This window comes from Zobellia russellii (genome assembly GCF_018728565.1).
In the GTDB taxonomy this organism is placed as follows: domain Bacteria; phylum Bacteroidota; class Bacteroidia; order Flavobacteriales; family Flavobacteriaceae; genus Zobellia; species Zobellia russellii.
Window position 1 is genome coordinate 576,716 of record NZ_JACSOI010000002.1, and the last position, 57,671, is coordinate 634,386.

Sequence of the window (57,671 nt, forward strand, 5' to 3'; positions counted from 1 at the left end):
ACCAAGCTGAAGAAGCCCTTATTTGGTGGAAAGAAACTTTTGGGGATGATCTCTACATTGAAATCATGCGCCATGGCCAAGAAGATGAAGACCGGGTAAACCAAGTTCTGATACAGTTTGCCAAAAAGCATAATGTTAAACTCGTAGCCACCAACAACACCTACTATGCCGCTAAGGAAAATGCACATGCGCATGATATTCTTTTATGCGTTAAAGACGGCGAAAAACAAGCCACGCCTATAGGCCGTGGTCGTGGGTACAGATACGGATTGCCAAACCAGGAGTACTACTTCAAGTCTTCGGACGAGATGAAAGAACTTTTTAAGGACATACCTGAAGCCATAATCAACATTCAGGAAATTGTGGACAAAGTAGAGACATTCACCTTGGCCCGGGATGTACTATTACCTGCTTTTGATATTCCCGAGGAATTTCAGTTTGAAGAAGATAAACTGGATGGTGGCAAAAGAGGGGAAAACAAATACCTACGCCACATCACCTATGAAGGTGCCAAGAAAAGATATGGCGAAATCACACCTGAAATTGACGAAAGGCTGGATTTTGAGCTTCAAGTAATTGAAAAGACAGGCTACCCAGGTTACTTTTTGATCGTAGAGGATTTCATTAGGGCCGCACGTAGTATGGACGTATCGGTTGGTCCTGGTCGTGGCTCGGCTGCAGGTTCCGCCGTTGCGTATTGTTTATGGATTACAAATTTAGACCCCATTAAGTACGACCTGCTTTTTGAGCGTTTCCTGAATCCGGATCGTGTAAGTATGCCCGATATTGATATTGATTTTGATGATGAGGGCCGTAGCCGGGTAATGGACTATGTAATTGACAAGTACGGATCCAATCAGGTGGCACAAATTATCACCTACGGTACCATGGCCGCCAAGTCTTCCATTAGAGATACGGCAAGGGCGTTGGATTTACCTCTGGGCGATGCGGATCGTATGGCAAAGTTGATCCCCAACATGTCCAAACTGAAAAAAATTATTGGGATTGACGAAAAAGTGCTTCGCAGCAAATTCAATAGCGAAGAGCTCGAAAAAATAAACGAACTTCTTAATATTTCCGAAGGGGACGGGCTAGAATCCGAAACCTTGAACCAAGCATATATCTTAGAGGGTTCAGTTCGTAATACCGGAATTCATGCCTGTGGGGTGATTATTACCCCAGATGATATTACCAAGTTCGTACCTGTGGCTTTGGCCAAAGATTCGGACATGTACTGTACCCAGTTTGACAACTCCGTTGTGGAAGATGCGGGATTGCTGAAAATGGATTTCTTGGGATTAAAAACGCTGACCTTGATCAAGGACACCGTTAAAATCGTAAAGGCAAAACATGGTATTGAGCTAGACCCAGAGAATTTTCCGCTTGACGATGTAAAAACATACGAGCTCTTTCAACGAGGGGAAACAGTTGGTGTGTTCCAATACGAATCCCCCGGTATGCAAAAACACATGCGCTCATTAAAGCCAACGGTTTTTGCTGATCTAATTGCTATGAACGCCCTGTACCGCCCAGGCCCAATGGAATATATACCTAGCTTCATTGCTCGTAAACACGGTACAGAAGAAATTGTATATGATTTGGATGCTTGTGAAGAGTATCTGGCGGAAACCTACGGAATTACCGTGTACCAAGAGCAGGTGATGCTCCTTTCTCAAAAATTGGCCGACTTTACCAAAGGTGAGGCCGATGTTTTGCGTAAAGCCATGGGTAAAAAGCAAAAGCACGTTCTGGATAAAATGAAGCCCAAGTTCATTGAACAAGCTTCAGCAAAAGGGCATGCCGTAGACAAATTGGAAAAAATCTGGAAAGACTGGGAAGCCTTTGCTGCCTACGCCTTTAACAAATCGCACTCTACCTGTTACGCTTGGATTGCGTACCAAACTGCCTATTGCAAGGCCCACTACCCTGCCGAATATATGGCCGCGGTATTGAGTAACAACATGAACGATATTAAACAGGTTACATTTTTCATGGAAGAATGTAAGCGCATGGGCTTAGATGTACTTGGACCAGATGTAAACGAATCTTACTACAAATTTGCCGTAAACGATGCCGGTGCTGTGCGTTTTGGTATGGGTGCGGTAAAAGGAGTTGGCCGTGGCGCTGTGGAAACCATTGTAGAGAACAGAAAAGAAGAAGGCCCGTTCAAGTCGGTTTTTGATTTCGCAAAGCGAATAGATTTACGTGCTGCCAATAAAAAGGCGTTTGAAAGTTTAGCCGTTGCCGGCGGATTTGATTCTTTTGGAGACACCCACAGGGCTCAGTACTTTCATGATGAGGGTGATGGGGTTACCTTTCTGGAAAAAACCATAAAATATGGTGCCAAGTTTCAAGAAAGCGAAAACTCAAGTCAGGTTAGTCTTTTTGGTGATGCCAGCGAAGTACAGATACCGGAACCCGTAGTTCCTCCATGTGAGGAATGGGGCACCATGGAAAAACTCCGCAGGGAAAAAGAAGTGGTGGGTATTTACATTTCAGGTCACCCGTTAGATGATTTTAAAACTGAAATAGATGCCTTTTGCAACGCATCCCTTTCGGATTTGAGCGATCTGCAAAACGTTGTCAATCGGGAGTTGGCTTTTGCCGGTGTTATTACTGACGTACAGCACCGCGTATCCAAAAACGGAAAAGGCTGGGCCGCATTTACTGTTGAGGATTATTCGGAATCGCACGAGTTCAGGATATTTGGCGAAGAATACCTTAAGTTCAGACATTTCTTGATGATCAATTCCTTCGCCTATATCAAGGTATTCGTAAAAGATGGATGGACCAACCGAGAAACCGGCAAAAAAGGAGACCCGCGTATTCAGTTCAATAGTTTTATGCTTTTACAGGAGGTGATGGAAGCTTACGCCAAGAAACTCACCATTAAACTGAATATAGATGACCTTAAAGAGAAAGATGTAATTCAACTTAGGGACACCCTTACCGCTTATCCGGGTAACCACCCGCTTAACTTTATTGTTTATGAAATGCAAGAAGAAATTAAAGTAAGCTTAACTTGCCGAAAACAAAAAGTACAGATCAATAGTGAGCTATTGGCGGATTTAATGAAGAATGACGTACATTATAAACTCAATTAGCCCAGTGTACTACCTCCCTGAATATGAATTCTGGACCCTATAAATTAGATTGATAACACAATAGCTAAAACCAATGTATCGTTAGTAAGGAAACCGTTAGATATTTGACTAACTTTGCATAATATATAAAAACATAAAATCATGGCATTAGAAATAACAGACGCTACTTTTGATGAAGTAGTATTAAAAAGCGATAAACCTGTAGTAGTTGATTTTTGGGCAGCATGGTGTGGACCATGTAGAATGGTAGGGCCTATCATTGAAGAAGTTAGCTCTGAATACGAAGGTAAAGCCGTTGTTGGTAAAGTTGATGTTGATGCAAATCAAGAATTTGCCGCCAAATACGGTGTACGTAACATTCCAACTGTATTGGTATTCAAAAATGGTGAAATCATTAACCGTCAAGTTGGTGTATCTCCTAAGAAAGTATATACAGACGCGATTGACGCTGCTTTATAATATATTCCTCTCTATTGAGGAGAACAATAAAAAAATCCTGCTTTTAGCGGGATTTTTTTATACCCTAAACCCAAGTTCCCGTCCTGATAAAGTTCCGGTTTAATGCCTATCTTAGTAACATGAACCTGCAATCCGAATTAAACAAAACATCACTTTTCCAAAATCTAGAGCTCTTGGCCAATCAGGTTGTGGAAGGCTTCATAAGTGGCATTCACAGAAGTCCGTTTCATGGTTTTTCGGCAGAGTTTGCAGAGCATAAAATCTATAACGCCGGCGAAAGCACAAAACATATAGATTGGAAACTTTTCGCCAAGACAGATAAACTGTACACCAAACGATACGAAGAAGAGACCAATTTGAGATGCCATATGATTTTGGATAGCTCGGCCTCTATGTACTATCCGCGGACAAAGGACCTGTCGGTTACAAATTTGAACAAAATAGGTTTTGGGGTATTGGCCATAGCGGCGCTCATGAACATCCTTAAAAGGCAAAGAGACGCTGTTGGGCTAAGTGTTTATTCGGACAACTATAATTTTTATGCCCCGGAAAAGGGTAGTGAACGGCACCACCAAATGTTATTGGCCAAACTAAGTGAACTGAGCCAAGACACCAAACCCGCACAGCAGACAGAAACCTACACCTATTTACACCAAATAGCGGAGAACATTAAGAGAAGAAGCCTAATTTTTCTTTTTACGGATATGTTCCAAACTTCTGAAGACGACGAAAAAATTTTTGAAGCCCTTAGACATTTAAAATACAACAAGCACGAAGTGGTGTTATTTCACCTCATGGACAAGTCTAAAGAATACCATTTTGATTTTGACAATACTCCAAAACGCTTTTTAGATGTGGAGACCGGAGAACATATAGATTTGTATTCCAGTAACATAAAAGAATCCTACGAACGTAGTGTTCGCTCCTATTTTGAAGATTTAAAATTAAAATGCGCTCAATACAAAATTAAATATGTGGAAATTGATGTAAAGGGCAACTTCTCCCAAATACTCAACACCTATTTAACGGAACGAAAGAAATTCATATAAAGCTGAAAAATTTATTGAAAATTGTTTGTGCAATTGAAAATGCGGTGTATATTTGCACTCGCTAAACGCCACGGTCTGGTAGTTCAGTTGGTTAGAATACCTGCCTGTCACGCAGGGGGTCGCGGGTTCGAGTCCCGTCCAGACCGCGAAAAGCCTTCAACGCAAGTTGGAGGTTTTTTTAGTTTTAAGTATCACCCCTCCTTTCTCCCCCTAAAATAGTCTTTCCTCAAAAATTAAAGCGACAACTTTATTGGGTATCAAACAAAAAAAGACCACAACAAAAATGCCATGGTCTATTCTTATACGTCTTAAAAGAAACGTGCTTTATTAGTTACACCTATTCCTTTATTATTTTAAAACTCCATTCGAGCTCGTTTTGAATCACTTTAACTATATAGATAGCATCAGGATATGCCGAAAGGTCTAACTCGGGCTCTGCGTCATCCGTTTGTAAGGAGAGTAATACATGTCCAGAAAAATCGGCCACAACAATATCTTTTTCGCCTTCTACAATTCCGGTTATCCTAAAGTTACCTACAGTTGGATTAGGATGAACGTATGCAGGCTGAGTAACTCTAGCCCTCACATTATTATCCATTGATACATAAGACTTGGAAGCCAAATCTCCAGAGCCCGTTGCCGCACTTTCTTCTTCAAACAAGGACAGTACTTGCTGCTTGGTAAGTGCCGTACTGAACAACTGCACTGCATCAATACCGCCTTTAAAATATTCCTTGCCCCATCCGGACCATCCTATCCAAGCTACATTCCTATCTTTTAAAGTACCTGAGAGCGCCTCACTGTGCACGTTTTCCCCGTTTATATACCAACGCATATCACTACCATCATAAGTACAGGTAACCATTTGCCACACATCATTTTTAATAACTCCCTTACTTATTAATTTTCTTCGGTTCTCCTGTGTAGTTACCTTAAAACCAAGTTTACCCCGGTTAACGAACATCATAAATCCTCCAGAAGTAGTACTACCTACGATTCCTTGGTAACTACCTTCTGCATTGCTAGGATTTACCCAAGCCGAAACCGAAAAGCCCTCCTGTAAATTATCATCTAGATTTGGCAGACGAATGTGGTCATCAATTCCATCAAACCACAAAGCCCCTTCTATTTGACCACTTACTTTATCCTTATCAAAAGTTAATCCGTCCTGAAGCACACCCGTGCGTCCAAGTCCGCTCGTATCACCCGCACTCACCCCATTCAATTCATCCAACGGCCAATGCCCCACTAAGTCAGGTATACTTTCATCTTTACTATCGGCAACAGGTGGTACCTCTACCTCTTCTTGCGTCCCTAAAATTTCAATAGCATTAATAATAGGATGCCTAACACCCCCATCTAAAGGCAGTGAAGAGAAATCTATCTCTAATTGTCCATCGGAAACATTTACCGTGTACGCCTTAGTAAGCACAGTCTCCGCTCCAACTTGAGCAAAAACATCTAGGTTGTCCTCTACCAATACACCCTCTAGGTTTACGTCAAAAACTCTTTTACCTACACCTCCGGAACCTCCTCCGGTAGCACCAAACCACAACTCGGCAAAATGAAGCTTTACCGTATACTCTCCGTTTTTCAATGGAATATTATAACTCATTACCTGGGAACGGCTAAATCTGAATTTTTTGAACGGATCATCAAGACCGGTTTGAGGTCTATTCAACGTAAAGCCTTCATCATAGTAAGCATCTGCCAAGAACGTATCTCCTTTGTAAGTTGTTGCCTGTCCACCAGAGTTAATGCGAAGGGCAAAATTGACATCCGAATCAGTATCCGTATCCGTCTCATCAGTATCTACATCATCCTCATCAACAAGATTTTCTGTTCTAATTCTATACGCCCAACCTTTGGTCCGGTCATTATTGGGTACAGTTGGTGTTTTCATAGCCCCAGAGCTATTTGTTGTGATATTCTCCGAGGAAATCCAACCTCCATTGTTCACATCCCACCATTGAAACTGATAGGTCTTTGACGGTTGTAAGTTCTTTAATGTGGGCAGCGCTTTAGCGTTCTTTCTAGAGTCTGCCGTAAAAAAACCAAGTGCGAACGATTTGTCCTTGGACACAGATAAGGTGTGCAAGTAGTCCTGACTATCACTTAAATGAGTATCCGCAGCAGGCACCAATTGACTGTAATCATGCCCCTTGTCCAATACAAAATCTTTTAAATGCCCCATAGACTGGGATTCAAACGCGTTAAGCGCGCTAACCTGAGGCTCATTAACAGGCACAACGGTAGCTCCTCCAGACCTTGAGGTAGAACTTGCCGCACCAGCGTACCACGCATCTCCCCAAGCATGGCCCGCCAGACCACCACTTAGCACGGAACCGTACATTTGCATTTGCGCCATGCTGGTGTCATCCATTCCCGGATTGATTTCGTTCATGGAATGCAGACCCCAACCTGGATAAAACGGTTCTAAATTTAAGGCAGGTTTAGTTGTTCTTCCGTGATAAATATCCCGCAACCAAGAGTGCATGGTCTCATCCCTCTCGGCATTACTCACATTTTGAATATCAAGTGCAGTAGGTATATCCCGTTCCCAATTCTTTAATGTTGTATTGTATGACATTGCGGTCCTAGGCTGACCATAGGGCATTTTATACCCTCCAATTTTTTTGTTAAGTTCACTATTTGCGTGTTTGACCAATTTTAACCACTCTGGATATACATTTCCCGAGTTGGTATCATGGTGCACCCAACTAAAAATCATATTGTAACATCCATATCGCGCCCACAGATAGCGGATATAATTGTAAAACGCATTTTTCTCTACCTGAGAACGAAATGGCCATCGTTCATGTCTTCTTATGGATTCGAACAAGGTTACAAATCCTTGCTCTGACAGGAATTGCATCCGCTGGTCTACGGACTGCCAATATTTTGGGTCAATTTTTTGATAATCCGCTTCCGGAAGTTTATCGGTTATGGATTGCCCTCTAGTCTTCAATTCAAAAGGAGTCTCACCATTAGGTGCAATTTTCTCACCCCAAGTCTCACTGGCCCACAATCCGCTTTCTTTACCCGGGCGATCCAAATTTCTTCCTAACTGTTCCAAATAGGTATCATCCGGAAAACTTGCAATAACGTTAAGCCCGTTGAAGCCTTGTTTTTTTCTTGCTGAAATATAATCCTTAAACGATATACCGGAAATGTCATTAGCACGATCAAAACCAAATACTGCAGTCAATGCGGACCAAGACGTATCGGCTGTGAAAAAGAAGGGAGTACCATCTGCATACTCTAAAGTTCGTTTGTTAGGGGCCACCCTGATAAATCCGCGATTATTGGGATTGCTACTCACGTCTGCAATAGATGCACTAAACGTTCCGCTTTTACCAATAAAACCACGGTCAGATTTTGTAACGGTCTCGTCTAGCACTTTCCAAGACCAGTTACCGGGCGAAGTAGCCACCAAACGACCACGAAATACATTTCCGCCATCCCAAAATACGGGAATACGATATGCCTCACCGGCCGAACCTTCTTTTTTTAGCTCAACCCACACATCCACTTCCATGTAAGGGTTGCTATATTGCTGTTGGCTGTTGAATTCTATTTCAACAACCTCCATGACCGAGAAATTAGTTTTTTGGGCAAATACACTTGCACCTGTACAGCTCAAGAGCATTACCAATAAAACAATTCTACCTAGGAAAAAATTTTGCTTGTAAAAGGGTTTACTTTTAAAGTAATCAATAAATGAAGTCATGGGGAATGGGGGATTTTGAATAATATGTCCGTAACAATACACATACGTATGAATCACAGATTTTAGATGTCACTCATCGATATATTTTGCATTTTAACGATTCTAACGCACAGTAGAACTTTTTATTGTGTGAATCATCAGTATTAAAGACCAAACCCACAAATTTGACAATCCCCCAATCATCTCCTCTGCAGGCCGGTCTTACTCTTTATAACTTTTAGGATGGACTACAACAGCCCTTTGCACAACGTTGGCAAGGGTTTGCCTGCTTATAAATTTGTTTAGCCGCATCTACCGCCAAATAACAAGAACCATGAACCCCTAGATCGGTTTTACTCAAAATAAAGGCCAGTAAATTACAATCTTCTTTATGCACATCATAGTCTCCATTGGCCTGAGCCGTATTGTTAACATAGTATCTGGTCATTGGTTATAAAACTTTTGCCAAACCTAACACCTTTACAAAACAATCCCTTACAGATATCCGTAAGGGATTGACATTTATTGGTCGGGTGATATAATGGAAAATATAGTGTTAGATTCTACCTTGTTTTATAAGTTTGGCTATGAGGTGATGGGTGTTCTTTGCTCCAAAAGCATCAAACAATCTGCTCACTTTTTTATCTATGGTACTCTCACTGTTAGGAGAAATATTCTGGCTCTTTAATTTTTCGGAGATTTCTTTTTTGGTAAAACCTTCTGCAAGATCTTGTAGAATCATAAGATCATACTTATCCAATTCAAAAAGGGCGCTCCCACCATTTAGGTTAATTTGCGGAGAAACATAGGTACGGTGTTGGAACACCTCCTGTATAGCCATAATTAATTCATTCAACCCATTACGGCCCTTGCAGACATAACCGTTTATTTGCTGATCGGTAAAAAGAGGGTTGATTTCAGCTGGGTCATCTACCATAGAATTTACAATAACCTTTATATTCGGGTCTACCGCCCGTATAGCCTCAATTAGCGATTGTCCGGAAGTTAGTTTGCGTTCTACCGGCCCTTCCTTGAACGAGAGGTCCGTAATTAACAATTCATACGGCTCCCCGTTTTGAAAAGCAACCTTAAATCTATTGTACGCCTTATCGCAATACAGTTCTTCCTGTATATCCTCTACCTCTAACCGGTTCTCCAAGGCATTGACTATACCTTTATTGGTGTCCTGAAAATCTTCGGCAATAAGTATTTTTTTGAACATAATCTGCACTTTTTAATTCGGAATTTCAATCTGGGCCCTAAAACCATCGCCCTTATCTGAATCAAAAGTAAGACTTCCCTTTATTGCCTGAATACGCTTTTCTGTATTCCAGAGTCCATTTTTATTATTTAAGCTACTTTTTGTTGCTCCGTTACCGTTATCGGTATAACTAATTACCAATTTTTTCTTTAACTGTTCAAAATGAATGGACACCACTGTAGCACCACTGTGCTTTTGCATATTTATCATTAGCTCCTGCAGCACTTTGTACAAGGTTTTTTTCGTTAACGCAGAAAGACTATCCCATTCTACCTCCAAACTTCCGGTAACTAGTAACTGCGCATTTCTGCCATAGCCACTTAACATACCAAAAAGCACTTCCTTGAATTTGGGTCCCGTATCCACATCGTTTATTTCCCTGGAAAAATCCCGACTTTGGTTATAAAGGCCATCAACCACGTTTAGGACCTCGGTACGCTGGGCTCCGTTTTGGAGCAAAACCATAGCATGATTTAGTTTTCCGGCAAAATCGTCATGTAGTTTTCTAGATAGTTCAGCTTCGGTCTCATATGTAGCTTCTATCTTTACTGTCCTATTTTCCTGTTTTAAGTGCCTTGCCCGTTGCACTAAATAGAACCCCGCAAAAACAGAAACGAATAAGAGTAACGCAAAGCCCGAATAGGATATAATTTTTTGATTTCGCTGTTCAACCACTTCCAAATTGCGTTCCGCATTTTCTTTTTCTAAGCGTAGAATGGACTCCTGTTTAAACCTGTCATCATACCTATATTTTGCAAATTGGGTCTTTACCTTTAATTCTTGCTCGTACAAACTATCTTGCAAAAACACATACCTATTTTTCATTCCCACATCTGCCGGCAATAACTTCATCAGCTGTTTTAAAGCATCTTTTTCCGCACGCGGTATTTTTAAAGTTTTAGATAGGCGTATGACCGAATCAAAATAGACTTTGGATTTTTCCGGACTGGCAGCACCATAAAATTCGCCCATATGCGTATAACTAGCTATTTGCCCTCTTTTATCCCCCTTATTAATTCTAATGGCCAACGGCTTTTGAAATTCATCTTCCCAAACAGAATAGCCTGCCAACCACTTTGCATAGGCCAAATTATCCAAAACCCGTGCATATTCCTTCTGATGTTTCTTTAAAGTGGAGTCATTTGCTATCCTACCCAACAAATCAATAGCATCATCATACGCCTTACTATCTATGTAACTTGCAGCCAAATTGTTCTCATAGATCAGCTTATCAATATTTGATTGTGTGGTACCAATTGCTTTTTGATAATATTTTACAGCATCGGAAAAATTCAACAATTTCCTATGGTTGGTTGCCAAGGTATTATAGCAATTAGCCCTATCCGTAGGTGATTTTAAAAACTTTAAAGCATCGGTAAGCGTCTCTTTACTACCAAAAAAATCATTGTTGTTCTTTTGAATAATACCAATATTCATTAAGTTGTCCCCTACCCCAACACTATCGTTCAGACTTTGATAATATTCTTTTGAACGTGAATAATTTTCAACGGCCTTAAAATAATCGTGCTCAATTTCAGCAAAATAATATCCCCTTAAATAATAGTGTTCCCCTAAAAGCGATGCCTTACCTATTTTATCCCTTTGACTTACCAAAAGATCACTATACTTCAAAAGACTATCATATTGACCCGAGCTAAAATGAAGCATACTTTTTTCATCAAGCACATACCCATAAAGGGAATCAACAACGGGGTCTTTTAGTTTTTTATAAGATGCATTTATGGCCCGTAGTTTTTCCTTGAGTGAAAGCGACTTCTCTTTTGAAAGGTTATAATACACCAAAGTGCTGTCCGAAACTCCAGCACTGCCCACACCGGAAGGTTCATTCTTTGAAGAACAACAAACTATGAAACAAAAAGAAATTAAAAAAAGTAACTTCTTCACAAGCAATGGGGAATTCTGAGGTTGAACTAAATAATCATGCTTCAAATCAGGGCTCAAAATAGTAAATTAAATTGGTACTTGTCCTATTCAAACAGCCCTTTGAGATTACCAAGAAAACCTCTTTGAATTCCGACCAAATCACTCCAAAAACATCTGACCGAGACAACTTTTTCATAAAATTCCTTTTTGCTTTTTTTCTAAAGTGACTATGTGTTTTTCTGTAATAGAACATCCTACAAAATTTGGTTATGAATGTTCATTAACCACTGATATTTTCATTTCTCTCATAAAATCATTTAGACTAATAAACCATAGACACACCCTACTAAACAAACATCAAACGTACAATTTACATTTTATATGAAAATTTCACTTTTTCTAAAAAAAGCAAAGGCATCAAAGGTAATTTCGCATATAATTAAGGTAAAATATGACATTATTTATGTTAATTAATTTGGTAAGTAAAAAAATAAAGTTTTCATTTGCTTAATAAACGTCAAAAAGACGTTTATTATAATCAACTTGTAACCTTCACATTATGAAACTAACACTACCCATTTCACAAAGTAGAATCGGTTTTACTTTGAAGAATCTACATCCTAAAGAAATTGAACTATTCTATAAAGCCTCTTTTATGACGGTTTTTTTGTTCACTCTCTTCATTGGCATTAATTCAGCTGTAGCACAGGAAGAAACAAAAAACAAAGACCGCTACAAACCTTTTAACACTGGCGGCCATCTAAAGAACATGCATATATGGCACGGTTCTGTAGTACATCCCGGAGCCATGTTCGCCACCCATTTGGAATATAATTCAAAGAATGAAAAATTTACACTTGGTGTATGGGGCGGTGCCGGATTTACCACTACCGATGTTATCCATAAGGATTCAGGGCAGAACGTAAGGGCCAACTATAAGGAGGTTTCCATTTATGCCGTCTATCGTCTTTCTGATACATTTTTTGCCGAAGCCGTATCGCACAACAATTACACAGGCGTAGAAGAAAGGGGCGACACACTTCACTATTGGAGCTATGATAAAACACAGGGATATAATTTTGTTGATATCAATTTTGGTTACAATATTACTCCAAACACATTGCTATATCTGGCTACCATTATAGGCGGTGGTTCCGGAGATTATGAAATCCAACCTGATGGCTCTTTAAAAAACTCATGGACGCATTATTTCGAAATAAAGAGCAAAGTATGGAAAATTGACAATTACGAACTATCCTTGTTTGCCGGTGGCGCATGGTCTTTCCTAACCGATAAAACATTCTACACCCAGAACAAAGCAAATGTTATTAATGTAGGATTGGCCCTAAACAAGAATATTACCGTAGCCAACTATGAACTACCGGTAGAAGTCACTGCAATGTGGAACCCAGAGAAGCAAGCAACGGTCTTGTCGCTTGATTTTTCCTTATTTTAACAAAACCTGAACCTAAATAACAGCTAACAGTATTGATTATGAAAAATAAAAATTCAGCTTTAATGAAAATCATTGGCCCATTCATGGTGGTTACTTTGCTATTTGTGAGTAGTTGTGCCAGGCAGTTAGAGACAAGCAAATCCTCAAGCAACACATCTGATGATACGGAGGAAAATTTCATAAGTAAAATAGACCTCTCAGAAAAAAGAATAGGCTATTGCACCCCCTCGCTAAACGCACCCTACTACCAAGCGCTGTTCCAAAGCATTAAATCCACTACCGAAAAAAATGGCATGACCTTCTTGTCCGCCGATGGCCAAAATGACATTAACAAACAAATTGCCGCAGTTGAGGACTTAATCACAAAAGGCATTGATGCGCTTCTTCTTAATCCACTAGACCCAGATGCCTTGGTAGGCGTCACCAAAGTTGCCAAAGCTGCCGGTGTTCCTGTATTCATCATAGACAGTTCTATTGACCCATCCGCAGATTTCGTAACCACCATTCAATCCAACAACTTGGCAAACGGAGAACTTGCAGGAGAATGGCTAGCCAAAAAATTCGGTAAAGAAAAAATGAACATAGCCTTATTGAGCGGTAATGCCGGTAACCCAGTGGGCAAAACCCGAAAACAAGGGTTGCTACAGGGCATTACGGAAGAACAACTTAGAACGTTGGGTTATATTGACCTGAACATTAAAACCCAAATGTACACCAACTGGTCCTATGCCGGCGGTTTGCAGGCCATGGAAGACGTTTTGGTTGCCCACCCCGATGTAAACGTAGTCATTACCGAATCTGATGTTTGCGTACTAGGAGCTATAAAAGCAATTGCCCAGGCCGGCAAAACTGATGATATTTTAATAGTTGCCGGCGCAGACGGGCAAAAAGAGGCTATTAAATACATTATGGAAACCGATTTTTACGGGTGCACCGCCATGAACAGTCCTGTACAGATAGGAAAAAACGCAGTTCAGTATGCCATAGAATACATGAACGGAAAAACCGATTTCCCCAAGAACTCATACACTGCACCATTACTGATCACAAAAGAGAATGCTGCACAATACTACAGGCCAGATGCTATATTTTAAGGAAGGTCCGCAACACTCAATTAACAAACCTTGTCAGACATGAAGACTAAAAATAGCGAATACCGAGTTGAAATGACCGGAATATCAAAAAGCTTTGGAGTGGTTTCTGTACTTGAAGGTGTAAATCTTAAGGTAAAGCCCGGAGAAATTCATGCGCTACTTGGCGAGAATGGTGCCGGCAAATCTACATTAGTAAAAATCCTTAGCGGTGTACACCAAAAAGATGGTGGGAAAATTTTGCTGAATGGCGAAGAGCTAAATCTAAAGAACACACATGACGGCCAGGTAAAAGGCATTAGTGTGGTCTACCAAGAACTATCGCTTGTAAATGACCTATCCGTTGCCGAGAATATTTATTTGCACAAACTTGGAGCAAATAAGTTTTGGATGAACTGGGAAAAAATAACCCAAGACGCACAAGAACTTATAGACTCTTTAGGCTTTAAGATTGATGCTTCTGCGCGAGTAAGAGACTTGAGTATTGTTCAAAAACAAGTAGTAGAAATTGCCAAGGCCCTGTCCGAAGACACGAAAGTACTGGTACTGGACGAGCCCACTACCGTTTTTGACCCAACTGATACACAAAAATTGTTTGACAATTTGTTCAGGTTAAAGAAAGAAGGCATTTCCATCATTTACATCTCTCACCATTTAGAGGAAATCTTTAAAATAGCAGATTCCATAACAGTCCTTAGGGACGGTGTGGACACAGGTTGCGTGCCCGTTTCCGAGACCGACACAGATAGTGTTATTCGGTTAATGATCGGACGCGAACTAAAAGACTTGTACCCGGAACGTCATGCAAAAATAGGATTGGAACCTGTTTTTGAAGTCAAGAACTTAACAGCCAAGAACAACCTGGTTCATGACGTATCGTTTTCCGTTAAACCTGGTGAAGTTCTGGGAATAGCAGGATTAGGAGGTAGCGGAAGGACCGAAACTGCCAAATTGATTTTTGGTGCCGATAAGAAAAAATCGGGAACCTTAATTCTAAACGGAAAAGAGATAAAAACAAAGTCGCCCGTTGATGCTGCAAGACATCAAATAGGCTTTGTACCCGAAGACCGTAAGGAAGAAGGCGTCTTCTTACCACTTTCCATAAGAAAGAACATTAGCATTACCAATTTTGGCCCCATTTCCAACAGACTAGGCTTTTTAAAGACGGAAAAAGAACAAGAAAACGTATCCGCCTTAATTGATAAGCTAAATATTAAGACCCCTAGTTCAGAAGTAAGCGTGGGTAATTTAAGTGGCGGCAACCAACAAAAAGTGGCTTTGGCCAAATGGCTTAGTATAGACAGTAAAGTAATTATAATTGATGAACCCACACGAGGTGTAGATGTTGGTGCAAAAGTTGAAATCTATAACCTTATAAATGAAGTTGCCCAGAAAGGTGTAGGTGTAGTGGTCATTTCTTCCGATATGCCAGAAATAATGGGTATATCGGACCGAATTCTGGTCATGCACAAGGGCACTTTCTACGGCGAGTTGATCAAAGAGCAATTTTCCGAAGAGAACATTCTTCGCTACTCCATTGGAAAAGCATTAAAAACAACATAATCCAACCATTTAAAAAATAAATCATGGCCTTAACAATAAAACAACAGCTTAGTAGTCCGGGAGGGTTTCTCAAGTTTCTGATCAAACACAACACCATTTTTATCTTTATAGTATTGGTAGTGTTTTCAGCATTAATTTCGGATGTATTCTTTACATCGGTAAACTTATCCAATTTACTGAAACAAGTTTCCGGTATTGGCATTATTAGCATTGGAATGTTAATCGTTATCCTAACCGGTGGTATAGACCTTTCCGTAGGATCCATGGTGGCTTTGTTAGCTGTTACTTTCGCAATTTTGGTGAATACATTTATTTTACCCCTAGCCATTCTATTGACCATTCTAATCGGATTTTCTTTGGGAAGTATAGCCGGTTATCTTGTAGCATATCAAAAAATGGCACCCTTTATTGCAACCCTTGCCTTAATGACCATTGCAAGGGGCCTAGGTTTCATCTATTCAAAAGGTTCTCCTATTACCTTCACAACTTACGGAGGGCTTTACATGTCCGACTTTGCCAACAATTCAACTTTGGGCATACCTAACATTTCCATTGTATTCTTTATCATCGTCATATGTGCAATGGCAATGCTACGCTACAATGTATTTGGAAGGCTTATTATAGCTATAGGGAGCAACGAAGAGGCTTCTAGATTATCAGGTATCAAAGTAAATAAATATAAGTTTTTGGTGTATGCAATTTCTGGGTCTTTGGCAGCAACTGCCGCCATTATTGTTGCCTCCAGAACAAATTTGGGATCGCCCAATATGGGTATGGCCTGGGAACTTGATGCCATTGCCGCAGTTGTAATTGGCGGTGCAAGTTTAAATGGAGGAAAAGGAACTGCTATAAACACCTTAATGGGGGTCCTTATTTTAGGCTTGATAAGCAACATCCTAAACCTCCTGAATGTACCCTCCTACCCACAACAGGTGGTAAAAGGAGCCATAATCATCTTTGCCGTTCTCTTACAAAAGTTCGAAAGCAAATAACTAAAAAACATAACGTTACGTAATATGACTAGCTATAAATTAAACAACAAAAACCTCAGCAAATTTTCAAATGAGGCTTTAATTCCAAAATATGATAGGTCTACTTTAAAAACAGGTATTGTTCACGTAGGCATAGGGGGGTTCCATCGATCTCATGAAGCCTACTATACCGATCAGTTATTACATGACCCAGCTAACTCGGATTGGGGTATTTGCGGCATTGCCCTACTGGATTTTGATACTAAAATTTACAACACCCTTAAAGAGCAAGATGGATTGTACACGCTTATTGTGAAGGAATTGGACGGCACCTTGACCAAAAAAATCATAGGCTCTATTGTAGAGTACCTTTTTGCCCCAGAAAACCCAACACAAGTAATAGAGAAAATGGCAAGTGCCGATGTTAAGATTATAACCTTAACGATTACCGAAGGTGGTTACAATTACAACGAAGCAACAGGTGCTTTTGATTTTACAAATCCCTTAATTCAGCATGACTTAGAAAACCCAAGAGCTCCCAAAACAATTTTTGGTTATTTGACCCAAGCATTAAAACTCCGAAAAGAAATGGGGTTGCCCGGCTGCACCATTCAATCTTGCGATAACATTCAGGGAAATGGGCATATGACTCAAAAAATGTTACTGAGTTTTGTGGATATGGCGGAACCGGAACTTGCGTCCTGGATAAATTCCAACGTATCATTTCCTAATGCCATGGTAGATAGAATCACCCCCGCTACATCTGAAAAAGACATTGCCTTATTAAAAGAATCCAGCGGAATTGAGGATGCATGGCCCGTAGTTTGCGAACCGTTTAAGCAATGGGTCATAGAAGATGATTTTATCTCCGGAAGACCTGCCTGGGAAACCGTAGGCGCCCAATTTGTTGAAGACGTAGTTCCCTATGAAAAAATGAAGCTCAGTCTGTTGAATGCGGGACATTCGGTCTTGGGAATCCTAGGCGCTCTAATTGGCTATGAAACTATTGACGAATCTGTTCATAACAAAGCCATACAAGCCTTCTTACACACATATATGGATGAAGAGGTGACCCCTACTTTAGGCAGTTTGGAGAGAATCGATTTAAAAACGTACAAACAGTCACTGCTTCAAAGATTTGGAAATATTTACATTAAAGATCAAATAGACCGAATTTGTTCCGAAAGCTCCGCTAAAATTCCCATTTTTATTTTACCCACAGTACATACCCAATTAAAAAATGGCGGCCCTATTGAACATGCAGCTTTTGTAATAGCAGCTTGGGCCATTTACAGTGCCGGTATTGATGAAAAAGGAAACGCTTTGAACATTAAAGATGCCCTTGAAACAATCCTAAAAGAAAAAGCACTGGTTGCCAAAGAAAATCCCGCGGCTTTTTTAGAAATAGAATCCGTTTTTGGAAAACTAAATCAATCAAAAAGATTTGTTGATTCTTATTCAGAAGCCTATCATAACATTCTAAAACATGGCGTAGAAGAATGTGTAAATAAAATGAACAATAAAGCTCTAAATAATATTTAAATGAAAAATATAGTTTGTTTTGGAGAAGTTCTTTGGGATGTGTTCCCAACTCACAAAAAGATTGGAGGAGCTCCTTTAAATGTTGCCTCACGTTTAAAATCATTGGAGAACAGGGTATGCTTGATAAGCAAGGTAGGAAATGATGCGCCAGGTAGCGGAATAATTGATTTCCTAAATAAACAAGGTATTGACACTCAAAGTGTAAAAGTTGACCATACCCTAAAAACCGGAGACGTAAAAGTTTCTTTGGACAACCAAGGTTCCGCCACTTACAGCATAGAGTTCCCCAGAGCTTGGGACTACATTGAACTCACCCCGGACACCATAAATATTACCCGAACTGCAGATGCGTTTATTTATGGAAGTTTGGCTGCAAGAAACCACCTCTCTAAAAACACACTATCTGCACTTTTAAAATTGGCCAAGTATAAGATTTTTGATGTGAATCTTAGAGCCCCTCATTATACGGCAGATACCTTGTCCGAACTCATGGACGCTGCCAATTTCATTAAGTTTAATGACGACGAAATTCTTGAAATAGCAAGAGCGTTAGATTTTGAATCTGAGTCTCTAGAAGAGAACATCAAATTTATAGCGAAGTATACCAATACAGAATCTATTTGTGTTACAAGAGGCGGTAAAGGCGCCATACTCTATAGAAACGATTTATTTTATTACAACAATGGCTACCCAATTGTTGTGGTAGACACCGTTGGCGCCGGAGATTCTTTTTTGGCATCTCTGATCAACAAGTTACTTAAAGGTACTCCCCCTCAAAATGCGCTTGACTATGCCTGTGCTATTGGTGCAATTGTGGCCAGCCATGAAGGAGCCAACCCCAAAATAGAGAAAGCTACTATTGACCAAATGATTTATGTGCAATCTTAAATGTTATAACAAATTAGCATTAAAATCCTTTATACACTCTTTAATCGTGCGCGTTCTAATATGATTTAGATAGCGCACGTACTTTTCTACGAAAATGGAACTGTTCTTTAAATCACCAAAAACAGAATCTATTTCTAAAAACCTAAGCGGTTCCTGCTGAGATTGGGTAGCTCTTCTAATTAGAACATTACTAATTGAGTCGGATATTTTATAGGCTTTACCTTGATCATCCAAACCATCATAATACTTACACCATGCGGCAACAAAAAAAGCAACGCTATCTATAACCTCATCTTTAGACAACTGCGCCTGTACCGTTGGCAAAATAAAGATTGGGACTTTTGCAGAACTTTCGTTGCAAATTCTTGACAGGCTATCATAAATATACGGGTTCTTAAATCTGGCAATTAAAGTAGATTTATAATTTTCCACCAAATGAACCTCGGCCTTGTCCAGCACAGGAATGACCTCTTCATCCATAAAAGTTTTTAGGAAATGCATAAAATCTTCATCGTTTGCAGCCTCACCTACAGTTTTATAACCGTGAAGTGTGCCCAGCACCCCCAACAGGCTATGGCCTGCATTAAGCAACTGAAGCTTCATTTTATCATAAAATTCAATATGCTCCACAAACTGCACTCCTACCTTTTCCCACTCTGGTCTTCCATGGAAAAAATTATCCTCTATTACCCAATTTGAAAAAGGCTCACAGACTACCGGCCATTGATCTTCAATTAAAAAATCGTTTTTCAAGATTTCAATATCCTCTGGGCGTGTGAGCGGTGTAATCCTATCTACCATTGAATTGGGAAACGTAGTGTTTTCCTTTAACCAAGGCAATAATTCGGGCTCCATCTTATTTGCATAATTGAAAAAAGAAGCTTTCATCGTATCTCCGTTCCCTTTGATATTATCACACGATAAGATAGTACATCCCGTTAGGCCCCTGAACTTCCGTAACTTAAAGGCTTGCACCAAGTATCCAAAAACGGTTTTAGGGTAAAACGGATTTCTCATATCCTCTTCTACAACGGGATTCTCTTGGTCAAACTCTCCCGTTATCTCATTTAAGTTATACCCGTCTTCGGCAATAGTCAACGAAATGATTTCAATATCAGGATGAGCAAGTTTTTCAATAACCGCCATGGGGTTTTCAGGACCAAAAAAATACTCTACAATAGAGCCAATAACTTTTATTTGATGAGATCCATTGGCATCTTTCATTACCAAGCTATAAAGACCGTCTTGATCCTTTAACACATTATATATCTTTCGGTCTGCATCCAAAAGGTCTATTCCGCATATACCAAAATTCAGTTCATTATGCTTTTCTATCAATTCATGCATATAATATGCTTGATGCGCTCTATGAAAATTACTTACCCCTATATGAGCAATACTTGTTTTAATTTTGTCCCGATCAAACACAGGGGTCAATACCCTATTCTGCATTGCTCCTACGTTCTCAATATTTAAGTATAATGGGTTTTGCATGTTTTTTACAATAAAGAATCAGTGTCCAAAATCTTTGAATTTACATAAAAAATAAAATTATATCTATATTTTTTAAGGGTTCATTGTATATTGACGAAATAGAACTTCAGGCCCATGCAAAATGAAGTTTAAAACAAAGATAAGAGAGCCGTATTAAATGGATTTTAGAAAACTGGATAACGTATCTGTTAATTGTGTCATTTTTGGCTTAGGCCCAGAAGGTCTGGATGTTTTATTGCAAAAACGAACGCTAAATATGTTCCGAAAAGAGTACCCAATAATTGATGACTGGGTCATTACGGGAGAACGTGCTTTTATCAACAAAACCTTAGAGGAGTCTGCCAATAGTATCTTTAAAAGCATAACCAACCTTAACGAGTTCAACAGGATCCAATTTCACACCTACGGCATTACTTCTAGAATTAAAACCGAAAAAGATTTACTGTGGACCAAAAGTCAAGGACTCAAGGCACAATCCATGACTATTGCGTACTATTTTGTTCAACCCAAAAAGAACATTAAACTAAGTAATGATGAATTTAAGTGGTTTCCGCTAAAGGCCTTACCAGAACTGGGGTTTGACCACAAAAAAATAATTGAGGACGCTCAAGAAGATTTGAAGCAAAAAATCATGGTTGAGCCCATTATATTTGATTTTATATCACATAAGTTTACCTTAAACGAACTTCAAATTGCTTTTGAATCTGTCCTGAATATTGAAATTGACAACCGAAATTTCCGAAAAAAGGTTCTAAAGAAAATTTATATTGTCCCTTTAAACGAAACCCGAAAGGGCAACGCAAAAAAGCCCTCCAAACTCTATGTTTTTAGCCGGGATGTATACGATAAAGTAACCGAAAAAGACCTAATCATAAATATTTAAGAGCTTACGCTACCCTAAGTTCAATTTTCAAGTTAAAATAGCTCTACCAAAAAAATGGATTAAGTTATTCGTATAGGGCAAACCATTAAATGTTGGTCAATTAATGCTCTCAGAGTTCCGATTATACATATTTTCTTACATTTCATAAATTCGGGCAACGATCAAAATAAAGATTTCGTATATTCGTGGTATATTATTTGCTCACATAATTATATGAAGCACTTTTACCTAATTATTACATTCTTGTGTATCTCGTTTTCCTATGGGCAAGAAACCCAGAGTAATGGAGATATTAAGGGTTTTAAACTTTACCCAAATCCTGTTACGAATGGCAAGGTGTACATTAGTACAAATGACAATGCACCCAAGCAAGTTCTAATTTATGATGTTTTGGGTACGCAGGTTCTAGAAACCAAAATTAACGGCAACGAACTCTATCTTTCTGATCTTGATGCCGGTGTTTATGTGTTACGGGTCTACCAAAACAATAAAGTAGCTACAAGAAAATTAATCGTTAAGTAGCACTCCTCTTTTTTCAACAACACCTTTTCCGAACCCTCTTATTTTCAATTTATTACAACCAAGAAACCTGTCGGCAAACTTCAAACCCCTGTCGATGAATGGTAACAAAATAGCGATGAACGGAAACTGATGTGGCGTTCACCAACACCCAGGCCATTTTCACAACATTTCAGAACAATCACCCGCCCCATTTTCTACCTTTAAACTGTTGACCCCAAATCAATAGTTATGCGCATTACCTACTTTATGCTTTTCATGGTATTTACCATTGGAATGTCCGCCCAAGATTCATTTGATTTTCAAAATCAAAAAAAAGAAGAAATTCCCGGTTTTAAGCTATACCCCAATCCTGCTTTTAATGATGTGGTAAATGTTATTACCAGAGACAACCAATCAAAATATATTAAAGTTTACGATGTCTTCGGAAAAATTGTGCTTACGGACCAAATTTCCAAGAGCAATCTAAATATCTCTAGGCTTGTACCAGGTGTATATGTGCTTCAGGTTACGGAAAACCAAAAAACCAGCAACCGAAAACTGGTTGTAAAGTAGCCCAAAAAAAAAAGCTCCCTTTCAGGAGCTATTTCAATTTAATTAAAAAACAAATATGTAATGTTTTACCATATCATCCCTTTATACAAGGGGTTCATATGATACAACTTTATAATATCTCTACTACCTCTAGATCAAAAACAAGGTCTTTACCTGCTAAAGGGTGGTTACCGTCAACAACAATACTTTCTTCTTTTACCTCAGTAACCAATAAATTAATTTCCTGCCCGCTTTGGGTCTGAGAAACAAGTCCCATTCCTACTTTAGGCTCAATATCCTGTGGCAATTGACTCTTTGGAACTTCCTGTATCAATTCTGCTTTAGGCTCTCCGTAAGCTTCCTCTTTAGGTATATTAACGGTTTTTTTCTCATTGACTTTCATATCAATCAGACCTTTTTCAAACCCAGGTATCAATTGTCCCTGACCCATAGTAAATTCAATAGGCTCACCTCTTTCAACAGAGCTATCAAAAACCTCACCTGTAGTCAACTTACCTGTGTAATGTACTTTTACCTTATCGTTCTCTTTAATTTGACTCATAATATCATTTTAAAAAACAGCAAAATGCTATTTTATAGCTATTTTGGTAAAGGTACAGGTATAAAAAAGGCTACAAAATCTTTAACCCGAGCCTTCCTTGTATTTAGAAAACATTAACATTTTATGCCTGATTAGTTAAAAGAATTAACAATTAAAAAACTGGTTACCTACGAATAACCAGATACATTAAAATTATACACTTTTACCCATCTTGTTTATTTTTTACAGAAAAGGATATCACTATTTTTGCACAAGGAATAGCATTATGAACGGTAGTGAAATATTTAAGATAAATACACAGAGCGAATTTGACGCCCAAGCTTTAAAAGTTTTTAGGCACCAGTATCGCACCAATGCCGTGTACCAAGAATTTTGCTCCTATTTAGGTAAGTCCGATGCAAATGTTGATGAGGTTTACGCAATCCCCTTTTTACCCATTTCCTTTTTTAAATCGAAAGAAATTATTTCTGGAGATAAGCACCCAGAAACAATTTTCACAAGTAGCGGCACTACCGGAAGCAACACCAGCAAACATTTTGTAAACCGGCTTTCTCTGTATGAGGAAAGTTTCAGACATGCATTTGAACTATTTTACGGTAAAGTTGAAGATTTTTGCGTTCTGGCCCTGTTACCTTCTTATCTGGAAAGAGAAGGCTCATCTCTTATTTATATGGTTGATGATATGATCAAGCAGAGCCAGCATCCGGATAGCGGCTTTTATCTTAACGACCTAAATGGTTTACGCAATAAACTGATCCAACTAGACGCAAACGGTCAAAAAATATTGCTTATTGGAGTTTCTTTTGCCCTTTTGGACATGGTTGAAACCAACACGCTAAAACTAAAGAACACCGTAATCATGGAAACGGGCGGCATGAAAGGCCGAAGAAAGGAACTTATTCGCGAAGAACTTCATTCTATCTTAAAAGAAGGCTTTGGCGTACCGGTCATACATTCTGAATATGGCATGACAGAACTATTATCCCAAGGCTATTCAAAAGGAAACGGTATTTTTGAAACTCCTCCTTGGATGAAAATCCTAATCCGCGATACGGAAGACCCACTAGCCTACCAAGACCATAAAAAAACTGGAGGTATTAATGTTATAGATCTGGCAAATATTGATTCTTGTGCATTTATAGCTACGCAAGATTTAGGCAAGACCTATGAAAACGGCACTTTTGAAGTATTGGGCCGTTTTGACCATTCCGATGTTAGAGGCTGTAATTTAATGGTATTTTAAAGTCCCAATATTTTGGCATCAACAAAGAATGTAGAGTTTACGTCAATCTCATGATCCATACTGATCAACTCATCAGTAACCGTATTCAACCTTAGGTTAAATTTGTCTTTTTTGATGTACTCTTTTAAGTCTACGTCTATAACATCTACATCTAAAACATCACCAATATTTTCGTCTACTTCTTCTTTAGAAGCAATCATTATCTCATCAAGTCCCTCTGCGGAAATATAGATTTCTATAGATTCAAGAAAACTAAAATCACTATCGTCCGGAGAGGTAATCTCCAATTCCAACTTAGTTAGTTTAATTTCCTCAATAAGATCTTTGCGCGTATCGTTTACCTCAAACTGTGAATCAGAATTGGTCTCCATGTCCGGCGTGAACATATCAAAAGGAAGGTCTATACCTGCCGAAGATGGTATAGTTACTTGACTATTATAATCCAGATCAAATTTGGTAAGCTCGTCTAACTTATCACAAGAAGTCAGTGTAGCAAAAACGGTAAGAATCAACAAAAATTTACGCATCTAATTCGGGTTTGAAAAATGTTACTGGCTACATAACGCTTTCCAAACCCGTTTTAGTCTACCTTTTATCTTAAAAAACGGCCGAACTATTGTACCACTAAAACAAAATAGTTCTTTTTACCCCGCTGTAACAAAACAAATTTGCCGTTGATCAAGTCACTATCCGTAATAAGATAATCTGCTTTTACTTTTTCTTTATTTACAGAGATAGAATTCTGTTTCAGCTCCCTTCTTGCTTCACTGTTTGATGCTAAAAACCCCGTTTTATCCGCAAGTGCACCGATCATATCCAATCCCGGAGTAAGCTCCATTTTAGAAATTTCGGCTTGTGGTACTCCGTCAAAAACATCTAAAAAAGTCTTTTCGTTCAAACCTTTTAAATCTTCCGAAGTAGACCGTCCAAAAAGAATGTTACTAGCCTTTTGAGCATTTTCCAAATCTTCCTGTGAGTGCACCATTACGGTAATTTCTTCGGCCAAACGCTTCTGCAAAGCACGCATATGCGGTGCTTCTTGGTGCTCTTTTATCAACTCTTCTATTTCTTCTTTGGAAAGAAACGTGAATATTTTAATGTACTTCTCAGCATCTACATCTGAGGTATTCAACCAATATTGGTAAAATTTATAGGGTGAAGTCCTTTCGGAATCCAACCAAATATTACCTCCTTCGGTCTTTCCGAATTTAGTACCATCCGCTTTTGTAATCAACGGGCAGGTAAGCGCATAGCCTTTGCCCCCTCCTATTCTTCTTATTAGTTCCGTACCTGTGGTAATATTTCCCCACTGGTCACTACCGCCCATTTGCAACGTACAATTATGGTTTTGGTACAAGTACAGAAAATCATACCCCTGTACCATTTGGTAGGTAAACTCAGTAAAGGACATTCCTTCCTTGGATTCCGCTGAAAGTCTCTTTTTAACCGAATCCTTGGCCATCATATAGTTTACGGTAATATGCTTGCCCACGTCCCTTATAAAATCCAGAAATGAAAAATCTTTCATCCAGTCATAATTATTGACCAAGATGGCAGCATTGTCCCCATCACCATCAAAATCCAAAAACCGCGACAATTGTTCCTTTATAGCTTCTTGGTTATGACGGAGCGTAGGCTCGTCCAATAGATTACGCTCTGCTGATTTTCCGGAGGGATCACCTATCATACCCGTAGCACCACCAATAAGCGCATAAGGTTTATGGCCTGCCAATTGAAAATGACGCAACATCATTACCCCTACCAAATGGCCAATGTGCAAAGAATCTGCAGTAGGATCAATACCCACATAGGCAGATTGCATTTCGTTCATTAAATGTTCCTCGGTTCCCGGCATTGCGTCATGCAACATGCCTCTCCATTTTAATTCTTCTACAAAGTTTGAAGTCATGTCCGTCTATTCTGTAAATTTAGCTGCAAATATAAAAGTAAATCGCCGCCCAACCCTTGAATAATACAGGAAATTATTCAGCGCTATTCGCTAACTTTGGAACATGATATTGGTTACAGGAGGAACGGGGTTGGTAGGTTCGCATCTTTTATTGAAGTTGGTGCAGAGCGGCAGTTCCGTTAGGGCCATTCACAGAAAGCAAAGCAATCTGGAACGTGTGCGCAAAATTTTTGGGTATTACACAGATGACGCCCAAACCCTGTTTGATAAAATTGAATGGGTAGAGGCCGATATTATAGATATTCCCGCCTTGGAAATTGCTTTTGACCAGATTACCCACGTATACCACACAGCTGCCCTTATTTCATTTGACCCTCAAAACTTTGATACGCTAGAAAAAATAAATACAGAAGGAACCGCCAATATTGTAAACCTATGTATTGCCCATGGTGTACAAAAGCTATGTTATACCAGTACCATTGGCGCCATAGGAAGAACATTGGGAAGTGGCATGGCAGATGAAGAAAATGCGTGGACCCCTCGTGAAGCCAATGTATATGGACTTACCAAACAAGCAGCGGAAATGGAAGTCTGGCGCGGCTCCCAAGAAGGCTTGCCCGTAGTTATGGTCAACCCCGGGGTAATCATAGGTCCGGGATTCTGGCATAGCGGTAGTGGAGATTTGTTTACCATAGCAAAAAAAGGGTATCGGTTTTACCCTCCTGGTGGCACAGGCTTTATCACAGTGCATGACGTGATTAAAATGATGGCAACCTTAATGGATTCAGAAATCACCAACGAACGCTATATTGCCGTAGCTGAAAATCTGACGTTCAAAGAGATTCTGACCAAAATAACTGCAGAGCTTGGCATAAAACCGCCATCCGTGCAACTAAAGTATTGGCAACTTGAAATAGGAAGATGGTTAGATTGGCTAAAAAACCTATTCTTTAAAAACGGAAGGAGAATCACCAAAAACTCTATTCATTCCTTAAGGCACCGAGAAATATACAACAATCAAAAAATAAAAAACGCCTTAAACTTTGAATTTGAGGCGTTGGATGAAACCATTTCTTTATGTTGTCAAAAATTTAAGGAAGAGTATCATTAGCTTTGGCCTTTGCTTTTTTCCTTTCTAATTTTTCCTTGGCCACTCTAAGACTATCGTTCACCTTTTTCTGCTCTTCCAAAACCTTGGCCTCAGACTCAAGGTTAGCCTCTACTTCCTTATAAATTTTTTCGTATTCCACAGGTAGCGAAGCGTAATAGCGATCACTTTCTACCAGTTGCAAACTATCTATATTGTACTTTTCAAAAATATAGTCCATAGGCTCTACATCATTGTCCCTGAGCACCTGCATATTAGTTGTTTTGGCAGCGTTTACTACGGCCAAGTCCTGAAGAATGGCCACCATTTGCTCCCTTGGAATAAGGTTTTCAGGCTTTTCCAAAAGCTGCTCATTACAGGATATAATCGTAAAAAATACCAGAACCGCTGCTAACTTCTTCATATTATCTGTTGAATGTTAATCGCCTTGCATTGCGCTCTGGAGAAAAATTTCCGTTTTCATAGGCCAAGTGACCGTTAACAAATGTGTGCGTCACGGAAGACTTAAAGGTAGTGCCTTCAAACGGAGACCATTTGCATTTGTACGCTATATTCTCTTTTGTTACTTGGTAAGGAGCGTTCATATCTACCACTACCAAATCTGCAAAATAGCCCTCTCTAATATAGCCTCTTTTTTCAATCTGAAATAGTATAGCGGGATTATGACACATTTTCTGCACCACTTTTTCTACGGAAATCACATTCTCATGCACTTTATCCAATAAAGCGGTGAGTGCATGTTGTACCAATGGACCGCCCGATGGCGCTTTGGTATACACGTTATCTTTTTCACTTAATAAATGGGGGGCGTGATCCGTTGCTATAACATCCAAACGGTCATTCAACAATGCTTTCCACAACTGGTCCCTATCCGCTGCCGTTTTCACTGCAGGATTCCATTTGATCAAAGTGCCCTTGGTATCATAATCCGCTTCTGAGAACCATAAATGATGCACACAGACCTCTGCTGTAATTTTCTTCTGCTCCAACGGAATATCGTTCCTGAACAAATCTGTTTCCTTTCCGGTAGACAAATGAAAAACATGTAGACGGGCACCTGTTTTTTTAGCTAATGCCACAGCCTTTGAAGAAGAAAGATAACAAGCCTCTTCACTTCTTATAATAGGATGGTATTTTACGGGAATATCATCTCCAAACTTTTCTTTATACTCGGCAAGGTTTCTTTTAATGGTTCCCTCATCTTCACAATGTGCAGAGATAACCATTTCTGTATTTCTAAAAATCTTCTCGATTACTTCCTCATTATCTACCAGCATATTACCTGTGGAAGACCCCAAAAAGAGTTTTACACCTGAACAGGCGTTTTTATCCAATCGTTTTAATTCTTCCAAATTATCATTAGTACCTCCAAAAGGAAATGAATAATTGGCAAAACTGGACTTGGCACCCATTTGAAATTTTTCCTCTAACTTTTCTATGGTAGTAGTTTGCGGATTGGTATTGGGCTGCTCCATATAAGTTGTGATTCCACCAGCTACGGCAGCTCTACTTTCGGAGGAGATATCTCCCTTATGCGTAAGGCCCGGCTCTCTAAAATGCACCTGATCATCTATAACTCCCGGTAAAAGGTATTTACCCTCGATATCTATAATTTTAGCGGTATCATCAGAAATATTAGCTTCAATTTTCATGATAATATCATCCTGAAGCAAAACATCGCTCTCAAAAATCGAGTTCTCGTTTACGATTTTGGCATTCTTTATCAATATTTTTCCCATACTAAAATCTAGATTTTTGAAACATACTGCGCATTTTCATCATAAAAACGCCAACGATGGCTTCATTGATAATTGATGACGACATTTTTGATTTTCCCCTTACTCTATCTCTAAATATGATAGACACTTCCTCAATCTTATAATTTTTTAGATACGCTCTAAATTTCATTTCAATCTGAAAAGCATACCCTATAAACCGTACGGAATCTAGACTTATATTTTCTAGAACATGACGTCTATAGACTACAAAGCCAGCAGTAGGGTCATGAACACGCATTCCCGTTATCATCTTTACATAAAAAGAAGCACCATAAGAAAGTAACACCCTATACAAAGGCCAATCTACCACGTTAACTCCTTTTTTATAACGTGAACCTACAACTACATCCGCACCATTGGCACATGCCCTATAAAGCCTTAACAAATCTTCTGGATTATGAGAAAAATCGGCATCCATTTCAAAAATGTAGTCATATCCTTTTGCAATGGCCCATTTAAAACCGTGTATATAAGCTGTACCCAAACCGGATTTTTGCTTTCTGACCTCTAAAAAAAGTCTTCCGGAAAATTCCTGTTGCAACTCTATTACTTTTGCAGAAGTGCCATCCGGCGAGTTGTCATCTACTATAAGAACATGAAAATCTTTACTGAGACCAAAGACCGCTTTAATAATAGCTTCTATATTCTCTATCTCATTGTAAGTGGGGATAATAACTAGGCTGTCTGACACGGATTCGCTTGAATTTTGACAAAAATAACATTTTAAAAGTCTCCAAAAAATGCCAAATATGGAATTGTGAAATTTTTAAAGGTCGGCTATCTATCAGAATTCGTAATTTTGAGCGTTCTAACAACAATAGACCTAGCCTCTATTTGAGACACCAACTAAAGAATGAAGTCTAAACTGCCACGAATTTTTCTAATCTTACTAGGTATAGGTTTTTTATTAAACCTGCTTCAATCCTATTTTACCCCTCTTATTTTTGACGAGGCATATTACTGGCATTTTGCGCAAAACATGGCATGGGGCTATTTTGACCACCCTTCTATGGTTGCCGTTCTCATTAAAATTAGCAGTTTCTTTTCTAACGGCGAGCTGGGAGTTAGATTTATGAGTTGCATTCTTTCGTCTGCCACTTTATTCATTCTTTGGAACATTGTAGACCACCCTAAAAAGAAGGACTATGTGGTTCACTTCTTTGTACTGGTCTATTCCATGACGCTTTTGAACGCCTATGGCTTTTTGACCCTGCCGGATACCCCGTTGCTATTCTTTACCGCATTGTTATTATACGTTTACAAGCGGTTTATTGAAAAACCAGACCTATTTTGGGGTATTGTCATGGGCATTACCATGGCTGGATTAATGTACAGCAAGTATCATGCGGCCTTGGTCATCATATTTATACTGCTTTCCAATCTAAAATTGGTTTTAAACAAATATGCATGGCTTTCTGTCATTGTTGCCTTACTCTGCTATGTACCACATTTTATCTGGTTGTACGAGAATGAATTTGTTACCATAAACTATCATCTCTTTGACCGTCCTAACGACCCTTACAGCTTTAATAAGTATACATTAGGGTATTTTGTAAATCTTGTGGCCATCTTTGGTTTTACCTTTCCATGGATTTACTGGGGCCTTTTTAAAGCTAAAGCAAGCGACAAGTTTACCAGAGCCCTCCTCTTTTTAATTTTTGGAGTGCTTATTTTCTTCTTTATCTCAAGCTTCAATAGAAGGATTCAGACCCAGTGGATTATTGTAATCTCTATTCCGCTTATAATTGTTGTTTTCCGTTTTATGATGGAAAATGAAATTGCAAAAAAATGGATATACAGAATGGGCCTTGTAAATATCGCTATTATTCTCTTTCTAAGGGCGGGACTTATTTATGAACCTATGTCTCCCATTTATTATGAGACCCATGGCAATATTGAACTGATTAAAGACGTAACGGACAAGGTAGGCAATACGCCTTTGGTGTTTGAGAACTCATATCGTAACGCTCCCATGTTCGCTTTTTATTCCGGTAATGACACCTATTCCCTTAATAACGAAAGTTACAGGCTCAATCAATACTCTATTGATGATTCCGAATCTAAAGTACAGCACAAAAAAATACTGTATCTATCTAAGCGCTCCTCTGATGCCGAACTTACCTTTACAAAAAGTGATGGCACCAAAATGTATGGCAAATACATAGACAATTTTGAAACTTTTAGAAAACTCAGAACCCTACTGGAAGGGCCCATAAGTTTTGATTTTGAGCAGGAGCAGACTTTTGAGCTATACAATCCGTACGATTTTGATATAGACCTAAATAAGCTCAGGTTTAATGTGGCTTACATGAACGCCTCTAAAAAAGTAAAGGACCGTTTGCCCATTAAGGCCCAGTTAAAAAATTCTTCGGTTACACATATTAAAGCTAAGGATACACTTACCTATACCTTTAAATTTCCAAAGCCCAGAAAATTAAATGATCCAAAATACGTTAGAATAGGTATAATGGAGAACGGACTCAACTATGGTATTAACGGACGAAACACAAAACTAAAATAATGGAACCCATATTACGAACTGCCGGCACTGCCGATTGGATTACCATTATACTCATAAGCAGTATTTTATTTTTAGTACTGGCAAAAGGATTGTTCTATAGCCGTTTTCTAAATTTCATAATACTTCCTTTCAACAACAAGTACATCTTTATGTACAGTAAAAAGGAAAAGTTGATGAATTGGTTCCATATATTCTTTACCATTTTCCAGGTTATTAATTTTTCATTGTTCGTTTACATGGCGCGGCAAATTTTGAGAGGTGATACCAATGATGCATACCCGTTCATGTACCCCATAATCTTAGCCAGTATTTTAGGGTTTATTGTCGTAAAAATAATCTTACAGCTAGGCAATGGGTTCATTTTTGGTTCCGGGAAGACCATTGGAGAACTTATTTTTAAAAAATTATCCTACCTAAATTATAGTGGAATTATCATGTTTTTGGCCAACGTAATTCTGGCTTACGTAGCGCAGGGCTCGGAAGTTGTGGTCTATATAGCCATACTTTTAATCCTCCTCATAAATGTAATCGGGTGGGTTACAGTGTTAAGGAATCACCAAAAATTTATCACTTCCTACTTTTTCTATTTTATTTTGTACCTTTGCGCTCTCGAAATTTCCCCGTTTGTTATCATTGGCAGTTATCTTAAACAATAGGTTTATATGAAAGTAAAGACGATTTTGGTCTCGCAACCAGAACCGAAGATGGAAAACTCACCGTATTCGAAACTGATAGATAAGGAAAAAGTTAAAGTTGACTTCAGACCTTTTATACATGTGGAAGGTGTAGATGCTAAAGAAGTACGACAGCAAAAAATAGACCTGAAGAACTATACGGCAATCATCTTAACCAGCCGAAATGCTGTTGACCATTTCTTTAGAATTGCTGAAGAAATGCGCTTCAAAGTACCGGATTCCATGAAATATTTCTGTCAGTCGGAGGCTGTAGCTTACTACTTACAGAAATATGTAGTTTACCGCAAGCGCAAGATTTATGTGGGCAAGCGTAACTTTGTTGAATTGGTTCCGTTGTTCAAAAAGTATAAAGGCGAAAAATTTCTATTGCCATCTTCGGATGCATTAAAACCTATTGTACCTGAAATTTTAGACGGTCTGGATATTGAGTGGAAAAGAGCTGTTTTCTATAAAACCGTAATCAGCGACTTGTCCGATTTAAGGGACGTATACTATGACATTTTGGTATTCTTTAGCCCTTCAGGCATTGAGTCCTTATTACAGAATTTCCCTGATTTTGAGCAGAACGACACAAGAATTGCCGTTTTTGGCAACTCTACTATTGATGCGGCTACAGATGCAGGTCTACGGATAGATATTAAGGCTCCAACGCCAGAAACACCGTCTATGACCATGGCGCTTCAGAAATATATTACTACGGCAAACAAGAAGTAAGACCACTTACTTTACGCTATAAAAAAAACCCTTTGTTCACAACTTGAACAAAGGGTTTCTTTTTGTTTTATCCTTTCTACAAAAGGCCTAAAATGCATAACGCTGCGGCCCGCCGCGGCGTATTTCCTCACTTGCAAAAGCTTCAAACTTTTTAAAGTTCTCCCTAAAAGCATTCGTTAACTTAAAGGCTGTAGTATAATAGGCCTGATCATCGTTCCATGTAGCTCTGGGGCTCAACACTTTTGTTGGAACACCAGGGCACTCTCTTGGTTGCGCCACTCCAAAAACGGAATGAATATGGTAATCGTCATAATTGTACAAACCTAAATCGCCGTTAAGGACAGCGTTTATCATAGCACGGGTATATTTTAGCTTCATACGGGTCCCAACACCATAAGGACCTCCGGTCCAACCTGTGTTCACTAACCATACATTAACTCCGGCATCCTGCATTTTCTTGCTTAACATTTCTGCATATTTTGCAGGGTGCAAAGGCATAAAAGGCGCACCAAAGCAAGCCGAAAATGAAGGTATGGGCTCTACAACCCCAGCTTCCGTACCGGCCACTTTAGCAGTATACCCGGATATAAAATGATATGCCGCCTGGCTTGGCGTAAGTTTAGATATTGGAGGAAGCACCCCAAAGGCATCTGCCGTTAAAAAGAAAATATTTTTTGGGTTCTTTCCTATGGACGGTCTTTGAACGTTCTCAATATGATAGATAGGGTAACTTACCCTTGTATTCTGAGTAATGGAAGTATTGGCAAAATCTACATTACCGGCCTCATCCATAATAACATTCTCTAAAATTGCACCTTTTTTTATGGCTCCAAAAATTTCCGGCTCGTTCTCTTGAGACAGGTTAATGACCTTTGCATAACATCCCCCTTCAAAATTAAAAACGGCATTTTCATTGTTCCATCCATGCTCATCGTCACCGATCAATTTTCGGGAAGCATCCGTAGACAAGGTAGTTTTTCCAGTGCCCGATAGTCCAAAAAAGATAGCCGTATCCCCTTTCTTGCCCACATTTGCAGAACAATGCATTGGCATGGTATTCTTTTCTACCGGAAGTATAAAGTTTAAAGCAGAGAATATTCCTTTTTTGATTTCTCCCGTATACCCGGTTCCTCCTATTAAAGCTATTTTTCTTGTAAAGTTTAGAATGGCAAAATTATGTTGCCTTGTACCATCTACTTCGGCATTGGCCATAAAACCCGGGGCATTTACTACGGTCCATTCCGGTTCAAAATTCTTTAGTTCTTCTTCCGTAGGACGAATGAACATGTTATATGCAAATTGATTGGACCATGGATACTCGTTAATTACCCTGATGTCCATCCTGTAATTATGGTCTGCACAGGCATAACAGTCCCTAACAAACAATTCTTTCTCATTTAGATAAGCAATGACCTTATCATATAAAGCATCAAATTTAGAGGGTTCAAACGGAATATTTATATCGCCCCACCAAACCTTTTCTTCGGTTATGGCATCCTTAACAATAAATCGGTCCTTCGGAGACCTTCCGGTAAACTCCCCCGTGTTTACTGCCAAAGCACCGGATGATGCTTTTTTACCCATTTTTCGCTCTAGCGTAATGGCTTCTAATTCTGATGGCGATAGCTGATAATGTAAATTATCGTGCGTTATACCGTACGATTTTAAAGAAATAGATTTTCCCATTTTTTAAAGAATTGTTAGTTGAGAGTTTATTTTAGACATCAAAATTATCAAAATAATAATTCAACACTCCTAAAAATGAGAATTTATTAGTCAAAATGTTTGAAAAGTCGATAACCAAATATACTCCAACCAATAATCAACAAGGTTCCGCCAAGTGGCGTTACCAGCCCAATGACCTTAAAATCAAAACTGCTTAAACTATTTGTTGCCAACAGATAAATTGAAAAAGAAAAACAGATAATACCTACTAAGAGAAAATAGAAAATCAATTTTTTACTAGCTTCGGGCAACTGTTTCATACTACCCAAAACAAGCAAAAGCAATGCATGGTACATTTGGTATTTTATACCTGTCTCAAAAGTTTTTATAGAGTTGGTATCTACTAACTTTTCCAATCCATGGGCACCAAACGCACCCAAAATAACCGCAGTTACCCCCAATGCAATTCCCGTGAGACATATTGTTTTGTTCATAACTTATATGATGTATTTTTTTATAAATATAACAATCACTACCTTAGTCTCTCGTTATACATATTAAAAGTACAAAACTAAATGTCGCGAAATATACTTGTTATCGGAGCAGGGAAATCCACATCGTACCTTTTGGATTATTTCTTGGAAAAATCTGAAGAAGAAAAATTACACCTTACTATTGGCGACCTTAACCCGGAGAACCTGCCCCAACACATACGGGACCATAAGAACTGTACGGCCATCCATCTGGACATACAGAATGAAGAAGATAGAAAAAGCATCATTTCACGGTCGGATATTGTGGTTTCCATGCTTCCCGCATTTTTACACAGTAAGATTGCCGCAGACTGCGTTGTCCTCAAGAAACATTTGGTAACCGCATCTTACGTAAGTGACACCTTAAAGGCCTTGGATGAGGAGGTAAAGCAAAAAGGACTTGTGTTTATGAATGAAGTTGGTCTAGACCCCGGAATAGACCATATGAGCGCCATGCAGATTATTGATAGAATTCGTGATCAAGGCGGAAAAATAGTATTGTTCGAGTCTTTTTGCGGCGGACTAGTCGCCCCCGAAAGCGACACCAACCTCTGGAACTACAAATTTACATGGAACCCAAGAAATGTAGTGCTAGCCGGCCAAGGAGGTGCTGCCAAGTTCATCCAAGAGGGCACGTACAAGTATGTTCCTTACCACAAACTGTTTCGTCGTACGGAGTTTTTTGACATTGAAGGTTACGGACGTTTTGAGGGCTACGCCAATAGAGATTCTTTAAATTACAGGGAAGCCTACGGTCTACAAGATGCACTTACCCTTTATAGGGGCACAATGCGCAGGACCGGATTTTCCAAGGCTTGGAATATGTTCGTACAATTGGGAATGACCGACGATAGCTATACGCTCGAGAATTCCGAGAACATGTCCTACCGAGAATTTACGAACCTATTCCTGCCGTACTCTCCAACGGATTCGGTAGAACTTAAACTACGTCACTACCTAAAAATAGATCAGGATGACAGTATGTGGGACAAAGTACTGGAACTGAACCTTTTTGACCAGAACAAGACTATCCCCCTAAAGAATGCCACACCCGCGCAAGCACTACAGTATATTCTTGAAGATAGTTGGACGCTAAAAGATTCCGATAAGGATATGATCGTTATGTACCATAAGTTCGGTTATGAGCTGCACGGTCAAAAACACCAAATAGATGCCAATATGGTTGTTATTGGAGAAAACAGAACTCATACGGCCATGGCCAAGACCGTGGGCTTACCCGTTGCCATAGCCACTTTGGCCATATTGAACAAAAAAATCACTACGCCTGGTGTCCAAATTCCGATTAAAAAGGAGGTCTATGAACCTATTTTAAAAGAACTCAAAACCTATGGTATCGATTTTAAGGAATATGAAGTACCGTATTTAGGGTATAATCCTGATTCTGTGTCCAATGGCGAATAGATACCCTTCACATTTCAACAATGAAGAGGAAATATCTCTCTACAAAATTCAAACAATAATAGCTACTTTTACCATCAATTTGAAACTCAACTCATGAAACTAGGTAACGATAAAGTTAAAATTGACGGTATTGACAAGAAAATTCTAAGGTATCTCATGGAAGATGCTAGAAAACCCATTCTTGAAATAGCCCGAAACATTGGTATATCCGGTGCCGCAATCCACCAACGTTTAAGAAAACTGGAGTCTTCCGGCCTACTTTCAGGGTCCAAGTTTATTATCAACCCTAAAATTATGGGGTACCATACCATGGCCTATATTGGCATTTACCTAGATAAGGCCATGAGCAACCCCGTTGCGGTCAAGCAACTGGAAAAAATTCCAGAAGTACTTGAATGTCACTACACTACGGGAAATTGGTCTATCCTCATAAAAGTACTCTGCAGGGACAATGAGCACCTAATGCACGTATTGAACAAAGAAATTCAACAAATAGAAGGGGTATCGCGTACGGAGACCTTTATTTCCTTGGCCCAACAAATTGATCGACAAATTCAGATATAATGTTTGGATTAAATCTAAATAAGGATTATTTTTGTCCCCAATGGAACGCATTCATTCATCACAATACTATACATTTTTCCAATCCGATAAGGAAAGATGCTTTTATATAGACCTGGGTCAAAAGGTAGTGCGTTTATCGTTTTGCCAACTGCTTGCCTTACGCCAGAGGGTTTGGAGCATAAACATTGAGGACCATTTTGATGAGGACAAGAATCCACATGGTTTTGAAATTTTATCTCTTTGTAATAAAGAGCACCTTTTTGTTTTAAATACCCTAGAGGTTCTTGATCTTAAAGAATTGCTTACCGGTGTATTTTTCTTGCTTGATATTGCAGCTCAGACACCTTCCCTTACCTCAAGAGGCTAAACCTCCTATTTTTAATCAGTCTAAAACCAGTTATAAATTGGTTAAAGGCCTAGTTATACGCATACTTTATTGATAACTTTACGTTAAGTAAAGAAAAAGACAATGAAAGATATAGCAAGACAACAGATGAGTATTAAGGTAGAGAGCATGGATATGCTCAACGCCCAAATACAAATGGAAGGAAAAGCATCTGCATCATATTTAGCCATGGCATCATGGTGCGACCAACGTGGTTATTTAGGAAGCGCAGACTTTTTGTACGCACAAGCGGCAGAAGAAAGAGAACACATGATGAAGATTTTTAAGTTCGTGAACGATTGTGGCGGTAACGCCCTATCTCCCGAAATTGGAAACGTAAATCACGATTTCTCTTCATTGGAAGAAATTTTTGAAACTGCTTTGAGCCAAGAAATTGAGGTAACCAAATCTATAAACAGTATTGTTGCTTCGGCCAAAAAGAACAATGACTTTGGTGTGGAGAACTTTTTACAGTGGTTCGTTACGGAACAATTGGAAGAAGAAAAAACAATGCGTGATATCCTTGACCTATTTGAAATTATGGGTCGCGATGGTATCGCCTTAAAATTTATAGACGAGCGCATTAAAGCGGAATAAAATATTAGATTAACTCAAATTAAAAAGGCTGTCCAAAATGAATTGGACAGCCTTTTTTATTGCTTTATAATCTTTGAAACTAATCTCTTCCACCGAGCACTTGCATACCCCAGTAGACCAAAGTAGCCAATGAGCCTATGGCAGCTACCAAATACGTTCTTGCTGCCCATTTAAGCGCATCTTCCGAACCTTTGTATTCTTGTGGTGTTACCACGTTCTTTGCTTTTAACCAAGCCAAAGCGCGGTTACTGGCATCGTATTCTACGGGTAGGGTTATAAAACTGAACAATGTAGCCATACCCATCATAACCAAACCGGCTACCGCTACCCAGTACCCTAGGCCAACACCGGCCGCGGCACCTAACATTAATCCACCAAAAACCACCCACATAGACATGCCGGACGTAACACTAACAATAGGCACCAATTTAGAACGTAAAGTCAACCATTCATATGCTTGAGCATGTTGTACGGCATGACCACATTCGTGTGCCGCTACTGCCGCTGCAGCTGCATTTCTTTGGTTATACACACCTTCACTTAAATTTACGGTCTTGTTTTTTGGATTGTAATGGTCCGTAAGCATACCAGCCGTAGAAACGACCTTAACATCGCGAATACCATGATCAGCCAACATTTTCTCGGCAATTTCGGCTCCGCTCATGCCATTGCTCAAATGCACTTTAGAATAGTGCTTAAACTTGCTTTTAAGCTTACTACTTACCAACCAGCTTACCAAAGCTATGGCACCAATCAATATATAATATCCCATCATAATTTTATTCTTTTTAAGATTTGAATTTAAAGATAATCAAAAACCTTTCATTTTGTTAACGCTCACTTCAGCCGCGCTTACTTTGTCTTTAATACTATGCGGATTAGATGTTGCCTAATCAAAACGAATACTTAACTGATCTATTGAAAAGCAAAAACCTCGCCAAATCAATTTGGCGAGGTTTTGAAGTTTTATGCTGCCAAAATGTCTTTGGCTATTTGTACTTGAATTTTAAAATCAACATAAATAAAAGCAGAAAGGCCGTTATGCCGTTTGCCAGTGTAACGGGCAGACTACTTATCAATATACCGTACGTGAGCCATAGCACAACCCCAATAAAGAGAACCAAATAGGTGGTGAGCGAAATATCTTTGGTAGACTTATCGCGCCAGGTTTTATACACTTGTGGCACGTAACCTGCCGTGGTGAGAATAGCGGCCGCCAACCCAAGAATTTCAATATAATCCATAATCTATTTAGTTGACGACTTTTTGTTTTCTACCCAACGATATTAACTATTTTTCCTGGAACAACAATCACTTTTTTAGGCGTTCGCCCTTGTAATTGCTGTTGTGTTTTTTCATGGGCCATTACCGCAGCTTCAATTTCATCTTTGCTCAAATCCAAAGGAAGCTCTAATTTAAAGCGCATTTTTCCGTTGAAGGAAACCGGATACTCCTTACTGCTTTCCACCAAATATTTTTCCTCAAATTTTGGAAAGGCCACGGTAGCAATAGAACCTTCATGACCCAAAAGCTTCCAAAGTTCTTCTGCAATATGTGGTGCATAGGGCGATACCAAAACCGCCAAGGGTTCCAAAACCGCACGGCTATTACATTTCTGTGAACTTAGCTCATTAACGGCAATCATAAAAGTAGATACCGAAGTATTAAAACTGAAATTCTCAATATCTTCCTCTACCTTCTTAATAGTCTTGTGCAAGGTCTTGTAGCTGTCTTTTGAAGGCTCGTCTTCCGAAACCGCAAAAGCACCCTCGGCCCCTGAGTGGTACAAACGCCATAGTTTTTTTAAGAAACTATGCACACCGGTAATACCTGCCGTGTTCCAAGGTTTGGATTGCTCCAAAGGCCCCAAGAACATTTCATACAAACGCAATGAATCTGCCCCGTACTCTTCGCAAATAGCATCTGGATTGACGACATTGTATTTGGACTTGGACATTTTTTCTACTTCGCGAGAGACAGAAAAAGTCCCATTAGTCATAAAATATTCACTTGTAGAAGTATCCTCTTTATAAAATTTAAGGAACTTACTTAGAATGATTTGATTTTTCAAATCAACACAATCAACGTTTGTATGTATTTTAGAAACTGTAAAGCTGATTTTTTCAATTTCAAACTGTGAATCCGCAAAAATAGAGTCTAAGGCTTTTTTAGGGAAAACATCTATTAATTTATACAACTCGCCTGAAACAGCATCATGTATTTTCTTACCCTTTAATAAATCCCATGAAACTAGATTTCCTAAAAAATACTCTCCAAAAATCAAATCAAAATCCTTTTCAGAATCTTCCATTTCATATTGAGAAGTACCATCACGATATTGATAATAACCTGTATTAATTCTTCTTACAAATGCAGACTCCCCCGTAATCATCCCCTGATTGATAAGTTTTTTAGCAAACTCATCTTTGGGCACCAAACCTAAGTCAAACATAAACTTCTGCCAGAAACGGCTGTACAACAAATGGCCTGTCGCATGCTCGCTACCACCAATGTACAAGTCCACATCTTGCCAGTAGTCAATGGCTTCTTTTGAGAAAATCTCATCCTCATTATGTGGGTCCATATAGCGGTTAAAGTATTGCGAACTACCTGCCCAACCTGGCATGGTATTCAACTCTAGCGGCCATACGGTCTTATGGTCTATCTTATCGTTAGAAACAACTTCATTGTTTACGGTATCCCAAGCCCAAACGGTAGCATTGCCCAAAGGCGGCTCTCCGGTTTCGGTAGGCAAATATTTATCAACTTCAGGTAATTTTATGGGCAAATGCTCGGCAGCGATCATTTGCGGCATACCCTCTACATAATACACCGGAAAAGGCTCGCCCCAATAGCGCTGACGGCTAAAAACAGCGTCGCGCAAACGGTAGTTGATCTTACCTGTACCTGCACCAATTTTTTCAATCTCTGCAATGGCTTTTTGAGTCGCTTTTTTATAATCCAATCCGTTTAGAAAATCGGAATTGGCAATAACGGTCGTATCCTTATCCGAAAAAGCTTCCTCGGAAATATCAACCCCTTCAAAAATATTAGGAATAGGAATATTGAAATGCTTCGCGAAGTCATAATCGCGCTGATCCCCACAAGGCACGGACATCACCGCTCCGGTTCCATAACCCGCCAACACATAATCTCCGATCCAAACCGGAATAGGTTCCTTGGTAAACGGATGCTCTGCATACGCTCCCGTAAATGCACCGGAAATAGTCTTTACATCTGCCATACGGTCACGTTCCGAACGTTTTGCCGTAGCTTCTATATAGGCCTCCACCTCAGCTTTCTGTTCCGCAGTAGTAATCTTGGCCACCAAATCATGCTCTGGCGCCAAGGTCATAAAAGAAACCCCAAAAATAGTATCCGGCCGCGTAGTAAAAACTTCAATGGGATAAGAGGTCTGTACTTCATTGGTGGTAACGGTCTTGAAAGTTACGGAAGCACCCTCACTCCTACCGATCCAATTGGTCTGTGAATCTTTAAGCGGCTGAGGCCAGTCTACCGTATTCAACCCGTCTAACAAACGTTGGGCATACGCACTGATACGCATACTCCACTGTGTCATTTTTTTACGGATTACCGGATGACCACCGCGCTCTGAAACACCGTTAACAATTTCATCATTGGCCAGAACCGTTCCCAAAGCAGGACACCAGTTTACCTCACTTTCCGCCAAATACGTTAAGCGGTATTGCAGCAAAATTTCCTGTTTTTTCTTATCCGAAAAAGACTGCCAATCCGCTGCGGAAAATTGCGCAATATCTTCGTCACAGACCGCTTGTACATTAGCATTTCCTTCCGCCTCAAAAACGGCGATCAACGTCTCTACAGATTCGGCCTTATCCGTTGTTTTATTATACCAAGAATTGAAAAGTTGAATGAATATCCATTGCGTCCACTTGTAATATTTAGGATCCGATGTACGTACCTCACGGCTCCAATCAAAAGAAAACCCAAGTTGATCTAACTGTCTACGGTACGTAGCAATGTTCTTTTCCGTAGTAACCGCAGGATGCTGTCCGGTCTGTATAGCATATTGTTCCGCCGGAAGGCCAAAAGAATCGTAGCCCTGTGGATGCAAAACATTAAAACCCTTGTGTCTTTTATAGCGTGCATAGATGTCACTAGCGATATATCCTAACGGATGGCCCACGTGCAATCCGGCCCCGGAAGGGTAAGGAAACATGTCCAACACATAGTATTTTGGTTTATCGGAATTGTTCTTGGCCTTGAACGTTTCGTTTTTGGCCCAAAAGTCTTGCCATTCCTTCTCTATTTTCCTAAAATCGTAGTGCATCTGATATCTTTCTTTTCAATGTGGCGCAAAAATAAGTTTATTCAATTTACTTTCCTAAATTTACGGTCGCATACACGAATATGGGCAAGTCTTTTGAACAGTATCAGAAACAAAAATTGATATCATCGTACTTTTCGGTGGTACTGAGCATTGCATTGGTGCTATTTTTATTGGGTATTTTGGGGCTTTTGGTCATCAACACCAAAAAAATGGCCGATCACTTTAAGGAGCAGATCACGATTTCTATTTTCCTAAAGGACGAAGCCAAGGAGTCCGAAATTGACCAACTTCAGAAAAACCTGATACAGGAAGAACATACCAAGAGTGCCGTGTTCGTTTCCAAAGAGGATGCTGCCAAACAACATAGCGAGGAAATTGGCGAGGATTTCCAGAATTTTTTGGGGTACAATCCGCTTAAAAACTCCATAGACGTACAGTTACGTGCAGATTTTGTAACCCCACAGGAAATAGATTCATTGGCTACCAACCTTGCCAAAAAGACCTATGTGGAAGAAGTAAGCTATGATAAACCTCTTGTTGGCCTGTTGAGCGAAAATGTAAAACGCATTAGTTTTTGGATTTTGATTGCCAGTGGCGTACTTACTTTTATTGCCATTTTACTTATCAATAGCTCTATACGGTTAAGCATTTATTCCAAACGTTTTATTATCAAAACCATGCAAATGGTGGGGGCCACTAAGACTTTTATACGCCGGCCCTTTATTTGGATGAACGTAAAACTGGGCATGTTCGGCGCTTTAATTGCCCTACTTGCCATTACTGGCGCGTTATATTATTTGGATAAAAATTTTCCGGAACTGGAACTCTTTAAAGATGTTGAACAATTGGGCCTGTTGTACGGAGCCATCTTTATTCTAGGCATCTTTATTTCCTTGATCAGTACATTTTTTGCCACGCAACGGTTCCTGAACCTAAGAACGGACGAACTGTACTATTAACCCCGTAATTACTAAAAACACCCTCCAAACAATAAACCTTTACGACCATAAACTTTTTTAAGTAGAACTTCGTTAAATTTGCAGCATGGGTAAGAAACAAAAAGAACAGAACGGCCAACCGGCCAAGCAAGAATTTATATTCCAGAAAAAGAACTATACGTTCTTTTTTGTAGGCCTTGCCTTTATTGCGGTAGGTTTTATACTTATGAGCGGAGGTGGTAGTGATGACCCCAATGTTTTTAATGAAGACATTTACAGTTTTAGAAGAATACGTTTGGCCCCTACACTTGTACTTATTGGTTTAGGTATTGAGATATATGCCATATTGTTGAATCCGCACAAGAAGAAAAATTAATTTTGGACACGTTAGACGCCATCATTCTCGGTATCATTCAAGGATTGACCGAATTTTTACCCGTATCATCAAGTGGACATTTAGAGTTGGGGAAAGCCATTTTAGGCGACCACTCCGTACCCGAAGAAAGTCTTTTGTTTACCGTAGTACTCCATTTTGCAACTGCCCTAAGTACCATAGTTGTCTTTAGAAAGGATATCTGGGAAATCATTAGCGGCCTTTTAAGTTTTAAATGGAACGAAGAAGCCCAATTCTCCGTAAAAATTATTCTATCTATGTTGCCTGCAGTTTTTGTAGGCCTCTTTTTTGAAGAACAACTGGAAGCCTTCTTTGGTGGCAATGTTAGGTTCGTTGGCTTTATGCTATTGATTACCGCTGTACTCTTGTATTTTGCGGACAAAGCCAAGGACACGGATAAGAAAGTAAGTTTTGGCAACGCTGTGGTCGTAGGTATCTCGCAGGCCATTGCCATGTTGCCCGGTATCTCTAGAAGTGGTGCTACCATTTCTACTTCCGTACTATTGGGTGTGGACAAGACCAAAGCGGCACGTTTTTCTTTCTTAATGGTGGTCCCCCTTATTTTTGGTAAAATTGCCAAAGACCTTATGAGCGGCGACCTAAATTTTGATGGAGGAAATAATGTAGCCATGGGTGCCGGTTTTATTGCCGCATTTGTTGCGGGTCTTGCCGCCTGTACCTGGATGATCCAATTGGTAAAAAAGAGTAAACTTTCTTACTTTGCCATCTACTGCCTTATTGTGGGACTGATCGCTATTGGTTACGGCTATATGAGCTAGGCCAGTTTCAGTTTTATTGAACAGGGATTAATACGTTTTATATGGATTCTCGCACCCAAGAAGATTTTCTTGCCGGACAAATATTGCTAATAGACAAACCCCTTGGGTGGTCTTCTTTTCAGGCCGTAAACAAATTAAAATGGGTCATTCGCTCAAAATTCAAACTAAAGAAGTTTAAAATTGGGCATGCAGGAACTTTGGACCCCTTGGCCACCGGCCTATTGATTATCTGCTGCGGAAAATTCACAAAAAAAATACCGGAGCTTCAAGGGCAGGCCAAAGAATATACGGGTACCATTACTTTAGGGGCCACAACACCTTCTTACGATTTGGAAACCGAAGTTGACCAAACCTACCCTACCGAACATATTACGGAAGCACTACTTAAAGAGACCCTTACCCAATTTATAGGTGATATTGAACAACGTCCTCCTGTTTTTTCAGCTTTAAAAAAAGACGGTAAACGTCTGTACGAATACGCCAGGGAAGGAAAAGAAGTTGAAATAAAAACGAGAAGTGTAAACGTTTCAGCCTTTGAAATTACCGAAATGAAACTGCCAAATGTTAAATTTAGGATAGTTTGCAGCAAAGGCACCTATATTAGGTCTTTGGCACATGATTTGGGGCAAGCACTACAAAGCGGTGGGCATTTATCAGAGTTAAGAAGAACCAAAATAGGCGACTATAACGTAAATAAAGCCATTGCCCCCAACATATTTGCGGAAAATCTACTAGGAAAAACATCAGAATCGTAAAAAGAACACCCTAGCCTTTCCGTTCAACGAATAATTAAAATATATTTTTAAAATTGTGGTTATACCACTATGACATTGAACCGTAAACATTTAGCGTTCCTTATTACCATCTTTTCCATGTCCATTATTGTGTTGGCACTGTACAACATACATTTGGGCCAGGATAAAGAGCAGGACGACTATGTGGTAGAAATGATGCTTGAGGAAGATATTGAAGAACTTCTTGAAGAAAAAGAGGAGTTAGAGCAAGAAATTGAAAAAGCAGACCCGATAAAGAGCCATATGGCCTATAACGAAACTGCAAAACCAAGCTATGGCAATCCAGAACCTTTAAAAACACTTGAAGAGCTTTTGGAAGAAAAATTAGCTTCTGAAAACAGTGAAGACTCTAACGAGCAACTTACGGACTCAGAATATGCAGAGCGCGTAAAAGAGCTGAAAAAGAAACGCCAAGAGGCCAAACAAATGCTTGGCGAAAAAGAAGCCCAGAAAAAGGAATTTACCAACAACTTGGCCAAACGCCGTACATCTGTTTCCTATTCACTGGTAAACCGTAGCAACTATAGATTACCTCCCCCAATCTACACTTGTATTGAAGGAGGCAAAGTTGTAGTTAACATTCAAGTTGATGCAATGGGTAATGTTGTAGATGCCGATTATAATGCAAAAAGCTCCGGCACATCTAACGGATGCTTAATAGACAACGCCATTGCCTATGCCCTTAAGGCTAAATTTAGCTCCGGCGAAAAATCGGTTCAGAAGGGAACGATCACCTATCTATTTCAAGGGAAAGCGCGCTAATAATTCTTTAAGCGTAGATTGCCCTTTATCCTTATTGTACCATTGTTGAATCTCCTCTTTGATCTCAGGCAATAGCTGTCCATGTTTTTCTTTATGATCCGCTACTAGTTTTGCCGCAGGAGCCGGTCTTGGTCCCCAATCTGCCAAAACCTCTTGATTCTCTGCATCCCAAAAAATTAATTTAGGAATAGACATTCCGCCGTTGGTAAGAAACTGGTTCATGAGGTCTACATTCTCATCCCGTAAAACCACTTTAAAATCTACGTGGTCATTAAGCTGGGCCACTTTGTTGATTACCGGTAAAGCGGGAGCGGCATCACCACACCAACTTTCCGTAAGGACTATCAACTGTATTTTTTTATCCAATTTGGCAATTGTAGCTTCGTCTTCCGCACTAATCTTTACGGTTTTATCAAAACGTTTCATACGGCGGTCATTAAGCATCGTGTAATTGGCCAATGCTTCCGTTTGTACCGGACCTGTTGACCGCCCTTCTAAAGCCAGCTGATTTACCATAGCGCGGTAATTTTCATAAGAAACCGCTTGTGAAAGGGCTTTTTCTATTAGTTGGGAAACGTTTGTTTTGGTAGTAGGTGTTGCCATTTTATTCGTCTTTAATTTATAACAAAGTTAATAGGTTAAACATACAAGCTTGGTAACTTGGGTAACATTGGTAGGGCTTAATTGCAAAAACTTACAAATTGCCCGATACAGTGCATATCATATAGAAAAAGTCCGCTATGCAAAAGCATAACGGACTTTTAATAAGTTTACTATTGCAGTTTATTTAACCTCCAAAAGTATAAATTGATTTAACTGCGGGCCAAAAGCACTAAAATTATTATCGGCCACCAAAACTAGGGAACGATTACCGTTTTCCAATTGGGGGCCAAAAGTGATACCCTCAATATTATCTACCACACCATCCGTTAATTGATTTCTGACCGTCTCAAAATCGAACACCAACTTCTTGGTCGCTCTTGTGTAATCCGCACCCTTAAGGCTATCCATATGGCTTACATCGGTAGCTTTGGAAGCATCTACGTCATAAATTTTTACATTGTTACCTCCATCAGCATAACCCGTAGAAAAAGAACGCTCCAAAACCAAAAACCGGTCCATATCATATTCTAAAATTTCAACCACTCCATTTACCGTAAAAGACGATTCATCAAACTTTCTGGCAATGGGATCCAGTTCATAAGCAAACTCTTTACCGAATGCCCCGGAACTATTTATGTACGCTATCCTTACCGATGAATCCGTATCCTCTAACACAGGTTCCGGACCGTCTTGCACAAGGGGCAATTCCATCGAAGCCCAATAACCTTTTTTATCATAGGAAACGGAAAGACCTTCAATAACGCCATTGTGACGTGGCCCACGATTCTCATCTCCGGACACTTTAAATTTTTCGGATAAAGCAATGCTAGACTTATAGGTACCGTCCAAACCGGCAACACGAACAAAAGGATCTACACCTCCTTTAACGTTCCCCTCGCTAGACCATAACACACTACCCCCAGGTGTAATCCGGATGGCTTCAGGATCAATTTCATCATCTGAGAAAGGCAAATTGCTACCGTTCAACAATTCCGTTACGCCATTAATGGTTACCTCCTTAAACTGGTTTTCACCAAATGAAATATCAGCTGTGTAAAAACGGATAGGCGCCTTTGGATCATCACTGATCATATACCATTTACCATCTGCATAATCTATAGCAGATAGCCCACCTACAGTTGTATTGGCATACGCCGCTCCATCTGGCAAAACATATTCATCAAGAAATTCTATGTTCTCAATTTTATTGGTAGTAGAACCGCCATGACCTATAAAATCATCTATGTGTTCACAGGATATAATAGTGGTAAGAATAACCAATCCGAATATTTCTAAACTAAATTTTTTCATTTTTCATGTTTTATTAGTTCCGCAAGATGCCATATAGATTTTAGAAGCGGTTTAGCTGTAGATTACGATTAGATTAAGGTTGTATTATTTTGAAACCCCGCATTCCGCAACACCCGCGACCCCCACTAATCTTAATATTCACCTAACGTTAACTTGACTTTTCAAAAATAGATTTGTGGGTTCCGATAAAGATAAATGTAGATGAGCTATGAAAAATATTCGACCCCAATTACACAAAAAACATGAGTTTTGCTTCTATAGTTATTTAAAAAATAGCGAAAACCCCAGTTTTTTCACATCGGTTAAAGAGGTAATTGTTCCCAAAAACGAAATTATCTATAAACCGCCTTTTGCAGAAAACTATATGTACGAGGTGGTGCAAGGCGTTGTTAAGTTAGGCGGCTATTCAGAAACTGGAGAAGAGAACACCTATGACGTTATTTACTCGGGCGACTATTTTGGCAACCTAAAATACTTGAACGGACAGTTTTTTGAATTTTCAAAAACACTGGTAGACAGCAAAATACGCATTTACGATTTGGCTTTTTTTAAAAAGACCATTATTGAAAATCCAGTTACTTCGGAATGGTTCATTGCCTACCTTTTAAAACGATGGTGTCTTGCCGAAAAAAAACTGGGACAAGTAAACGAGAGATCCACTTTTCAAAAGCTCGAATTCCTAAAATCCCACTTTAATATTCCCGTGTTGGATATACACGGAGAAGAACACCTTCTTTACAACTTGCTGACCCAAAAGGACAAGGGTGACCTTATAGGGGCCACCCGCCAAACTATTGCCAATGCACTAAAGAAAAAATCAGTTTTTATTGGTTAAGATTCCGGGGTAAAGTACACCGTTTTTAGTTTTAAAATTGAGTTGCAACAGCTCGCTAACAACTGGTGCAATATCTTCCAATCCCATTTTTTCAATTTTTTTGCCCTTATATATTCCCGCTCCAAAGGCAATAAAACCGGTTTCTATTTCTTTGAAATCGGGAAAAAAACCGTGGGTTCCGCCCCTTCTTGGCGTTAACACGTCTCCATTTGCTCTTGATGACATGGCAACACCCGGTATAGGCGCCAACGCGAGCACTGCATTGGGATCTGCACCAATACCATCTAGTTCGTCTCTTTCTACAACTCTAAATAATTTCTTGATCGAAGCTGGTAGTCCATTTAATTTTGCACGTACCTTGGCAATACTTTTTTTATCGCTCTTATCTTTCAACATTAAAAATGCCGATGCTCCTGACGTATGAAAACTAGCTTTCCAGTTGCCACGGTCTTTTTGGTCTTCCATTAAACCTTCCTCAACTAACCAGATATTTGGATTTAAAGCAGAGTGAATATCAACAAAGCCATGATCTCCCGTAATAATGAACGTAGTTTTATCAAGAATATCTGCTCTTTCCGCAGCTTCCATTATTTTACCAATGGCCCGATCCACGGCAGCAATTGCAGTAAATACCTTTTCTCCGTCCCTACCTTGCTCATGTTGAAAATGATCGGTAGCTATTAAATGCAGCGTCATTAAATTGGGTTTATATTTTTCCAAAGTATAGGCCGCCATTTCACCCGTTCTATCTTCGCGATTTAAATAATCGCCATTAAAGGTTTTCTCGTTCAGTTTTCCCAAAACTTCTTCTTCCATTTCCTTTAAAAATCCCTTAGGATTCTCTTTGGTACGCATAGATTCTATTCTACTCACCTTACCGTTTAACAACCAGTATTCCGGAATATTATAATCAATAGGAGCCCCTACGGATACGGGCCAAATAAAACTAGCACTAGTCTTTCCTGCGCTTTTTACGGCATGCCATAACGTTTCTGTCTGTATAAGATTACTTTCCCAGTACCAACGGCCTGTCTGCCCACCTTCTTCAAACGGACTATTGTAGTATACACCGTGTTCCGCAGGATATGCCCCTGTTATTATTGTAGTGTGAGAAGGATAGGTAACAGAAGGAAATACCCCTCTTACCCCCATTGCAGCAGCACCCTCGCGAACCATCTTTTTTAGGTTTGGAGTAGGCCATTTATCCTCTAGGTAGAAATTAGGCCTAAAACCATCTACCGATACCAAAACTACGTGTTGGGTCAAGCTCTCTTCTTGCGCCCTTCCATACTGCACGATTATCATAACCAATGCAAATGCTAAAAAAATACTCTTTTTCATGTCCTATATTAGATTGTAAAAACTAGAGGGGCCAAACGATTTTGACGCCCTCTAGATTGAGAAAAAATAAAAAATACGATTAGTTGAATGTATATCTCGCCCCTAGCTGAAGCCTCCATGGCGTACCATTAATAGGCTCTGTACCGGCACCCGTTTGAACGGAATAATCATAAGCTTGAGATGCTTGATCAAAACCGTTAATGCGCATAAAATCGCGTCTTCTTCCAAAATTATGGGTTCGGCCCCATTCTTTGCTCAACAAATTAGCAAAGTTGAAAACGTCTACGGACAGTTCAAGACCTTGCTTTTTATTTTTAGTCTCAAACCTCTTTTGAAGCCGTAGATCAACAGTTGCCGCAAAAGGGTTTTTTCCACCGTTACGTTCCGCAAAACCACCATAACTATTTCTCAAATATTCCTTGAAATTCTCAGGAGTTTCCGGATCGCTCAATATTTGATTGTACCCATCTACAATAGACTGTGGCGTATTAGGGTCGTTCGGGTCAAAAATATAGGCTATGTCATTCCTTAGGTTAAAATCTCCATTGGCGCTGGTGTTATCATCTACATGCAAAGAATACCGCGTTCCTCCTTGGCCAATTACTGTTGCTCCAAGCGTAAACCCTTTCCATGTAGGGGTAGCGCCATTTACGACCATTTTGGTATCAAAATGATTATCTGAATACCCATAGTTCAAGTCTCTTGGATCACCTTCCACGGGAATAAAGGTTGATGTATTGGCCACACAACAGTTATAGGAAGAGTTATCCTTTGATCGGTTAAAAGTCATACTCGCATTTAAGTATCCATCTTGGCCAATCTGTGCCGTACCTTCTATTACAAGGGCCACATTATCTAGAACACCATCAGAAGTTAGTACTAAAGTTCTGCCCACTTGGTCAGAAATTCTAGAATTTGTCCAATCCGTTCCTCCATTTTCAGAAATGGTATTTGCAGGAACAAAGACTTCCCTACCCTGAGGCGTAACAAGGTAAGGCTCCGCTACAAGATTGGCTTCTTGATAAATATAATTATTACTGGTATGGCTATAAAGTGCATTAAAACCAAGGCTATACCTCTCACCAAAGAAGTGAGTATAACTCAAGTTGGCCTTGTATATAGTGGGAACCTGAAAATCTTTACCAACCGCGTTTATGGTTGAAAAAGGAGTAACACCCGCCGGTACACCCGGAACCGTGCTAGGGTCATTACGGTAGGATTCAAAGTCCGGAGTAGGAACATTGGCACCGGTAACATCAATAGCACCTAACAGCGTACCACTGTTCTGTATATTGTTTACCTGTGCGTAATAATGAGGCTGCGACGAAAAAATACCTCCTCCCAATTTAAAGATATCCGTATTCTTTCCCTTTAAGTTATACGTTAATTGAAATCTAGGCTGAATATTATTGTAGTCATCCAATTTTTCATTGGTACGAATGTTCAGTTCATTAAACACTACAGGATTGAACTCTGCCTCATCTAAAAACTTGGTAGCATCCCATCGTACACCTGCAACCAAATTTAGATCTGGTGTAATATCGGTTTCCAACTGAGCGAACAATGAAAGATCTAAGACGGTCTGTTTAACAATAGGAAGGCCTTGTAGAGGTACTTCCCTAGCATAACGCGAAGCTATTTGATTTTCAAAATCATCTAACGAATCAAAGAAAAAACGACCGTTTTGCTCGTTGGAAAGTAAGGTTCCTAAATTGGTAATCATATTATCCGTACCAAAAGTAAGGTTGTATTTTCCTGCATTTACGTATGTGGTATTCGTAAACTGAATTTGGTTTTCTTGATTGGTTTCCGGAGTAAATCGCTGCCCACCCAATTGCACGCTCCTACTTCTAGTATTTCCATTTGGCAAAACCGATGAAACCTCAACAATAGCCCTTGGAATATTAGATTGGGGAAGCTCGGAGTTAGGGGTAAAAGCACGTTCTGCATGTTGGTATTGAAACTTAAACTCATTGGTTACCTTAGAGCTCAACATAGATCTAAGAGACAACATAATGCTGTTTTCCTGAGACTCAAAATCAGAATAAGATTCAGCAACCTGTATATTGGAATTGTCACTTACACTAAAAGGGTTCTCCCATTTATTGTATAAGTTTCTAACGGTTAAACGATGCTTATCGTTAATCTGCCAATCTAACCTTAGGAACAAATTGTTTGCTTCGGTTTCCCGGTCAAATTGTCCTACTTGTTGGGAGTTGCTTAGACCGTAAACATTGCGGCCAATACCTAAAAAGCGCTCTAAGTTACCCGAAGTAATACCTAATCTATTTTCATCATCTGCATTCTGTATTTCGGCAATGCTAGTGGGCTCTCCTGCATCCTGTCTTTCAAAAACGGCAAAGAAGTGCAACTTATCCTTTACGATTGGGCCACCTATACTTAAACCGTATTGCGAGTTATAGAAATCTGCATCCCTCTCCTGACCTTGAATGGTATACTTACTCTGTAAACCATCTGCACGATGATAGAAAAACGTACTCCCGCTAAACTCATTGGTACCCGCCTTGGTTACCGCTGAAATTGAACCACCACCTTGTCTACCCTCTGTAACATTGTAGTCATTGGTAGAGACCTCAAATTCACGAATAGCCTCTTGTGAAATAGTGTAAGGACCACGACCAATTTCACCGGCCGTTAAAGTATTTCTGGCATTTAGACCATCTATGGTAACGTTTGTAGATGTTCTACGTTGCCCTCCCAAATTTATACTTCCCGCACCTTGTAATGGGGACAAACTGGTTAAGCCTGTAAAGTTTCTACCTTCCGTAGCCAGTTTTTTTATTTGTCCCGCCCCAATTTTTGTAGAAGCTCCAATTTGCTCAATTCTTTTATACAAACTGTTAGATGAGACTACTACCTCATTTAGGGCGGTAGAAGATTCCTGAAGCACAAAATGTACCGTAAGGGCATCACCTAAATTCAGCATAAAACCTTCTTGTTTGGCATCGGCGAAGCCTAAGTATTTTGCCGTTATTTCATAAGGACCTCCCAAAGGCAACTGTAATATTTTAAAGGTTCCATTCTCATTGGTTATAGCTCCGGATATAAAACCTGTAGAAGTATTCTTAAGGATAATCTCCGCTCCTAATAAAGGTTCTCCGGTAACGTCCTTTATAGTCCCGCTTACAGATGCGTTCGTTGCTTGGCCAAAAGACATATGTACTGCTCCAAAAAACAGGAACAAGGTCATTATTCTTAAATAGCTTAAGTAATTTGTTTTCATTTCTTTGTAGTGGTTTTTGAAAAATTAAAGCGGCAAAATTACCCTTAACCCCTACCTCTCCATGTTAGTTTTTAACATTGCGTTTCTTCTTAACTTTAAGTTTATAGTTTCTTAATACTTAACGGACAATAGGCAATTGTATAGGTCATAGCCGTAACCTTTTGATGATAAAGGCGTATTTTTACAGCTCAAATTCTCAACATGGAAAAACAAAGATGTGGTTGGTGTAAAGGAGATTCGCTTTATGAAGCTTATCATGATGAAGAATGGGGATCTCCCGTAAAAGAAGACGATACACTATTTGAATTTTTGGTCTTAGAAACCTTTCAAGCCGGATTAAGCTGGATTACTATTTTAAGGAAACGCGAGAATTTTAGAAAAGCATTTGACAATTTTGACTATAAGAAAATAGCTTTATATGATGAAGATAAAATTCAGGACTTGCTCCAGGATGCAGGCATCATTAGAAACAAATTAAAGGTTAGGGCAACAGTTTCCAATGCTTTAGCGTTTATGAACGTGCAAGAGGAGTTTGGAAGTTTTAGCAATTATATCTGGGAATTTGTAAATCACTCTCCCCTTAAAAGCAGCTACGAACATTACAAAGATGCTCCTGCGACAACAAAGATCTCGGATGCTCTGAGCAAAGATTTAAAAAAAAGAGGTTTTAAGTTTGTAGGCAGTACCGTTGTATACGCTTTCATGCAAGCCGTAGGAATGGTAAACGACCATGCAGTTTCTTGCTTTAGGTATGATGAAGTCTAAATTGTATAAAATTTAATTGTTATGAATTTTAAGTCCGTTTCTTTTCTAGTCCTGTTTTCTACTCTTTTTACTAGTATGGCCTTTGCACAAATAAAAGATGAGCGCGAACATCGTATTAGAAAATCTCAGTTTCCCGAAAATGCACGCCTATTCATACATCAAAAGCTGGTAAATGCCAAGCGCATTCGTTTTTACAAAGAGATAGATGGTGATAAAATAAGCTATGAGGCCAAATTTAAAAAAGACCGTTTAAAATACAGTATTGAATTTGATGCACAGGGCAAATTAGAAGATATTGAAATTACTATAACCCCAGTAGACATCCCTAACGAGGCTTATGCAAAGATTACTTCGTATTTGGAGAACAACTTTAAAAAATATCGAATACAAAAAATTCAACAGCAGTATATTGCCGATGAAAACGATATTGACCAGACCTTAAAAAACGCCTTTCAAAATCTAATGTTACCTTCCATAAAATACGAATTGATCATTGATGGAAAGCGCGAAAAAAGCTTTGAAGAATTTGAAATACTTTTTAATGCCGAAGGCAAGTTTGAACTGATTAAAAAAGCGTTACCACCAAACTATGACCACGTACTCTACTAGAACGCTTTTTATTGCTTTTGGTCTACTTTTAAGCAGCTTAGGTTACTGTCAAGAAAACACTACGGGCTATTTTGAGCCCGATATTTCGCTCAACTATAAAATAACCCCAAATTACTCACATAACTTTAAGATTGCCCAACGGGCCTATATTTTCAAAGACGATTTTAAATATCAGGTAAGACAACTGGACCTCTCTCATTTTTCAACTATTAAAATTGGGTTTGAGCAGAGTATAGCCCTAGGCGTACAATATAGATTTAGGGATTCTTTTGATGCTCCGGGAGAAAACGAACTGAGAATAACCGAACAGTATAAGTTTTCACATGCTTATGATAATATAACCGTAGGGAGCCGTTTACGCGCCGAACAACGCATAAGCCCATCGCAAACAGTTCATCGTTTTAGGTATCGCTTATCTATTGATGCTCCGTTAAAAGGAGAAGAATTGGATATTGGTGAGCCGTATGTTTCAGCATCTACAGAATCCTTGCTAAGCGTAGCCAAAGGCAACAAACCTGTTTATGACCAAAGGATTACCTCTCATATGGGCTGGCTATTAAACCGGGAAACCAAATTAGAAGTAGGCGGAGAATATCGTGCGGAGCATTACACCCATGAAACACAACATATTTTCTTCTTATTGACCTCTCTTATTTTCAGCCTCTAAAATTTTAATGAATTCTTTTCGCGGAATTTCTTCTGCTCCAAGGCTTTCTAAGTGATCGGTATGTATTTGGCAATCTATAAGTTTATAATTTTCACCTTCTAACTCTTGGGCCAGATTAATAAAGGCAAATTTTGAAGCATTGCTAACCTTACTGAACATACTTTCCCCACAAAAAACCGTACCCAAGTCTATACCGTAAAGTCCGCCTACGAGGTCATCATTTTCCCATACTTCGTACGAAGTGGCAAACCCACTTTCATGCATTTTTAAATATGCATTCTTCATACTTTTGGTAATCCAAGTACCGTCTTGATCGTGTCTTTTTATACTGGAACACGCCTCTATTACCTGCTCAAAACAAGTATTTTTTGTCAGTGTAAAACGGCCGTCCCGCAGTATTTTGCGCATGCTTTTGGAGACTTTTATTTTATGGGGAAATAAAACCATTCGTGGGTCCGGGCTCCACCATAGAACCAATGAATCATCATTAAACCAAGGAAAAATTCCACTTTTATAGGCCAGTAACAAACGTTCTACAGAAAGGTCTCCGCCAGCTGCCAAAAGACCGTCATAATTAGCATGTTCCACAGCGGGAAACGCCAATTCTTCAGACAAAAAAACTATAGAATTTCTGGATTCTTGGTCCTGCACTTTTGGGGTTATGAGATATACAAAAATACAAAAGCCCCATTAGACTTTATATCCTTGGGGCTTTTTAACATTACGATTAAAACGTTTGACTCCTAGAAAGGCAAATCGTCGTGATCTTCTTCGTTAAGGTTATCGGCAGGCTGAAAAGCTTCTGCTGGTGGAACAGGAGGCATTCCCGGTGCACTTTGCTGAGTCTGAACGCCTTCAATTCTCCATCCCTGTATAGAGTTAAAATATTTAACCTCACCTTGTGGGTTGGTCCACTCCCTACCTCTTAAGTTTATACTGATTTTTACATCTTGACCAACACTAAAGTTGTTTAATAAGTCCGTCTTGTCCTGTACGAACTCTACCATTATATGCTGTGGATATTGCTCCTCTGTAGTTACTACTATCTCGCGCTTTCTAAACCCATTATTACCAAACGTTTGGGTTTCTCCTACCATCTTTACTTTTCCTTGAACTTCCATGATTATGAATTATATGTGAACTAATTTTTATAGCAATAAAAGTAGTTTTAATCGCATAATCCACCTAAAAAAACAAACAGAAGTTATTAAAGGTTATGAGCTATAGTTTATAAAAGAACTTTATGCCCAAAGCTGGGTTTGGACCAAACCTTTTACCTATATCTTCATAAAGAGAAGTATACCACTCCCTAAAGATATCCGCACTCTGCTGATTAACAATATTGGCATATGTACTTGTGCGCCAGCGCAGGCCAATACCCCCATAGAAATTAATACCCGCCTTTTTTCCCAGATTTAACAGTAAACCAAATTTTAGGTGGAAACCATACTTTTGTCGTGTAAAATCCGCTTGGTCATAGGTGTAGTTTTCTGAGCCTCCCGACTGGTAATCACCATTTAAAAAAGTATTGGACTGATTTATATAAAAAAACTCCGCCGCTAGATATTTTAAAGTTCTTAGTTTAGGGTTAAGTATATAATAAAATTCTGGTCTTACTTCCCACAAGCGATAACTTTCGCCTAAATTTTCATTTAAAATAGCCATTCCTTTACTACCATAGCCCACGTCCAGACCCATTTTCCAATGCCCCTTTATATGTTGAATGTACCCCAAACGCAATCTAGGGGAGTATGTGTCCAACAACGAGAAAGGGTTAGCGGTTATGTATGAATCCGACCCTATATGATGGGAGCCTCTATTTTCTTGGGAGAATATTTTTAAAGCGATGGCACAGCAAAGCAATAGGATAAGGAAAGAAGGTTTCATAATGGGCAAATTTATACGTGGCTATTATTTTGCCATGAAACAGTTTAATTTGATAAAACCCTACTAAAATACCGGTTTCCAGTAGTTTTACTCTGCCAATAATGTCTTCCAAGCAGAAAGCACATCGTTTTTACGCAAAAACTCCTGAGCTTTTAATTCCAATGGTTTTCTTTCCCCACCACTGATAAGCGAACGTATTTCTACATGTGCGGACAAAAACTCTTGTACTGCATTCTGATCGGGAACTTCCTCTACATTACCCAACATGCCCAAATCGTTTCCGGTGAGCACACTACTTGTACTTATGTGTTCCGGTATATTGTCTAT

Annotated in this window: 54 protein-coding genes and 1 tRNA gene (2 of these 55 running past the window's edge); 31 read left to right on the forward strand and 24 right to left on the reverse strand. The window is 39.4% G+C overall.

Features of this window, described 5'->3' with window-relative positions; genetic code table 11:
* The 4 genes from dnaE to H9565_RS07910 form a co-directional block, all read left to right on the forward strand.
* Positions 1-3,104 carry the 3' portion of a DNA polymerase III subunit alpha gene (dnaE, locus tag H9565_RS07895; RefSeq protein ID WP_215438664.1) on the forward strand. The gene continues 1,333 nt to the left of window position 1, outside the view, so the window shows 3,104 of its 4,437 coding nt (coding positions 1,334-4,437); its start codon lies beyond the left edge, outside the window; it ends in the stop codon at positions 3,102-3,104.
* A 141-nt stretch (positions 3,105-3,245) separates the two neighbouring features.
* On the forward strand, positions 3,246-3,563 hold the full coding sequence (gene trxA, locus H9565_RS07900) for a thioredoxin (protein WP_038237640.1): 318 nt from the start codon (positions 3,246-3,248) through the stop codon (positions 3,561-3,563).
* 119 nt (positions 3,564-3,682) lie between these two features.
* A complete protein-coding gene (locus tag H9565_RS07905) occupies positions 3,683-4,612 on the forward strand; it encodes a DUF58 domain-containing protein (protein WP_215438665.1) in 930 nt (309 codons plus the stop codon).
* A gap of 72 nt (positions 4,613-4,684) precedes the next feature.
* Positions 4,685-4,758, forward strand: a tRNA-Asp gene (locus H9565_RS07910).
* 191 nt (positions 4,759-4,949) lie between these two features.
* On the opposite strand, the gene H9565_RS07915 is transcribed toward H9565_RS07910, so the two are convergent.
* The 4 genes from H9565_RS07915 to H9565_RS07930 form a co-directional block, all read right to left on the reverse strand.
* A complete protein-coding gene (locus H9565_RS07915; RefSeq protein ID WP_215438666.1) occupies positions 4,950-8,342 on the reverse strand; it encodes an apiosidase-like domain-containing protein in 3,393 nt (1,130 codons plus the stop codon).
* A gap of 217 nt (positions 8,343-8,559) precedes the next feature.
* The gene (locus H9565_RS07920; protein ID WP_215438667.1) at positions 8,560-8,769 is read right to left on the reverse strand and encodes a hypothetical protein; all 210 of its coding nucleotides are present in this window, start codon (positions 8,767-8,769) and stop codon (positions 8,560-8,562) included.
* Between the two features lie 108 nt (positions 8,770-8,877).
* Positions 8,878-9,543 carry a DNA-binding response regulator gene (locus H9565_RS07925; protein ID WP_215438668.1) on the reverse strand — a complete coding sequence of 222 codons (666 nt, stop codon included), beginning with the start codon at positions 9,541-9,543 and terminating at the stop codon, positions 8,878-8,880.
* A gap of 12 nt (positions 9,544-9,555) precedes the next feature.
* Positions 9,556-11,487 (reverse strand): tetratricopeptide repeat-containing sensor histidine kinase, encoded by a 1,932-nt coding sequence (locus H9565_RS07930; protein WP_215438669.1) that lies wholly within the window; start codon positions 11,485-11,487, stop codon positions 9,556-9,558.
* Between the two features lie 538 nt (positions 11,488-12,025).
* On the opposite strand from H9565_RS07930, the gene H9565_RS07935 reads away from it, so the two are divergent.
* The 6 genes from H9565_RS07935 to H9565_RS07960 are packed head-to-tail and all read left to right on the forward strand — an operon-like array spanning position 12,026 to position 18,977.
* Positions 12,026-12,922: a hypothetical protein gene (locus H9565_RS07935; protein WP_246560386.1), complete on the forward strand. Its 897-nt coding sequence runs from the start codon at positions 12,026-12,028 to the stop codon at positions 12,920-12,922.
* A 38-nt stretch (positions 12,923-12,960) separates the two neighbouring features.
* The gene (locus H9565_RS07940) at positions 12,961-14,016 is read left to right on the forward strand and encodes a substrate-binding domain-containing protein (protein ID WP_215438670.1); all 1,056 of its coding nucleotides are present in this window, start codon (positions 12,961-12,963) and stop codon (positions 14,014-14,016) included.
* Between the two features lie 39 nt (positions 14,017-14,055).
* Entirely contained in the window at positions 14,056-15,576 is a 1,521-nt protein-coding gene (locus tag H9565_RS07945; RefSeq protein WP_215438671.1) for a sugar ABC transporter ATP-binding protein, read from the forward strand.
* Between the two features lie 23 nt (positions 15,577-15,599).
* The gene (locus H9565_RS07950) at positions 15,600-16,568 is read left to right on the forward strand and encodes an ABC transporter permease (RefSeq protein ID WP_215438672.1); all 969 of its coding nucleotides are present in this window, start codon (positions 15,600-15,602) and stop codon (positions 16,566-16,568) included.
* A 24-nt stretch (positions 16,569-16,592) separates the two neighbouring features.
* Complete coding sequence (locus H9565_RS07955; RefSeq protein WP_215438673.1) at positions 16,593-18,089, forward strand: mannitol dehydrogenase family protein; 1,497 nt, start codon at positions 16,593-16,595, stop codon at positions 18,087-18,089.
* Positions 18,090-18,977: a carbohydrate kinase family protein gene (locus tag H9565_RS07960; RefSeq protein WP_215438674.1), complete on the forward strand. Its 888-nt coding sequence runs from the start codon at positions 18,090-18,092 to the stop codon at positions 18,975-18,977.
* 3 nt (positions 18,978-18,980) lie between these two features.
* On the opposite strand, the gene H9565_RS07965 is transcribed toward H9565_RS07960, so the two are convergent.
* A complete protein-coding gene (locus H9565_RS07965; RefSeq protein ID WP_215438675.1) occupies positions 18,981-20,471 on the reverse strand; it encodes a mannitol dehydrogenase family protein in 1,491 nt (496 codons plus the stop codon).
* A 157-nt stretch (positions 20,472-20,628) separates the two neighbouring features.
* Between H9565_RS07965 and H9565_RS07970 the strand changes: the two genes are divergently transcribed.
* The 3 genes from H9565_RS07970 (at position 20,629) to H9565_RS07980 (ending at position 22,428) form a co-directional block, all read left to right on the forward strand.
* Positions 20,629-21,354, forward strand: a complete 726-nt coding sequence (locus H9565_RS07970) for an NUDIX hydrolase (protein WP_215438676.1) — start codon at positions 20,629-20,631, stop codon at positions 21,352-21,354.
* 213 nt (positions 21,355-21,567) lie between these two features.
* Positions 21,568-21,876 (forward strand): T9SS type A sorting domain-containing protein, encoded by a 309-nt coding sequence (locus tag H9565_RS07975; protein WP_215438677.1) that lies wholly within the window; start codon positions 21,568-21,570, stop codon positions 21,874-21,876.
* A 228-nt stretch (positions 21,877-22,104) separates the two neighbouring features.
* Positions 22,105-22,428 (forward strand): T9SS type A sorting domain-containing protein, encoded by a 324-nt coding sequence (locus tag H9565_RS07980; RefSeq protein WP_215438678.1) that lies wholly within the window; start codon positions 22,105-22,107, stop codon positions 22,426-22,428.
* Between the two features lie 109 nt (positions 22,429-22,537).
* Here the strand turns inward: H9565_RS07980 and H9565_RS07985 are convergent, their stop codons facing one another.
* Positions 22,538-22,969, reverse strand: a complete 432-nt coding sequence (locus tag H9565_RS07985; RefSeq protein WP_215438679.1) for an FKBP-type peptidyl-prolyl cis-trans isomerase — start codon at positions 22,967-22,969, stop codon at positions 22,538-22,540.
* 265 nt (positions 22,970-23,234) lie between these two features.
* Between H9565_RS07985 and H9565_RS07990 the strand changes: the two genes are divergently transcribed.
* Positions 23,235-24,212 carry a LuxE/PaaK family acyltransferase gene (locus tag H9565_RS07990; RefSeq protein ID WP_215438680.1) on the forward strand — a complete coding sequence of 326 codons (978 nt, stop codon included), beginning with the start codon at positions 23,235-23,237 and terminating at the stop codon, positions 24,210-24,212.
* Here H9565_RS07990 and H9565_RS07995 read toward each other — a convergent pair.
* Both H9565_RS07995 and tyrS read right to left on the reverse strand, forming a co-directional pair.
* Positions 24,209-24,739, reverse strand: coding sequence for a hypothetical protein (locus H9565_RS07995; protein ID WP_215438681.1), 531 nt, complete (start codon positions 24,737-24,739; stop codon positions 24,209-24,211). The two genes, H9565_RS07990 and H9565_RS07995, sit on opposite strands and share 4 nt — an antisense overlap.
* A gap of 86 nt (positions 24,740-24,825) precedes the next feature.
* Positions 24,826-26,121: a tyrosine--tRNA ligase gene (tyrS, locus tag H9565_RS08000; RefSeq protein ID WP_215438682.1), complete on the reverse strand. Its 1,296-nt coding sequence runs from the start codon at positions 26,119-26,121 to the stop codon at positions 24,826-24,828.
* A gap of 103 nt (positions 26,122-26,224) precedes the next feature.
* Here tyrS and H9565_RS08005 point away from each other — a divergent pair, with 103 nt between their 5' ends.
* Positions 26,225-27,232 (forward strand): NAD-dependent epimerase/dehydratase family protein, encoded by a 1,008-nt coding sequence (locus H9565_RS08005; protein ID WP_215438683.1) that lies wholly within the window; start codon positions 26,225-26,227, stop codon positions 27,230-27,232.
* Here the strand turns inward: H9565_RS08005 and H9565_RS08010 are convergent.
* From H9565_RS08010 to H9565_RS08020, 3 genes are read right to left on the reverse strand one after another with little or no spacing between them, the layout of a single operon-like run.
* Positions 27,213-27,632, reverse strand: coding sequence for a DUF4296 domain-containing protein (locus tag H9565_RS08010; RefSeq protein ID WP_215438684.1), 420 nt, complete (start codon positions 27,630-27,632; stop codon positions 27,213-27,215). The genes H9565_RS08005 and H9565_RS08010 overlap by 20 nt on opposite strands.
* 1 nt (position 27,633) lies before the next feature.
* The gene (locus H9565_RS08015; protein ID WP_215438685.1) at positions 27,634-28,968 is read right to left on the reverse strand and encodes a dihydroorotase; all 1,335 of its coding nucleotides are present in this window, start codon (positions 28,966-28,968) and stop codon (positions 27,634-27,636) included.
* A gap of 1 nt (position 28,969) precedes the next feature.
* Positions 28,970-29,698, reverse strand: coding sequence for a polyprenol monophosphomannose synthase (locus H9565_RS08020; protein ID WP_215438686.1), 729 nt, complete (start codon positions 29,696-29,698; stop codon positions 28,970-28,972).
* Positions 29,699-29,860: 162 nt separating this feature from the next.
* Between H9565_RS08020 and H9565_RS08025 the strand changes: the two genes are divergently transcribed.
* Genes H9565_RS08025 through H9565_RS08035 form a run of 3 tightly spaced genes read left to right on the forward strand, consistent with a single transcriptional unit; the run spans position 29,861 to position 32,937 of the window.
* Entirely contained in the window at positions 29,861-31,528 is a 1,668-nt protein-coding gene (locus H9565_RS08025; RefSeq protein ID WP_215438687.1) for an ArnT family glycosyltransferase, read from the forward strand.
* Positions 31,528-32,184, forward strand: coding sequence for a DUF4271 domain-containing protein (locus H9565_RS08030; protein ID WP_215438688.1), 657 nt, complete (start codon positions 31,528-31,530; stop codon positions 32,182-32,184). Before H9565_RS08025 ends, H9565_RS08030 begins: the two co-directional genes overlap by 1 nt.
* Positions 32,185-32,190: 6 nt before the next feature.
* A complete protein-coding gene (locus H9565_RS08035; protein WP_215438689.1) occupies positions 32,191-32,937 on the forward strand; it encodes a uroporphyrinogen-III synthase in 747 nt (248 codons plus the stop codon).
* A gap of 87 nt (positions 32,938-33,024) precedes the next feature.
* Here the strand turns inward: H9565_RS08035 and pckA are convergent, their stop codons facing one another.
* Positions 33,025-34,623 carry a phosphoenolpyruvate carboxykinase (ATP) gene (pckA, locus tag H9565_RS08040; protein WP_215438690.1) on the reverse strand — a complete coding sequence of 533 codons (1,599 nt, stop codon included), beginning with the start codon at positions 34,621-34,623 and terminating at the stop codon, positions 33,025-33,027.
* Between the two features lie 86 nt (positions 34,624-34,709).
* Complete coding sequence (locus H9565_RS08045) at positions 34,710-35,096, reverse strand: DUF423 domain-containing protein (RefSeq protein ID WP_215438691.1); 387 nt, start codon at positions 35,094-35,096, stop codon at positions 34,710-34,712.
* Positions 35,097-35,177: 81 nt separating this feature from the next.
* On the opposite strand from H9565_RS08045, the gene H9565_RS08050 reads away from it, so the two are divergent.
* The 4 genes from H9565_RS08050 (at position 35,178) to H9565_RS08065 (ending at position 38,103) form a co-directional block, all read left to right on the forward strand.
* Positions 35,178-36,557 carry a saccharopine dehydrogenase family protein gene (locus tag H9565_RS08050; protein WP_215438692.1) on the forward strand — a complete coding sequence of 460 codons (1,380 nt, stop codon included), beginning with the start codon at positions 35,178-35,180 and terminating at the stop codon, positions 36,555-36,557.
* A gap of 93 nt (positions 36,558-36,650) precedes the next feature.
* Positions 36,651-37,121 (forward strand): Lrp/AsnC ligand binding domain-containing protein, encoded by a 471-nt coding sequence (locus H9565_RS08055; RefSeq protein WP_215438693.1) that lies wholly within the window; start codon positions 36,651-36,653, stop codon positions 37,119-37,121.
* 40 nt (positions 37,122-37,161) lie between these two features.
* Entirely contained in the window at positions 37,162-37,488 is a 327-nt protein-coding gene (locus H9565_RS08060; protein ID WP_215438694.1) for a hypothetical protein, read from the forward strand.
* A gap of 102 nt (positions 37,489-37,590) precedes the next feature.
* On the forward strand, positions 37,591-38,103 hold the full coding sequence (locus tag H9565_RS08065; protein ID WP_215438695.1) for a ferritin: 513 nt from the start codon (positions 37,591-37,593) through the stop codon (positions 38,101-38,103).
* A gap of 79 nt (positions 38,104-38,182) precedes the next feature.
* On the opposite strand, the gene H9565_RS08070 is transcribed toward H9565_RS08065, so the two are convergent.
* From H9565_RS08070 to H9565_RS08080, 3 genes are all read right to left on the reverse strand, one after another.
* Positions 38,183-38,878 (reverse strand): zinc metallopeptidase, encoded by a 696-nt coding sequence (locus H9565_RS08070; RefSeq protein ID WP_215438696.1) that lies wholly within the window; start codon positions 38,876-38,878, stop codon positions 38,183-38,185.
* A 214-nt stretch (positions 38,879-39,092) separates the two neighbouring features.
* Entirely contained in the window at positions 39,093-39,347 is a 255-nt protein-coding gene (locus tag H9565_RS08075) for a SemiSWEET family sugar transporter (RefSeq protein WP_215438697.1), read from the reverse strand.
* Positions 39,348-39,376: 29 nt separating this feature from the next.
* Positions 39,377-42,415, reverse strand: coding sequence for a leucine--tRNA ligase (locus H9565_RS08080; protein ID WP_215438698.1), 3,039 nt, complete (start codon positions 42,413-42,415; stop codon positions 39,377-39,379).
* Between the two features lie 80 nt (positions 42,416-42,495).
* On the opposite strand from H9565_RS08080, the gene H9565_RS08085 reads away from it, so the two are divergent.
* The 5 genes from H9565_RS08085 (at position 42,496) to H9565_RS08105 (ending at position 46,082) form a co-directional block, all read left to right on the forward strand.
* Complete coding sequence (locus H9565_RS08085; protein ID WP_215438699.1) at positions 42,496-43,374, forward strand: cell division protein FtsX; 879 nt, start codon at positions 42,496-42,498, stop codon at positions 43,372-43,374.
* 85 nt (positions 43,375-43,459) lie between these two features.
* Positions 43,460-43,729, forward strand: a complete 270-nt coding sequence (locus H9565_RS08090; protein ID WP_215438700.1) for a DUF3098 domain-containing protein — start codon at positions 43,460-43,462, stop codon at positions 43,727-43,729.
* Positions 43,730-43,731: 2 nt separating this feature from the next.
* Positions 43,732-44,526, forward strand: coding sequence for an undecaprenyl-diphosphate phosphatase (locus H9565_RS08095; RefSeq protein ID WP_215438701.1), 795 nt, complete (start codon positions 43,732-43,734; stop codon positions 44,524-44,526).
* Positions 44,527-44,567: 41 nt separating this feature from the next.
* On the forward strand, positions 44,568-45,281 hold the full coding sequence (gene truB, locus H9565_RS08100) for a tRNA pseudouridine(55) synthase TruB (RefSeq protein WP_215438702.1): 714 nt from the start codon (positions 44,568-44,570) through the stop codon (positions 45,279-45,281).
* Between the two features lie 117 nt (positions 45,282-45,398).
* Positions 45,399-46,082, forward strand: a complete 684-nt coding sequence (locus H9565_RS08105) for an energy transducer TonB (protein ID WP_317195434.1) — start codon at positions 45,399-45,401, stop codon at positions 46,080-46,082.
* Here H9565_RS08105 and H9565_RS08110 read toward each other — a convergent pair.
* Positions 46,059-46,685: a thioredoxin family protein gene (locus tag H9565_RS08110; protein WP_215438704.1), complete on the reverse strand. Its 627-nt coding sequence runs from the start codon at positions 46,683-46,685 to the stop codon at positions 46,059-46,061. The genes H9565_RS08105 and H9565_RS08110 overlap by 24 nt on opposite strands.
* A gap of 180 nt (positions 46,686-46,865) precedes the next feature.
* Complete coding sequence (locus H9565_RS08115; protein ID WP_215438705.1) at positions 46,866-47,996, reverse strand: esterase-like activity of phytase family protein; 1,131 nt, start codon at positions 47,994-47,996, stop codon at positions 46,866-46,868.
* Between the two features lie 208 nt (positions 47,997-48,204).
* Here H9565_RS08115 and H9565_RS08120 point away from each other — a divergent pair, with 208 nt between their 5' ends.
* Positions 48,205-48,831 (forward strand): Crp/Fnr family transcriptional regulator, encoded by a 627-nt coding sequence (locus H9565_RS08120; protein ID WP_215438706.1) that lies wholly within the window; start codon positions 48,205-48,207, stop codon positions 48,829-48,831.
* On the opposite strand, the gene H9565_RS08125 is transcribed toward H9565_RS08120, so the two are convergent.
* Both H9565_RS08125 and H9565_RS08130 read right to left on the reverse strand, forming a co-directional pair.
* Complete coding sequence (locus tag H9565_RS08125) at positions 48,814-50,172, reverse strand: alkaline phosphatase family protein (protein WP_215438707.1); 1,359 nt, start codon at positions 50,170-50,172, stop codon at positions 48,814-48,816. The two genes, H9565_RS08120 and H9565_RS08125, sit on opposite strands and share 18 nt — an antisense overlap.
* Before the next feature lie 79 nt (positions 50,173-50,251).
* Positions 50,252-53,416 carry a TonB-dependent receptor gene (locus tag H9565_RS08130; RefSeq protein ID WP_215438708.1) on the reverse strand — a complete coding sequence of 1,055 codons (3,165 nt, stop codon included), beginning with the start codon at positions 53,414-53,416 and terminating at the stop codon, positions 50,252-50,254.
* A gap of 201 nt (positions 53,417-53,617) precedes the next feature.
* On the opposite strand from H9565_RS08130, the gene H9565_RS08135 reads away from it, so the two are divergent.
* The 3 genes from H9565_RS08135 to H9565_RS08145 are packed head-to-tail and all read left to right on the forward strand — an operon-like array spanning position 53,618 to position 55,457.
* Positions 53,618-54,181, forward strand: a complete 564-nt coding sequence (locus H9565_RS08135; protein WP_215438709.1) for a DNA-3-methyladenine glycosylase I — start codon at positions 53,618-53,620, stop codon at positions 54,179-54,181.
* A 21-nt stretch (positions 54,182-54,202) separates the two neighbouring features.
* Complete coding sequence (locus tag H9565_RS08140) at positions 54,203-54,790, forward strand: hypothetical protein (protein ID WP_215438710.1); 588 nt, start codon at positions 54,203-54,205, stop codon at positions 54,788-54,790.
* On the forward strand, positions 54,771-55,457 hold the full coding sequence (locus H9565_RS08145; RefSeq protein WP_215438711.1) for a DUF2490 domain-containing protein: 687 nt from the start codon (positions 54,771-54,773) through the stop codon (positions 55,455-55,457). Before H9565_RS08140 ends, H9565_RS08145 begins: the two co-directional genes overlap by 20 nt.
* Here H9565_RS08145 and aat read toward each other — a convergent pair.
* From aat to H9565_RS08165, 4 genes are all read right to left on the reverse strand, one after another.
* Positions 55,428-56,108 (reverse strand): leucyl/phenylalanyl-tRNA--protein transferase, encoded by a 681-nt coding sequence (gene aat, locus H9565_RS08150; protein ID WP_394370249.1) that lies wholly within the window; start codon positions 56,106-56,108, stop codon positions 55,428-55,430. The two genes, H9565_RS08145 and aat, sit on opposite strands and share 30 nt — an antisense overlap.
* A 92-nt stretch (positions 56,109-56,200) precedes the next feature.
* Positions 56,201-56,578 (reverse strand): DUF3127 domain-containing protein, encoded by a 378-nt coding sequence (locus H9565_RS08155; RefSeq protein WP_215438712.1) that lies wholly within the window; start codon positions 56,576-56,578, stop codon positions 56,201-56,203.
* A 100-nt stretch (positions 56,579-56,678) separates the two neighbouring features.
* Entirely contained in the window at positions 56,679-57,344 is a 666-nt protein-coding gene (locus tag H9565_RS08160) for a PorT family protein (RefSeq protein ID WP_215438713.1), read from the reverse strand.
* Between the two features lie 87 nt (positions 57,345-57,431).
* Positions 57,432-57,671, reverse strand: partial view of a flavin reductase family protein gene (locus H9565_RS08165; RefSeq protein ID WP_394370250.1) — the end only. The gene runs 645 nt beyond the window's last position; only the last 240 of its 885 coding nucleotides appear in the window; its start codon lies off the right edge, out of view — the gene reads right to left on this strand; its stop codon occupies positions 57,432-57,434.

Excerpts from the sequence above, each read along its gene's own strand:
- trxA (WP_038237640.1), top strand. The coding sequence starts at position 3,246 with ATGGCATTAGAAATAACAGACGCTACTTTTGATGAAGTAGTATTAAAA.
- H9565_RS07905 (WP_215438665.1), top strand. The coding sequence starts at position 3,683 with ATGAACCTGCAATCCGAATTAAACAAAACATCACTTTTCCAAAATCTA.
- H9565_RS07915 (WP_215438666.1), bottom strand. The coding sequence starts at position 8,342 with ATGACTTCATTTATTGATTACTTTAAAAGTAAACCCTTTTACAAGCAA.
- H9565_RS07920 (WP_215438667.1), bottom strand. The coding sequence starts at position 8,769 with ATGACCAGATACTATGTTAACAATACGGCTCAGGCCAATGGAGACTAT.
- H9565_RS07925 (WP_215438668.1), bottom strand. The coding sequence starts at position 9,543 with ATGTTCAAAAAAATACTTATTGCCGAAGATTTTCAGGACACCAATAAA.
- H9565_RS07935 (WP_246560386.1), top strand. The coding sequence starts at position 12,026 with ATGAAACTAACACTACCCATTTCACAAAGTAGAATCGGTTTTACTTTG.
- H9565_RS07940 (WP_215438670.1), top strand. The coding sequence starts at position 12,961 with ATGAAAAATAAAAATTCAGCTTTAATGAAAATCATTGGCCCATTCATG.
- H9565_RS07945 (WP_215438671.1), top strand. The coding sequence starts at position 14,056 with ATGAAGACTAAAAATAGCGAATACCGAGTTGAAATGACCGGAATATCA.
- H9565_RS07950 (WP_215438672.1), top strand. The coding sequence starts at position 15,600 with ATGGCCTTAACAATAAAACAACAGCTTAGTAGTCCGGGAGGGTTTCTC.
- H9565_RS07955 (WP_215438673.1), top strand. The coding sequence starts at position 16,593 with ATGACTAGCTATAAATTAAACAACAAAAACCTCAGCAAATTTTCAAAT.
- H9565_RS07960 (WP_215438674.1), top strand. The coding sequence starts at position 18,090 with ATGAAAAATATAGTTTGTTTTGGAGAAGTTCTTTGGGATGTGTTCCCA.
- H9565_RS07965 (WP_215438675.1), bottom strand. The coding sequence starts at position 20,471 with ATGCAAAACCCATTATACTTAAATATTGAGAACGTAGGAGCAATGCAG.
- H9565_RS07970 (WP_215438676.1), top strand. The coding sequence starts at position 20,629 with ATGGATTTTAGAAAACTGGATAACGTATCTGTTAATTGTGTCATTTTT.
- H9565_RS07975 (WP_215438677.1), top strand. The coding sequence starts at position 21,568 with ATGAAGCACTTTTACCTAATTATTACATTCTTGTGTATCTCGTTTTCC.
- H9565_RS07980 (WP_215438678.1), top strand. The coding sequence starts at position 22,105 with ATGCGCATTACCTACTTTATGCTTTTCATGGTATTTACCATTGGAATG.
- H9565_RS07985 (WP_215438679.1), bottom strand. The coding sequence starts at position 22,969 with ATGAGTCAAATTAAAGAGAACGATAAGGTAAAAGTACATTACACAGGT.
- H9565_RS07990 (WP_215438680.1), top strand. The coding sequence starts at position 23,235 with ATGAACGGTAGTGAAATATTTAAGATAAATACACAGAGCGAATTTGAC.
- H9565_RS07995 (WP_215438681.1), bottom strand. The coding sequence starts at position 24,739 with ATGCGTAAATTTTTGTTGATTCTTACCGTTTTTGCTACACTGACTTCT.
- tyrS (WP_215438682.1), bottom strand. The coding sequence starts at position 26,121 with ATGACTTCAAACTTTGTAGAAGAATTAAAATGGAGAGGCATGTTGCAT.
- H9565_RS08005 (WP_215438683.1), top strand. The coding sequence starts at position 26,225 with ATGATATTGGTTACAGGAGGAACGGGGTTGGTAGGTTCGCATCTTTTA.
- H9565_RS08010 (WP_215438684.1), bottom strand. The coding sequence starts at position 27,632 with ATGAAGAAGTTAGCAGCGGTTCTGGTATTTTTTACGATTATATCCTGT.
- H9565_RS08015 (WP_215438685.1), bottom strand. The coding sequence starts at position 28,968 with ATGGGAAAAATATTGATAAAGAATGCCAAAATCGTAAACGAGAACTCG.
- H9565_RS08025 (WP_215438687.1), top strand. The coding sequence starts at position 29,861 with ATGAAGTCTAAACTGCCACGAATTTTTCTAATCTTACTAGGTATAGGT.
- H9565_RS08030 (WP_215438688.1), top strand. The coding sequence starts at position 31,528 with ATGGAACCCATATTACGAACTGCCGGCACTGCCGATTGGATTACCATT.
- H9565_RS08035 (WP_215438689.1), top strand. The coding sequence starts at position 32,191 with ATGAAAGTAAAGACGATTTTGGTCTCGCAACCAGAACCGAAGATGGAA.
- pckA (WP_215438690.1), bottom strand. The coding sequence starts at position 34,623 with ATGGGAAAATCTATTTCTTTAAAATCGTACGGTATAACGCACGATAAT.
- H9565_RS08045 (WP_215438691.1), bottom strand. The coding sequence starts at position 35,096 with ATGAACAAAACAATATGTCTCACGGGAATTGCATTGGGGGTAACTGCG.
- H9565_RS08050 (WP_215438692.1), top strand. The coding sequence starts at position 35,178 with ATGTCGCGAAATATACTTGTTATCGGAGCAGGGAAATCCACATCGTAC.
- H9565_RS08055 (WP_215438693.1), top strand. The coding sequence starts at position 36,651 with ATGAAACTAGGTAACGATAAAGTTAAAATTGACGGTATTGACAAGAAA.
- H9565_RS08060 (WP_215438694.1), top strand. The coding sequence starts at position 37,162 with ATGGAACGCATTCATTCATCACAATACTATACATTTTTCCAATCCGAT.
- H9565_RS08065 (WP_215438695.1), top strand. The coding sequence starts at position 37,591 with ATGAAAGATATAGCAAGACAACAGATGAGTATTAAGGTAGAGAGCATG.
- H9565_RS08070 (WP_215438696.1), bottom strand. The coding sequence starts at position 38,878 with ATGATGGGATATTATATATTGATTGGTGCCATAGCTTTGGTAAGCTGG.
- H9565_RS08075 (WP_215438697.1), bottom strand. The coding sequence starts at position 39,347 with ATGGATTATATTGAAATTCTTGGGTTGGCGGCCGCTATTCTCACCACG.
- H9565_RS08080 (WP_215438698.1), bottom strand. The coding sequence starts at position 42,415 with ATGCACTACGATTTTAGGAAAATAGAGAAGGAATGGCAAGACTTTTGG.
- H9565_RS08085 (WP_215438699.1), top strand. The coding sequence starts at position 42,496 with ATGGGCAAGTCTTTTGAACAGTATCAGAAACAAAAATTGATATCATCG.
- H9565_RS08090 (WP_215438700.1), top strand. The coding sequence starts at position 43,460 with ATGGGTAAGAAACAAAAAGAACAGAACGGCCAACCGGCCAAGCAAGAA.
- truB (WP_215438702.1), top strand. The coding sequence starts at position 44,568 with ATGGATTCTCGCACCCAAGAAGATTTTCTTGCCGGACAAATATTGCTA.
- H9565_RS08105 (WP_317195434.1), top strand. The coding sequence starts at position 45,399 with ATGTCCATTATTGTGTTGGCACTGTACAACATACATTTGGGCCAGGAT.
- H9565_RS08110 (WP_215438704.1), bottom strand. The coding sequence starts at position 46,685 with ATGGCAACACCTACTACCAAAACAAACGTTTCCCAACTAATAGAAAAA.
- H9565_RS08115 (WP_215438705.1), bottom strand. The coding sequence starts at position 47,996 with ATGAAAAAATTTAGTTTAGAAATATTCGGATTGGTTATTCTTACCACT.
- H9565_RS08120 (WP_215438706.1), top strand. The coding sequence starts at position 48,205 with ATGAAAAATATTCGACCCCAATTACACAAAAAACATGAGTTTTGCTTC.
- H9565_RS08125 (WP_215438707.1), bottom strand. The coding sequence starts at position 50,172 with ATGAAAAAGAGTATTTTTTTAGCATTTGCATTGGTTATGATAATCGTG.
- H9565_RS08130 (WP_215438708.1), bottom strand. The coding sequence starts at position 53,416 with ATGAAAACAAATTACTTAAGCTATTTAAGAATAATGACCTTGTTCCTG.
- H9565_RS08135 (WP_215438709.1), top strand. The coding sequence starts at position 53,618 with ATGGAAAAACAAAGATGTGGTTGGTGTAAAGGAGATTCGCTTTATGAA.
- H9565_RS08140 (WP_215438710.1), top strand. The coding sequence starts at position 54,203 with ATGAATTTTAAGTCCGTTTCTTTTCTAGTCCTGTTTTCTACTCTTTTT.
- H9565_RS08145 (WP_215438711.1), top strand. The coding sequence starts at position 54,771 with ATGACCACGTACTCTACTAGAACGCTTTTTATTGCTTTTGGTCTACTT.
- H9565_RS08155 (WP_215438712.1), bottom strand. The coding sequence starts at position 56,578 with ATGGAAGTTCAAGGAAAAGTAAAGATGGTAGGAGAAACCCAAACGTTT.
- H9565_RS08160 (WP_215438713.1), bottom strand. The coding sequence starts at position 57,344 with ATGAAACCTTCTTTCCTTATCCTATTGCTTTGCTGTGCCATCGCTTTA.